This is a genomic window from Flavobacterium sp. I-STPP5a, assembly GCF_009764685.1.
Taxonomy (GTDB): domain Bacteria; phylum Bacteroidota; class Bacteroidia; order Flavobacteriales; family Flavobacteriaceae; genus Flavobacterium.
Genome location: NZ_VHLM01000061.1, coordinates 1 through 57,671 on the forward strand (window position 1 = coordinate 1; position 57,671 = coordinate 57,671).

The 57,671-nt window shown below is 33.0% G+C and carries 53 protein-coding genes and 1 pseudogene (1 of these 54 running past the window's edge); 30 read left to right on the forward strand and 24 right to left on the reverse strand.

The window, feature by feature from the left end; all coding sequences use genetic code 11:
* The 11 genes from FJV36_RS12125 to FJV36_RS12175 all read left to right on the forward strand — a co-directional run.
* Nucleotides 1–700 (forward strand): IS4 family transposase (locus tag FJV36_RS12125; protein WP_158728099.1); only part of this gene is annotated, 700 nt, incomplete at its 5' end.
* A gap of 1,489 nt (nt 701–2,189) precedes the next feature.
* Nucleotides 2,190–2,789: an RNA polymerase sigma factor gene (locus tag FJV36_RS12130; RefSeq protein WP_158728100.1), complete on the forward strand. Its 600-nt coding sequence runs from the start codon at nt 2,190–2,192 to the stop codon at nt 2,787–2,789.
* 459 nt (nt 2,790–3,248) lie between these two features.
* On the forward strand, nt 3,249–4,352 hold the full coding sequence (locus FJV36_RS12135) for a FecR family protein (RefSeq protein ID WP_158728101.1): 1,104 nt from the start codon (nt 3,249–3,251) through the stop codon (nt 4,350–4,352).
* A gap of 157 nt (nt 4,353–4,509) precedes the next feature.
* Entirely contained in the window at nt 4,510–8,211 is a 3,702-nt protein-coding gene (locus FJV36_RS12140; RefSeq protein ID WP_158728102.1) for a SusC/RagA family TonB-linked outer membrane protein, read from the forward strand.
* Between the two features lie 10 nt (nt 8,212–8,221).
* Entirely contained in the window at nt 8,222–9,703 is a 1,482-nt protein-coding gene (locus FJV36_RS12145; protein ID WP_158728103.1) for a RagB/SusD family nutrient uptake outer membrane protein, read from the forward strand.
* Nucleotides 9,704–9,728: 25 nt separating this feature from the next.
* Nucleotides 9,729–10,589, forward strand: coding sequence for a putative zinc-binding metallopeptidase (locus FJV36_RS12150; protein WP_158728104.1), 861 nt, complete (start codon nt 9,729–9,731; stop codon nt 10,587–10,589).
* Nucleotides 10,590–10,656: 67 nt separating this feature from the next.
* Nucleotides 10,657–12,021 (forward strand): DUF4302 domain-containing protein, encoded by a 1,365-nt coding sequence (locus FJV36_RS12155; RefSeq protein WP_158728105.1) that lies wholly within the window; start codon nt 10,657–10,659, stop codon nt 12,019–12,021.
* A 23-nt stretch (nt 12,022–12,044) separates the two neighbouring features.
* Nucleotides 12,045–12,374: a hypothetical protein gene (locus FJV36_RS12160; RefSeq protein WP_158728106.1), complete on the forward strand. Its 330-nt coding sequence runs from the start codon at nt 12,045–12,047 to the stop codon at nt 12,372–12,374.
* A gap of 378 nt (nt 12,375–12,752) precedes the next feature.
* Nucleotides 12,753–14,345 (forward strand): bacillithiol biosynthesis cysteine-adding enzyme BshC, encoded by a 1,593-nt coding sequence (gene bshC, locus FJV36_RS12165; RefSeq protein ID WP_158728107.1) that lies wholly within the window; start codon nt 12,753–12,755, stop codon nt 14,343–14,345.
* Between the two features lie 16 nt (nt 14,346–14,361).
* Nucleotides 14,362–15,633 carry an acyltransferase family protein gene (locus tag FJV36_RS12170; protein WP_158728108.1) on the forward strand — a complete coding sequence of 424 codons (1,272 nt, stop codon included), beginning with the start codon at nt 14,362–14,364 and terminating at the stop codon, nt 15,631–15,633.
* 119 nt (nt 15,634–15,752) lie between these two features.
* Nucleotides 15,753–16,172 carry a nucleoside-diphosphate kinase gene (locus FJV36_RS12175; protein WP_072941331.1) on the forward strand — a complete coding sequence of 140 codons (420 nt, stop codon included), beginning with the start codon at nt 15,753–15,755 and terminating at the stop codon, nt 16,170–16,172.
* 116 nt (nt 16,173–16,288) lie between these two features.
* Here the strand turns inward: FJV36_RS12175 and FJV36_RS12180 are convergent, their stop codons facing one another.
* Together FJV36_RS12180 and FJV36_RS12185 are read right to left on the reverse strand one after the other, a co-directional pair.
* Entirely contained in the window at nt 16,289–16,585 is a 297-nt protein-coding gene (locus FJV36_RS12180; protein ID WP_158728109.1) for a DUF721 domain-containing protein, read from the reverse strand.
* A complete protein-coding gene (locus FJV36_RS12185; protein ID WP_158728110.1) occupies nt 16,566–17,006 on the reverse strand; it encodes a lipocalin family protein in 441 nt (146 codons plus the stop codon). The genes FJV36_RS12180 and FJV36_RS12185 overlap by 20 nt, the downstream gene beginning before the upstream one ends.
* 230 nt (nt 17,007–17,236) lie before the next feature.
* On the opposite strand from FJV36_RS12185, the gene FJV36_RS12190 reads away from it, so the two are divergent.
* On the forward strand, nt 17,237–18,316 hold the full coding sequence (locus tag FJV36_RS12190) for a serine hydrolase (protein ID WP_158728111.1): 1,080 nt from the start codon (nt 17,237–17,239) through the stop codon (nt 18,314–18,316).
* Between the two features lie 190 nt (nt 18,317–18,506).
* On the opposite strand, the gene ftsY is transcribed toward FJV36_RS12190, so the two are convergent.
* From ftsY to FJV36_RS12240, 10 genes are all read right to left on the reverse strand, one after another.
* A complete protein-coding gene (ftsY, locus tag FJV36_RS12195) occupies nt 18,507–19,460 on the reverse strand; it encodes a signal recognition particle-docking protein FtsY (RefSeq protein ID WP_158728112.1) in 954 nt (317 codons plus the stop codon).
* Nucleotides 19,461–19,585: 125 nt separating this feature from the next.
* The gene (locus FJV36_RS12200; protein ID WP_082014152.1) at nt 19,586–19,738 is read right to left on the reverse strand and encodes a DUF4295 domain-containing protein; all 153 of its coding nucleotides are present in this window, start codon (nt 19,736–19,738) and stop codon (nt 19,586–19,588) included.
* Nucleotides 19,739–19,809: 71 nt separating this feature from the next.
* Nucleotides 19,810–19,992, reverse strand: a complete 183-nt coding sequence (rpmG, locus tag FJV36_RS12205; protein WP_007805817.1) for a 50S ribosomal protein L33 — start codon at nt 19,990–19,992, stop codon at nt 19,810–19,812.
* A gap of 27 nt (nt 19,993–20,019) precedes the next feature.
* Nucleotides 20,020–20,256 (reverse strand): 50S ribosomal protein L28, encoded by a 237-nt coding sequence (gene rpmB / locus FJV36_RS12210; RefSeq protein ID WP_024980263.1) that lies wholly within the window; start codon nt 20,254–20,256, stop codon nt 20,020–20,022.
* A 75-nt stretch (nt 20,257–20,331) separates the two neighbouring features.
* Nucleotides 20,332–21,582 carry a CinA family nicotinamide mononucleotide deamidase-related protein gene (locus FJV36_RS12215; protein WP_158728113.1) on the reverse strand — a complete coding sequence of 417 codons (1,251 nt, stop codon included), beginning with the start codon at nt 21,580–21,582 and terminating at the stop codon, nt 20,332–20,334.
* A gap of 149 nt (nt 21,583–21,731) precedes the next feature.
* The gene (locus FJV36_RS12220; RefSeq protein WP_144892818.1) at nt 21,732–22,076 is read right to left on the reverse strand and encodes an Hpt domain-containing protein; all 345 of its coding nucleotides are present in this window, start codon (nt 22,074–22,076) and stop codon (nt 21,732–21,734) included.
* The gene (locus FJV36_RS12225) at nt 22,076–22,687 is read right to left on the reverse strand and encodes a fumarylacetoacetate hydrolase family protein (protein ID WP_158728114.1); all 612 of its coding nucleotides are present in this window, start codon (nt 22,685–22,687) and stop codon (nt 22,076–22,078) included. The genes FJV36_RS12220 and FJV36_RS12225 overlap by 1 nt, the downstream gene beginning before the upstream one ends.
* Nucleotides 22,688–22,726: 39 nt before the next feature.
* The gene (locus tag FJV36_RS12230) at nt 22,727–23,503 is read right to left on the reverse strand and encodes a 3'-5' exonuclease (RefSeq protein ID WP_158728115.1); all 777 of its coding nucleotides are present in this window, start codon (nt 23,501–23,503) and stop codon (nt 22,727–22,729) included.
* Nucleotides 23,504–23,643: 140 nt separating this feature from the next.
* Nucleotides 23,644–24,951, reverse strand: a complete 1,308-nt coding sequence (locus FJV36_RS12235) for a dihydrolipoamide acetyltransferase family protein (protein WP_158728116.1) — start codon at nt 24,949–24,951, stop codon at nt 23,644–23,646.
* Nucleotides 24,952–25,035: 84 nt separating this feature from the next.
* Nucleotides 25,036–26,247, reverse strand: coding sequence for a glycosyltransferase family 2 protein (locus FJV36_RS12240; protein WP_158728117.1), 1,212 nt, complete (start codon nt 26,245–26,247; stop codon nt 25,036–25,038).
* A gap of 130 nt (nt 26,248–26,377) precedes the next feature.
* On the opposite strand from FJV36_RS12240, the gene FJV36_RS12245 reads away from it, so the two are divergent.
* The 6 genes from FJV36_RS12245 (at nt 26,378) to rplT (ending at nt 31,011) form a co-directional block, all read left to right on the forward strand.
* Nucleotides 26,378–26,881, forward strand: a complete 504-nt coding sequence (locus tag FJV36_RS12245) for an RNA polymerase sigma factor (RefSeq protein ID WP_158728118.1) — start codon at nt 26,378–26,380, stop codon at nt 26,879–26,881.
* Entirely contained in the window at nt 26,878–27,489 is a 612-nt protein-coding gene (locus tag FJV36_RS12250) for a hypothetical protein (RefSeq protein ID WP_158728119.1), read from the forward strand. The genes FJV36_RS12245 and FJV36_RS12250 overlap by 4 nt, the downstream gene beginning before the upstream one ends.
* A 171-nt stretch (nt 27,490–27,660) precedes the next feature.
* Nucleotides 27,661–29,607: a threonine--tRNA ligase gene (thrS, locus tag FJV36_RS12255; protein WP_158728120.1), complete on the forward strand. Its 1,947-nt coding sequence runs from the start codon at nt 27,661–27,663 to the stop codon at nt 29,605–29,607.
* Between the two features lie 16 nt (nt 29,608–29,623).
* Nucleotides 29,624–30,181: a translation initiation factor IF-3 gene (infC, locus tag FJV36_RS12260; RefSeq protein WP_370514380.1), complete on the forward strand. Its 558-nt coding sequence runs from the start codon at nt 29,624–29,626 to the stop codon at nt 30,179–30,181.
* Between the two features lie 116 nt (nt 30,182–30,297).
* Complete coding sequence (rpmI, locus tag FJV36_RS12265; RefSeq protein WP_022827375.1) at nt 30,298–30,495, forward strand: 50S ribosomal protein L35; 198 nt, start codon at nt 30,298–30,300, stop codon at nt 30,493–30,495.
* Nucleotides 30,496–30,666: 171 nt separating this feature from the next.
* A complete protein-coding gene (gene rplT, locus FJV36_RS12270) occupies nt 30,667–31,011 on the forward strand; it encodes a 50S ribosomal protein L20 (protein ID WP_086453231.1) in 345 nt (114 codons plus the stop codon).
* 86 nt (nt 31,012–31,097) lie between these two features.
* Here the strand turns inward: rplT and FJV36_RS12275 are convergent, their stop codons facing one another.
* Nucleotides 31,098–31,784 (reverse strand): hypothetical protein, encoded by a 687-nt coding sequence (locus tag FJV36_RS12275; protein ID WP_233264534.1) that lies wholly within the window; start codon nt 31,782–31,784, stop codon nt 31,098–31,100.
* 351 nt (nt 31,785–32,135) lie between these two features.
* Here FJV36_RS12275 and FJV36_RS12280 point away from each other — a divergent pair, with 351 nt between their 5' ends.
* Genes FJV36_RS12280 through FJV36_RS12300 form a run of 5 tightly spaced genes read left to right on the forward strand, consistent with a single transcriptional unit; the run spans nt 32,136 to nt 37,407 of the window.
* Entirely contained in the window at nt 32,136–33,398 is a 1,263-nt protein-coding gene (locus FJV36_RS12280; protein WP_158728121.1) for a chloride channel protein, read from the forward strand.
* Between the two features lie 59 nt (nt 33,399–33,457).
* On the forward strand, nt 33,458–34,462 hold the full coding sequence (locus FJV36_RS12285; protein WP_158728122.1) for a bifunctional oligoribonuclease/PAP phosphatase NrnA: 1,005 nt from the start codon (nt 33,458–33,460) through the stop codon (nt 34,460–34,462).
* A gap of 4 nt (nt 34,463–34,466) precedes the next feature.
* Complete coding sequence (gldI, locus tag FJV36_RS12290; protein ID WP_158728123.1) at nt 34,467–35,120, forward strand: gliding motility-associated peptidyl-prolyl isomerase GldI; 654 nt, start codon at nt 34,467–34,469, stop codon at nt 35,118–35,120.
* 14 nt (nt 35,121–35,134) lie between these two features.
* The gene (locus FJV36_RS12295; protein ID WP_158728124.1) at nt 35,135–36,253 is read left to right on the forward strand and encodes a peptidylprolyl isomerase; all 1,119 of its coding nucleotides are present in this window, start codon (nt 35,135–35,137) and stop codon (nt 36,251–36,253) included.
* A gap of 20 nt (nt 36,254–36,273) precedes the next feature.
* Nucleotides 36,274–37,407, forward strand: a complete 1,134-nt coding sequence (locus FJV36_RS12300) for a peptidylprolyl isomerase (RefSeq protein ID WP_158728125.1) — start codon at nt 36,274–36,276, stop codon at nt 37,405–37,407.
* Between the two features lie 60 nt (nt 37,408–37,467).
* Here FJV36_RS12300 and FJV36_RS12305 read toward each other — a convergent pair whose 3' ends face one another.
* Complete coding sequence (locus FJV36_RS12305) at nt 37,468–37,908, reverse strand: hypothetical protein (protein WP_086453237.1); 441 nt, start codon at nt 37,906–37,908, stop codon at nt 37,468–37,470.
* Nucleotides 37,909–38,180: 272 nt separating this feature from the next.
* On the opposite strand from FJV36_RS12305, the gene FJV36_RS12310 reads away from it, so the two are divergent.
* A complete protein-coding gene (locus tag FJV36_RS12310; RefSeq protein WP_158981158.1) occupies nt 38,181–41,006 on the forward strand; it encodes a pitrilysin family protein in 2,826 nt (941 codons plus the stop codon).
* Nucleotides 41,007–41,120: 114 nt separating this feature from the next.
* On the opposite strand, the gene FJV36_RS12315 is transcribed toward FJV36_RS12310, so the two are convergent.
* The 4 genes from FJV36_RS12315 to FJV36_RS12330 all read right to left on the reverse strand — a co-directional run bounded on the left by FJV36_RS12315 (nt 41,121) and on the right by FJV36_RS12330 (nt 43,199).
* Nucleotides 41,121–41,477 (reverse strand): hypothetical protein, encoded by a 357-nt coding sequence (locus FJV36_RS12315; protein WP_158981160.1) that lies wholly within the window; start codon nt 41,475–41,477, stop codon nt 41,121–41,123.
* 9 nt (nt 41,478–41,486) lie between these two features.
* Entirely contained in the window at nt 41,487–42,665 is a 1,179-nt protein-coding gene (locus FJV36_RS12320) for an AIR synthase related protein (RefSeq protein ID WP_158981162.1), read from the reverse strand.
* A gap of 98 nt (nt 42,666–42,763) precedes the next feature.
* Complete coding sequence (locus tag FJV36_RS12325) at nt 42,764–43,015, reverse strand: OmpA family protein (protein WP_158728128.1); 252 nt, start codon at nt 43,013–43,015, stop codon at nt 42,764–42,766.
* Between the two features lie 13 nt (nt 43,016–43,028).
* The gene (locus FJV36_RS12330; RefSeq protein ID WP_158728129.1) at nt 43,029–43,199 is read right to left on the reverse strand and encodes a serine hydrolase; all 171 of its coding nucleotides are present in this window, start codon (nt 43,197–43,199) and stop codon (nt 43,029–43,031) included.
* Between the two features lie 116 nt (nt 43,200–43,315).
* Between FJV36_RS12330 and FJV36_RS16510 the strand changes: the two are divergent.
* Nucleotides 43,316–43,621, forward strand: a pseudogene (locus FJV36_RS16510) (IS1595 family transposase); the annotation flags it as partial.
* A gap of 12 nt (nt 43,622–43,633) precedes the next feature.
* Here FJV36_RS16510 and FJV36_RS12335 read toward each other — a convergent pair.
* Entirely contained in the window at nt 43,634–44,347 is a 714-nt protein-coding gene (locus tag FJV36_RS12335) for a polysaccharide deacetylase family protein (RefSeq protein ID WP_158981164.1), read from the reverse strand.
* 254 nt (nt 44,348–44,601) lie between these two features.
* Nucleotides 44,602–46,791: a glutamine synthetase III gene (locus tag FJV36_RS12340; RefSeq protein WP_158728131.1), complete on the reverse strand. Its 2,190-nt coding sequence runs from the start codon at nt 46,789–46,791 to the stop codon at nt 44,602–44,604.
* Between the two features lie 259 nt (nt 46,792–47,050).
* Between FJV36_RS12340 and FJV36_RS12345 the strand changes: the two genes are divergently transcribed.
* The gene (locus tag FJV36_RS12345; protein ID WP_158728132.1) at nt 47,051–48,064 is read left to right on the forward strand and encodes a glutamine synthetase beta-grasp domain-containing protein; all 1,014 of its coding nucleotides are present in this window, start codon (nt 47,051–47,053) and stop codon (nt 48,062–48,064) included.
* Between the two features lie 159 nt (nt 48,065–48,223).
* Nucleotides 48,224–49,171 carry a TerC family protein gene (locus tag FJV36_RS12350; RefSeq protein ID WP_158728133.1) on the forward strand — a complete coding sequence of 316 codons (948 nt, stop codon included), beginning with the start codon at nt 48,224–48,226 and terminating at the stop codon, nt 49,169–49,171.
* Between the two features lie 67 nt (nt 49,172–49,238).
* On the opposite strand, the gene FJV36_RS12355 is transcribed toward FJV36_RS12350, so the two are convergent.
* Nucleotides 49,239–49,736, reverse strand: a complete 498-nt coding sequence (locus tag FJV36_RS12355; protein WP_158728134.1) for a hypothetical protein — start codon at nt 49,734–49,736, stop codon at nt 49,239–49,241.
* Nucleotides 49,737–49,821: 85 nt separating this feature from the next.
* Between FJV36_RS12355 and FJV36_RS12360 the strand changes: the two genes are divergently transcribed.
* Nucleotides 49,822–50,391: a DUF1543 domain-containing protein gene (locus tag FJV36_RS12360; RefSeq protein WP_158728135.1), complete on the forward strand. Its 570-nt coding sequence runs from the start codon at nt 49,822–49,824 to the stop codon at nt 50,389–50,391.
* Between the two features lie 99 nt (nt 50,392–50,490).
* On the opposite strand, the gene FJV36_RS12365 is transcribed toward FJV36_RS12360, so the two are convergent.
* Nucleotides 50,491–51,357: an alpha/beta hydrolase family protein gene (locus FJV36_RS12365; RefSeq protein WP_158728136.1), complete on the reverse strand. Its 867-nt coding sequence runs from the start codon at nt 51,355–51,357 to the stop codon at nt 50,491–50,493.
* 178 nt (nt 51,358–51,535) lie between these two features.
* Entirely contained in the window at nt 51,536–54,988 is a 3,453-nt protein-coding gene (locus FJV36_RS12370) for a methylmalonyl-CoA mutase family protein (protein ID WP_158728137.1), read from the reverse strand.
* 279 nt (nt 54,989–55,267) lie between these two features.
* Here FJV36_RS12370 and FJV36_RS12375 point away from each other — a divergent pair, with 279 nt between their 5' ends.
* Nucleotides 55,268–55,975, forward strand: coding sequence for a DUF4197 domain-containing protein (locus tag FJV36_RS12375; protein ID WP_158728138.1), 708 nt, complete (start codon nt 55,268–55,270; stop codon nt 55,973–55,975).
* A 117-nt stretch (nt 55,976–56,092) separates the two neighbouring features.
* Entirely contained in the window at nt 56,093–56,947 is an 855-nt protein-coding gene (purU, locus tag FJV36_RS12380) for a formyltetrahydrofolate deformylase (protein WP_158728139.1), read from the forward strand.
* Nucleotides 56,948–57,164: 217 nt separating this feature from the next.
* On the opposite strand, the gene FJV36_RS12385 is transcribed toward purU, so the two are convergent.
* On the reverse strand, nt 57,165–57,671 hold the 3' portion of the coding sequence (locus FJV36_RS12385) for an alpha/beta fold hydrolase (RefSeq protein WP_158728140.1). The gene runs 279 nt beyond the window's last position; the window shows 507 of its 786 coding nt (coding positions 280–786); its start codon lies beyond the right edge, outside the window; it ends in the stop codon at nt 57,165–57,167.

Sequence of the window (57,671 nt, forward strand, 5' to 3'; positions counted from 1 at the left end):
TTTTGATGGTAATTTGCCTGCATATATCAATATCACCAACGGTAAAACAGCTGATAATAAGGGAGCTTACGAAATTCCCCTTTTAAAGGGCAGTGTGATTGTTGCAGACCGATTTTATAATGACTTTTCCCTTTTGAATATTTGGGACAGCAACGAGGTGTTTTTTGTAATTAGACATAAAGAGAATTTACAATTTACTACAGTGAAAGAAAATGAATTACCTGAAAATCGTCACGAGCACATCATGAAAGACGAATTGATTGAATTGAAAAATGAGCCTTCAAAAAATAAATATCCAAAGAAATTAAGACGGGTAGCGGTGTGGGATGAAGAAAATGGACAAGTTATTGAACTTATTACAAACCAGTTTTATTGGTCTCCCAACACTATTGGGGAATTATATAAAAGCAGATGGCAGGTAGAAATCTTTTTCAGAGATATAAAGCAGCTACTTCATATAAAATCGTTTATAGGAACATCCGAAAATGCTGTTATGATTCAAATTTGGACGGCTTTAATTACCATTCTCATTCTAAAAGCATTAAAAGCACAATCAAAATTTGATTGGTATTTATCCAATTTAGTAGCTTTCATACGATTGAATCTTTTCGTTAAAATTGACTTGCAAAAATGGTTAGATAAGCCATTTGAAGAACACATAGAGCCTCCTCCAGAAAACATACAGGGGGTTCTGTTTTAAAAAATGACCATTTCTAAGGTGTAAACTCAATGAAATGGGCGGATTTTATATGATGTAATTTTATTTAGGACAGGATTGATTAAAAATCTGTAAAATTCATCATTCGGTCAAAAGAAAACCGAAAGTTTGAAGAGATTGAATCTTTTCTTGAAATAGTAAAACCTTTAAAATGGGATGATTGGGGAGTTTTAAAAGATAGTAAAGTGAAGCTTTTTACAGGAACTCCTATCTTAAACAAGCGCGAAAAAATACATTATCGACAAGAAAAAGTATAAACCGAATTTCGTTTAGTGGTTGTCAAAAACCAAAAAAAAAATAAAGAATTTTGGTTTCCTATTAACGAATTTAATTTCTCTGCAAAAGAGATTTCAGACTATTACCGTAAAAAATAGGATATTGAGGTATTTTTTAGATTTTTAAAACAAGAACTTAATCTAAGCCATCTTGTATCTATGAATAAAAACGGAATTGAGGTTATGGTTTAAATGACCATGATTGCCTCAATGCAGCTTTCAATTTATAAAAAAGCAATTGATCTATGATACAAAACCGCCAAAAGACACGCTGCTATGGAACTACGAGATTTGATAACCGCTATTTTAATTGTATTTACTGCTGGAGACTCCGACAAAGTATTTAAAACTTGAAATAAAAATGGCCGGAATTTCTTCCGACCATGAATAATACAATGCTAGTTTTTTAATTTAAAAATAAATAAATCAAAACTAACTTGTTCCTCACTACAACTACTGCTTCCCTTTCTCGATTACTACAAAAGCAACTAATGAAAAGGTTGATGTAGCAGTCAGATCAAAACCCACATAAGTTATATTGCAATCAGTTGCCAGCCAAATTAAAGGATGACGAGACACCAGCAAACGTAATTGAATAGGAAAAAGTTCAGAAAGAAAAGTTTATAAAGGTCGGTACGTAAATTTGCGTAAAAATTTATCACCCTAATGACCAAAAAACGCTCAACCTAGCTGACGAGATAAAAAAGCAATAGAAAAAGCAGCTAACGATTGTAACTATGCCCGTGTCGCATCCAAACTCAGAAAAGACAACTAAAGAAAGACCAAAACAGCTACCGTTCCAAATTATAAAAATCAGAAAACTCAATTATACTTTCTATCATTTCCCAAAAAGCAAATATTTTATTTTTTTCTGACAATTTTCAGATTTCAAATGCACATTTATAAAAATTAATTTAAGATTAAAAAAAAAAAAATTAATCAATAGTAACAATAAAAAAGTTAAAGTATAAATAATTGTTTACGCTAAACTGTGTTTTCAAAATATATCATACAAGAATTACTTAAGATACCATTAACAAAACAGCAATAAATTAGTATTATTAGTGTTTTACTAACAAAAAAAAAAGAGTTTTTAAAAATATAAACATAAATAAATGGTTTAATTTGTATGTTTTTGATATTAATCGTACTATTACAAAATATTAACAAAAATTTAATATCAAACACCAGGTAAATTGATAAAATCTTCCGAACATATCAAAGTAATTGACGATTCATTATTATGGAAACAATTAATTAATGGGAATGAAAAAGCTTTTTCAAATTTGTTTGAAAAATATTTCAACCAATTAGTTTTGTATGGGTGTTCCTTTTCATCAAACAAGGATAAAGTCAAAGATTGCATTCAAGACGTGTTTGTGGATGTTTGGCTATACAAACAGTCCCTAAATGAAAATATTTCACCCAAAATTTATCTCTTATCTAGTGTTCGTAAAAGAATTGCTAGACAGCAAGAACGTGATAAAATATTTAGTAAGTCAACATCGACAAAAGCACTAGATTTTCTTTTTGATTTTTCTGTTGAACATGAATTAATAATAGATGAGACTAGTAGAGACAGAATAAGTCAACTAAACAAATTAATAAATCAGCTACCTTCAAAGCAAAAAGAAGTTTTATTCCTTAGATATAATCAAGGGCTAAGCATTGATCAAATAGCAGAAATTTTAAACATAAACTATCAATCTACTAGCAATTTACTTCACAGATCACTGCTCAAACTTCGTAAAGATTGGAGTGCATTTATATTTATTTTACCCTTTTTATCTATTTAAAAATTAGCGCTAAGGAGACATAACATAAACTTATATTTTAAAAAAAACTAATTTACAATGAGGTTCAAAACTTTATATTAATTTTCACAATTTCTTGACCTGCCAAAATACCTTGCTTTTATAGTGTATAAATTAATATGCTTACTTTAATTATATTCAGTAAAAATTAAATTTTACTTGCGTACAAATTAATCAAATAATAATTTCAATATTAAAAACCAGAAATAAAATAAGCTATAACTAATCCTTTACGCATTAATTTAAGTTCAACAAGTTCAATTTTTGTTTCTTCAATATTGACCTGATTCCATTAAAATTTTAGTCATTTGCCCCCCCATTAAAAAATCATTCGATTACAAGAAATTCTCGAAAACATAATCTTTTTTTAAAAATTTTCACAATTTAATGAGTATATTTTAAAACAATTGTCCTTTATGTGTTTATAACTCCCCTTCGCAAATGCAAAAAAGAGACTTTTATACTGAGATTGATGATTTTTTAATGGACGAATCATTCAAGTTATGGGTACACAACAACCAAGACAATGAAAACTGGGAAGAATGGACTTTAGAAAATCCAAAGCGAGCAAAATTAGTAGAAGAATCTAGGCTATGGATTTTAGCATTAAAAACTAATGTACAAAAAGTGACGCAAGAAGAGCTACAATGTGCACTACTTTCTATATGGGACAAAATTGAAGTAAAAGAGGAGCAAAAAATGAACAAAAGCACCTTCAACATACCACATATTAAATGGACACAATTAGCAGCAGCCCTTTTAGTTTTCATTTTTCTAGGATACAGCTTTTACAACTTGCATCTTATAAATACTGCTTCAAAAAATGATAATGTTTTAACAAAAAACATTCATGACGGCATCATTGTACAAATTAACAATACTAACAAACCTCAAATAATAATATTATCTGATAAAAGTTCAGTATTGCTACAACCCAATAGTAAACTAAGGTATCCAATACATTTTGCTAGAAATGAAAGAAAAGTTTATTTATCGGGTGAAGGTTTTTTTGAAATTAGTAAAAACCCTAAGAAACCCTTCTTTGTTTATGCTAATGAAATTATCACAAAAGTTGTCGGGACAAGCTTCAGAATCAGCGCTTTCGAAAACCAACCCAACATTGAAGTATTGGTTAGAACTGGTAAAGTAAAAGTGAAGACACAAAAAAATAGTATTAACGAAAATGAAGAAATCACTTTATTACCTAATGAAGCGGTTCGTTTTACTAAAAAGAGTGCAACATTTGACAAAGTTACTGACATAATTAAAGACAAATTTTTATTCCAATATAGTACAAATATTGAACAACTAAGTTTTGAATTTAATGACATTCCAGTTAATCAAATTTTCAACACTATTGAACAAGCTTATCAAGTTAAGATAGACTATCCAAAGCAAAAACTTAAAGATTGCTTTCTTACCACATCGCTTAGCGACGAACCATTACTAGAAAAACTTAAGATTATATGCAATGCATTAGGAAAAAACACCAGCTACGAAATGAATGAAAATCAAATTATCATAACAACCGATGGTTGTAATTAAAATTATGCCTATGTAAAAATTTAGATTTTAAAAAAAAAGGTGCCAACATGCTGTAACATTTTGACACCGATTAAAAAAACCAAATTACTTTCTGTAAAAAGTAATTAAAAGAGTTTAAAATACCCGTAATAAGTACTAATAAAACCCAACCAAAATTATGAAAAAACCTGTTGTTAAACAACGATTACTCTATCGAATCATGAAAATAACATTATATCAAATCCTGTTTGCATTTGTGTTTTCAACAATCACCCTCGCAAATAGTGTTAAAGGACAAAAAAAATTAGACACTAAGGTCTCCGTTAGTCTAAATAACATGGACTTAAATAAAGTAATTAAGAAACTTGAAAAGTCAGCTAATATAAAATTTTCATACAACTCTAGAATTAGCCAACTTAATTCTAAAGTTAACTATCAAGCTACAAATGAATCACTTTCAACCATTCTTAATAACATTTTACGACCACTTGAAATCGAATTTTTTGAAGTAAGTAATCAAATCATATTACAAAACAAACCGCAAAAAAATAGTTCTATCGACATTGATATACCAAGTGTAATAAATCAAAATAACCAAATCATAAAAGGAAAAGTTGTCGATGAAAATCAAAATCCTTTACCTGGCGCAACCATTTTAGTCAAAGGAACCAAAATCACAGTGCTTACAGATTTTGATGGTAGATTTGCTATATCGGCACCTGAAAACAGCACCACTCTTATCATCTCCTTCATAGGAATGGAAACAAAAGAGTTAATTATTAGAAATTTACCATCTATAATTACACTTAAAGAAGTGGGCGAAAAACTTAAAGAAGTAGTTGTAACTACTGGATACGAAAAAACATCCAAAAGAACATTTACAGGCGCTGTAAGTAAAATTACTAATAAGGAATTATTAGTTGAAGGAGTAGTTGATATCAGCCGAATGATTGAAGGAAAAGCAGCTGGTGTGACCGTACAAAATGTTACCGGATCTTTTGGTGCCGCTCCTAAAATTACTGTACGTGGCTCTTCTTCTATCTTTGGTGATACAAAACCTTTATGGGTAATTGATGGTATTGTACAAGAAGACATCGTAAACCTGTCTTTTGCTGATTTAGCCTCTGGAAATTCAGAGACGTTATTAAGTTCATCAATAGCTGGTTTAAATGCAAATGATGTTTTAAGTATTGAAATTTTGAAAGATGCTTCTGCTACATCAATTTATGGTTCGAGATCTTTGAATGGCGTAGTTGTTGTTACAACTAAACAAGGTAGAAAAGAATCTCCATTAAGTGTTACTTATTCACTCGAACAAACGGTGAGAAACGTCCCAACATATAATCAATATGACATTTTGAATTCTCAGGAAACCATGAGTGTCCTCAAAGAAATTGAAGGTAAAGGTTTTCTAGATCTACCTGCAACTTCCCAAGGTCGTTATGGAGGAGTCTACAATATTCTTGCAAATGCAATAAATACGTATGAGCAAACTTCAGGTGCATTTGGCGTAAAAAATGATACTCCAAGTAGAAATACATTTTTAAGAAAATATGAACTAGCTAATACCGATTGGTTTAAAACCTTGTTTAGACCTTCCATTACTCAAAATCATTCTTTAAGTTTTTCAGGTGGTGGTAAAAACAATACATTTTATGCTTCTTTAGGTTATTATTCAGATCCAGGATGGACTTTGGCAGACAATGTAAGCCAACTTACCTCTAACATAAAGAACACTTTCTTTATCAATGACAAACTTAATTTAACACTTTCAACACAAGCATCTGTAAGAGATCAGGGAGCTCCTGGAAGTTATGACAGTCTTAAAGATGGGGTAAGTGGCAGTACCACCAGAGATTTTGATATCAATCCATTTAATTATGTACTAAATACAAATAGAGCTTTAAGACCTTATGATGATAATGGTAATCTAGAGTATTATAGAAATAACTGGGCTCCTATAAACATTCTTAATGAACTTGAGAATAACTACATGGAAATCAAAGTTAAAGACATCCGCTTTCAAGCTGACTTAGCGTATAAAATCAATTCAAATTTAACGTACAATCTTACGGCTAATGCGCGTTATGCAAACACTACTAGAGAACATAATATACTAGAAAACTCAAATATTATAGGGGCATATAACGCACAAGAAACTACAATAGTAAGAGATCAAAATATATTTTTATACCAAGATCCAGAAAATTTAACTGCTCCAAAAGTGGCTGTACTCCCAAATGGTGGTATTTTAAGAAAATTCTCTAATGAATTGACTTCTTATAATATTAGAAATAGTTTTAGCTATAAAAACACATTCCAAGAAAAGCATGAATTAGAAGGATTATTTGGTCAGGAATTAAGATCTGTTGACAGGAGTAGTGATAACTTTACTGCTTTTGGTTTACAATATGAAAAAGGTTTAACTGCTTTCACAGACCCTCGCCTTTTAGAAAAATTAATTAATGGTGGAGAATCTTATTTTGGATTTAATGAAGAAAGAGAAAGAACCGTTGGTTTCTTCGGGAAAATTGGTTATACATATGATCGTCGTTATACTGGATCATTTACAGGACGTTATGATGGATCTAATAGACAAGGAAGAAGCGGTTCTTCTAGATGGTTACCTACCTATACCGTAAGTGGAAAATGGAATATTATGGAGGAAGACTTCATGAAAAACGCAAATACAATTACTAACCTAAATTTAAGAGGTTCTTACGGTTTGACTGCCACAGCAGGTCCCGCAACTAACTCATTAGCTATTTATAAAAGTTTCATCACTAATCGTTTAAATTTAGGAGATAGAGAATCCGGTTTAAATATCGATGAATTACAAAATGGTAATTTAACATGGGAAAAACAATTTGAAACTAACATTGGTTTGGATTTAGGCTTATTTGACAATCGCGTTCAATTTACCGCCGATGTTTATAGCCGTAAAGCTTTTGATTTAGTAGATTTTGTTACAACTTCAGGTATTGGAGGGCAAAAAATCAAGCAAGGAAACAATGCTGATATGGAAACAAAAGGTATTGAATTATCTTTGACGACTAAAAACTTGAACAATACAAAACTAAAATGGTCAACGACTTTCAATTTCTCTGTGTATGATCAAAAAATTGTAAAATTACAAAATAATCCAAGTGTATTAGGACTTGTTGATGGAACTGGAGGAAACACCGTAGGACATCCTAGAAATGCATTGTACTCTTACCAATTTACAGGATTAAATAACCAAGGTTTACCTACGTTTATTATGGCTGACGGTGAGAAAGACAATATTGCCGGAGCTAACTTTCAAGATTCAGAAAATGTTACAAAGTACTTGAAATATGAAGGTTCAATTGAACCAAACAAATCAGCTGGTTTATCAAATACATTTACGTATGAAAACTGGTCATTAAATGTATTCGTTGTTGCTGCTGGCGGTAACAAAGTGCGTTTAAACCCTATCTATTCTGATCAATATGATGATCTAACAGTATTTACAAAAGAATTTACAAACCGCTGGATAAATCCAGGAGACGAAGCATTGACAAATATTCCCGTTATTGCAGATAAAAGATTAATTGCAAATTATGCTGCCGAATCAAGAGATTTAACAAGAGCTTATAATGCTTATAATTTCTCTGATGAAAGAGTTGCTGACGGATCATTTGTAAGATTGAAAAACGTATCAATCTCTTATGAATTTCCAAAAGATTTAAAGAAAAAACTAGGACTTAATACCTTTAATTTAAAAGCAATTAGCACCAATCCACTTTTAATCTATTCTGACAAAAAATTAAATGGCCAGGATCCAGAATTCTTCAGATCAGGAGGAGTTTCACTTCCAATAACAAGTCAATATACATTCGCTATCAACGTATCATTTTAATAAAATAAATATGAGAACTTTTAAAATAACCACTTTATTACTAATTGTACTTACAGTTAGCAGCAGTTGTGACGATTTCCTCTCGGAGATTCCTGACAACAGAACTCAACTTAATACTCCAGAAAAAATTTCTGAACTACTGGTAAATGCCTATCCAAATGCAAATTACATGGAGTTTGCGGAAACAATGACTGACAATGTTTTTGATAGTGGGGATCTTACATTGACTACAAATAAAAATAGTCAAAACTATAACTGGGAAATGCAAGAAGATATCCAACAGGATTCTCCTTCTGATTACTGGGACGCATGTTATTCGGCAATTGCACATGCTAATCAAGCTTTAGACGCAATAAAAAAACTAGGAAATCCAGCCAACTTAAATGCTCAAAAAGGAGAAGCTTTATTGGCTAGAGCATATTCACACTTTATGTTAGTTACTTTTTGGTCGCAAAGATATAATCCTGCAACTGCTAAGACTGATTTAGGTATTCCATATGTACTAGAGCCAGAAGAGGTTCTTGTTAAGAAATACTCTCGTAATACTGTTGCAGAAGTTTTCAATTTTATTGAAAAAGACCTTGAAGAAGGACTAAAATATGTTAACAGCGACTACAAGTTACCTAAATTTCATTTTAATAAAGCAGCTGCAAAAGCTTTTGCTAGCCGATTTTATTTGATAAAAGGAGATTGGAATAAAGTTATTGAAGTATCTGATGAGTTAGGAAACAAGCCAGAAGGGCAATTAAGAGATTATCAATCCTATCTAGATGTAGATTTTAATACAGGCCAAAGAAAATACTCACAAGAAAGTGAATCTACAAACCTATTAATAGCATCAGTATCATCTGTATACTCTAGAAGTTTTTATTCTAATAGATTCCAATTAACTGGTGCAGACAGAGATATTTTGTTCGGAAATGGCGCCAATTTATTCAACAAAGAATGGCTATACAGACCATTATCATACAATGGACAAATAACAATTTTTGTTCCTAAATTCACTGAATATTTTAGAATTACTAATGCTAATGCGGGAATAGGACAGCCTTATGATGCAATAGTATTACTAAGTAATGATGAATACTATTTAAATAGAATAGAAGCCCACGTGATGACCAATCAAATAGCTACCGTTAACGAGGAATTAGAATATTTTATTTCAAAACGTATCAAAGGATACAATGCATCGACCGATAAAGTTACAGAATTAAAGATAGTTACTAAATATCCAGCTGTAGATGATGAATATACTCCTTTTTATAATTTGACTTCTGTCCAAAAATCTTACATAAAAGCGATAGCTGAGCTACGAAGAAGAGAATTTATACATGAAGGATTAAGATGGATTGATATTAAACGTTTTGGTTTAAAAATCACACACAAATCTTACAATCAACCAGATAATGTTTTATTGAAGGATGACAAACGTAAGGCAATACAAATTCCATTACATGTTTCTAACACTGGTTTAGAAAAAAACCCTCGTTAATTAATTAATTTATAAGGTCAACAAGATGAAATTAAAAACTCAATATAAGAAAATAATCCTTTTCTCTGCTATAGTATTATTAAGCGCATGTTCTGGCGAAGAAGCCTTAAAAGAAAGCCAGTTAGACGTTTCAATACCTACTATGTCTACATTAGACAAATGGATTGAAACTAACTATGTAAACACGTACAATATTAAAGTACAATACAAATGGAACCAAAATGTGGTAGACAACAATCGTTTTTTATATCCACCCATACAAGGACAAGTGCAACCAGCATTAGAAATAGTGCAAAAAATTTGGTTGGAAAGTTATTCAACTATTGGAGGTGTTGATTTTGTAAAAAAAATTGCACCTAGAGAATTTGTGCTGGTTGGTGGTCGAAATTTAAATACCACTGGGACTATTACACTTGGGTTAGCAGAAGGTGGTCAAAGAATTACTTTATTTGAAACAGATTTGGTAGATAAGAAAAATCGCGATAATGTAAAACGTTTTGTTCATACTATTCAACATGAATACATTCATATCCTGAATCAATATAAACCTTTTGATGAAAAAACATTATCAAAAATTACACCTACTGGATACACATCAAACTGGTATGCTACTTCAACAACAGTAGCAAGAGAAGAAGGTTTTATTACTGATTATGCCAGATCAAACATAAATGAAGATTTTGCAGAAATGGCCTCTACTATGTTAGTAAATTCAAAAGCTGAATACGATGCTATCTTAGCAGGAATAACAAGTGTAAAAGCAAAAGCTGACATAAAGGCAAAGGAAGCTGTCATAGTAAAATACTTTAAAGATGCTTACAACATTGATTTTTATAAACTTAGAGATCAAGCTGAAAAAAATACTTTAGCAGTAATTAATGGCTAATTAGCTAAAGGAATAATTATTTTAAAAAAAATATTCTATAATTCATATTTAAAATAAATTAAATATCATGAAATTAAAAAACATACTCAAATACCTATTCATTGCCGCACTAGCAATGCAATTGGCTTCATGTGACAACAAGGAAGATGTAGATCCCATTTTTAATCAAACGCCTACAGAAAGATTAAATGTGCAAAAAAAAGAACTGAATGATTTATTAGAATCATCTGAATTTGGATGGAAAGCAGTTTATTTTACAGACACTACCCAATTAGGTGGCTTTACCCACTTATTCAAGTTTAAAAGTGGCTCAGTGGAGATGGCATCAGACTTTGATAATGATACAGCAATATATAAAAGTGAATACGGTATTGAACTAGGCAGTACCGTAAGTCTTGTTTTTACAACAAAAAACAGAATACATCTTTTATCGGATTCAAATAATTTTCCAGTTGCATCTTTACGTGGAAAAGGATATAAAGGCGACTTCCAATTTTTGTATTACGGACAAGACAATGGGCAAATCATTTTTAAAACTAACAGAAGTTTTCAGGAATTACGTTTTGTAAAAGCAACAGCACAAGATTGGGCAGATTTGCCTAAAAACATTGCAATGATTCCAAATGTTGTTGGAGCATCAACAAGACCCTTATTTCGATTGTTAGAAACTAATGATGGTTCTAAAACAAGTCAATTTGATTTTAATTTCACTGGAGCCACTAGGTATGCAACTGCGAATTCTATAGAAACTGGTTCTAATATTACAAGTAATATAGGAATCGCTTACACAGCAACTGGTATTATTGTAAGTCCGCCTGTAAAAGTTGGTAATCAAAACCTAACCGACTTTACTTATGATAGTGTGAGCGGGGCCTTTACTGCTGCAGGAACAAACAATGTTACTGCAACCATCAAGTATAGCAATAAACCATTGGTATTAACTGATGATTATAAAAAGTTATTAGCAGGAAATCCGAATAATGTATATGCATATATTTACAACTTAACAAATACTGCCTCAACTAATTCATTATTATTCAATACCATTTTGACCGAACTTAAATTAAGTTTACCAGCCGGAGCTCAACTAACTAGAATACAGCCTTGGTTTAATAATCCTGATGGTAGTAACTATATTGAATATCGTTTTGGAAATGCTACAGGAGCAACTATTGCCAGATATTACCATTATTTCACTGTTAAAGAAGACGCTACAAATAAAGTTGTTATCCTAAATCCTTTACAATGGAAAACTAGCACACTATCTACTGCGCCTGTAATTGCAGCGCCTGCTTTTCTAAAAAAACTAGATGACCAATTAATGAATCCAAATGGTTTGTATTTTATTAAACAAGGTGGACTACCTTATCCAGCGTTTACATTGACTGGATTTAATAGCACTTTTAGAATGACTGTATATCCATTTCAATAAATTATAATCTTAAATAAAAAATTATGAAAAAAATAATCTTAACAACTAGTATCATAATTTGGATAAATTCTTTTGCTCAACAAACTAATAATGACTCAAAAGATTGTCTTGCTTTTGATAGAGAAAAAGCAGAATGGGTTGCTATTAAATGCTCCGAATATGGATTCTTAATGAAATCAAATACGGGGTTCGGTACAAACTCAACAAAACCAAATCAATATCTATATCCGCCTCAAGAGTCTAAAATTTTGGAATATTCACCTTCAGCTCAAGAAGCTGAAGGACTAAGCCTTTTACAAATTTTAATTTTACGCTTTGGGGGCAATCCAGGATGGAGTCCTTTTATATTTTAAAATGTTTAGCATATAAAAATCAAAAAAGGTGATTAAAAAGTATTAAGCTTTACTTTTTACTATGATTATTTTTTTAAACTTTACTGCTTAAAAAATAAAAAAAACATAAGCCCGCAAAAATAAATTTAATATTTACGGGCTTATTTTTACAAATGTACTAATACACATAAAGCAACTCAAATTGAGTTGCTTTATTATTTTAATCTTATCTGATGAATCAATTTCCACCATTTACAAAGCTTAACATATAAAAAGCAACTTCATAGTAACCGATTCAAATAAAAATTCATGAATTCAAAATAAGTTCCCCTTTTAAAGATAAGTTTTTTATCATGTCCTATAATATTTTTTGATATTTTAGCAACAAATAAAAACAACATGCCAACCGACTGTATCAGCTATCAAAATTCAGGATATTTCTCTGCTTTGATGAACGATTATTTAGATCAAAAAAACAATTTACATACTCTGTACAATAGATTTCCAAATTTTGAAAACTTTGAAGAGCAAATTCTTGAAAAGCAAAATAATTTCGACAATAGCAACAGATCCATTTTAGTTTCTACTTTACAAAAACAATATTTAAATGTTGAAACTTCCGTTTTGACAAAGCAAAATATTGAATCTTTAAATAATTCAAATACATTCACTATCACAACTGGTCATCAACTGAATTTATTCAGCGGACCCTTGTACTTCTTATACAAAATCATTTCGACAATTAATTTAACAACAGAATTAAAATCGAAATATCCTTCCTATAATTTTGTTCCCATTTACTGGATGGCCACTGAGGATCATGATTTTGAAGAAATCAATTATTTTAATTTTAAAGGCAAAAAATTCCGCTGGAACAAAGAAAGCACTGGACCTGTTGGCCGATTATCTACTGAAGGTCTAGCTGATTTCCTTGAAGTATATGCGCTTGAATTAGGTTCCAGTATAAATGCTAATACACTCAAAAAATTATTTGAAGATTCCTATCTCAAACACGATAATCTCGCCGATGCCACTCGGTTTTTAGCCAATGCACTATTTGGAAATTTTGGATTGGTAATAATCGATGCCGATAATTCTGACCTAAAACGCAGCTTTATTCCATACATCAAAGAAGAATTACTGCAGCAAACTTCTCATAAATTAGTGCTCGAAACTGCTGAAAAATTAAAAGAGTACACCATTCAGGTGAATCCTAGAGAAATAAATCTGTTTTATATTGAAAATAACATCCGGGAACGCATCATCTTTGATAACGATAAATACAAAGTAAACCACACTAAACTAGAATTTTCTGAAACAGAAATTCTATCCCTTTTAGAAAATCATCCAGAACAATTCAGTCCAAATGTGATTATGAGACCGTTATATCAAGAAGTAATTTTACCAAATCTTTGCTATATTGGCGGAGGCGGAGAAATTGCCTATTGGTTAGAACTCAAATCTTTTTTTGCTGCTTCAAAAATTACTTTCCCTATGCTTCTGCTAAGGAATTCTGTTTTATTAGCAACCGAAAAACAAACCAAAAAAGCAGATCAGTTAAACTTGAGTTGGACTAACTTGTTTTCAAAACAAAAAAATTTAAAAGACAATAAAACCAGAGAATTATCAGAGATTCAAATTGATTTAAAAGATTTAAAAGACCAATTAAAACAACAATTTGATTCGCTTCATCAACGTGCCACAAAAACTGATCAATCTTTTATGGGAGCCCTAAAAGCTCAGGAGGCCAAACAAATAAAAGGATTAGAAAACCTAGAAAAACGTTTACTAAGAGCTCAAAAAAGAACTTTGGGTGATATTTTACAGCGCATTACTGATTTACAAAACGAACTTTTCCCAAATCAAAGTTTACAGGAAAGACAAAATAATTTTTCAGAATTTTACCTTGAATATGGTGAGAATTTAATTCCGCAATTGATACAAATGCTAAAACCATTGCAATCTAATTTTGACATAATTAAACTTCCTTAAGAAAAACCATAAATAAATGACAAAAGAACGCCTAATTTCGCTGGATGTATTTAGAGGATTTACTATTTTATTGATGACTATTGTCAATAATCCAGGAAGCTGGGCAACTGTTTATCCTCCTTTATTACACTCAGATTGGAATGGTTGTACTCCTACAGATTTAGTTTTTCCCTTTTTTATTTTTATAATGGGCGTAGCGGTTTCATTTGCAATGCCTACAAAAAATTTTGATAACACAACCTTTAATAAAATACTAATTCGCTCCTTACGAATGTTTTGTTTAGGAATGTTTTTCAATTTCTTTGGAAAAATACAACTTTTTGGACTAGACGGTATTCCCTTATTAATAGGACGCATAATCATCACAATTAGCGTGGGTTATGCACTCATGGGCAGTTTCAATGCAAAAGTAAAAACGTATTTAGCTATTGGTATTTTTGTTACATTTTTATGTTTAGCACATAGTGGAATTGAGGCTTATCAAGACGTCAGGCTACCGGGAGTTTTACAGCGCATCGGAATTGTATATTTTGTTATATCGCTTTTATATCTAAAAACAACGCTTAAAACGCAAATCATAGTAGCATCAACAATTTTAATAGGATATTGGGCAGTAATGACATTGATTCCGGTCCCAGAAATTGGATTAGCAAATCTTGATAAAGAAACTAATTTGGCATCTTGGATGGACAGCGTCTTTTTAAAAAATCATGTGTGGGCAGTTACAAAAACGTGGGATCCAGAAGGAATTCTAAGTACAATTCCTGCAATAGCCTCAGGAATAATAGGATTGCTTATAGGTCAATTACTCAATCGTCCATTACCTAAACTGGAAATTGTTAAAAAAATGGGAATTACTGGAATTATTCTTATTATTCTTGGGCTTTTATGGAGCATCACATTTCCTTTAAATAAATCACTTTGGACGAGCTCTTTTGTTTTATACACATCTGGTATAGCAATACTTTCGTTAACTATTTTCTATTATGTAATTGATGTTACTAACTATAAAAATTGGACAAAACTATTTCTTGTTTGGGGAGTAAATCCAATGATTGTATTCTTCTTTTCTGAAATAATTCCACAAGCATTAGAAATGATTCAATTTCAAAATCCAGAAACTCCTTCTGAACAAATTAATCTTCAAAATTATTTGTATCATTTTTGGATTGCACCCGTTTTTAATAATCCTATGACGGCATCCTTAGCCGGAGCTTTGATCTATGTAACTATTTGGTCTTTGATTTTAAGACTATTTTATAAACATCAATTAATATTTAAGGTTTAATTTAAAAAAAAGGCCTGATTAATCTTAAACAAACTCCTTTTAATTGGTGATTTATTAAAATAAACACATAAAAAAGTTTACTTTTGCAGCCAATTCGAAAAACTTAAAAAAACAAAAAAATGGCTACTAATAGAACATTTACAATGATCAAGCCTGATGCTGTTGCTAATGGACACATCGGAAACATACTTGCTATGATTACTAATGCAGGTTTCAAAATCGTTTCTTTAAAATTAACACAACTTACTGTTGCTGATGCTCAAGCATTTTATGCTGTTCACGCTGCAAGGCCTTTTTACGGTGAATTAGTTGAATTCATGTCAAGAGGACCTATTGTTGCTGCTATTTTAGAAAAAGACAATGCAGTTGAAGATTTCAGAACTTTAATTGGAGCTACAAACCCAGCTGAAGCTGCTGAAGGAACTATCCGTAAAGCATACGCAACTTCTATCGGAGAAAATGCAGTTCACGGTTCTGATAGCGATGAAAATGCAGCTATCGAAGGTGCTTTCCATTTTGCTGGAAGAGAGCAATTCTAGTATTCAGTTTTCAGTCACAGGTAACAGTGACTCATAAAAACAAAAAGTCCCGTTTCAAATTGAAACGGGACTTTTTATTTGCAATCTCATTGAAAACAAAACACTGTTAATTTACACTATCTCAAAACTACATCTTTCACCACATCGCGTCTTAATTCCTCATTGATCATTTTAACAATTTTAGACTTTCCGTGACTTAATTCCTCTCGTAATACAGATGAAGTCAACTCCACATACAGCGTACTTCCTTTCAAAACTACATTATTCGTATAGCTATTTACACCATTCCCCATAAGATTTTTCCAAGCATCTTTCACATCAATTTGATCCATGCCAGGTTGCAACTTATTCACTTGGATTATTTGTTTCAAAACATCCCCTATCGTACTTTGGTTATTTAATCTCTTTGCCATCACCCATCAAGTTTATTGCTGTTGCTCTTTTATAGTGGTATTCCATTTTGTCTTTATTCAACAGCACCAGCTCTTCATTTGTTAAGGCTATAATTTCCTCACTCCATTTCATATAAGGCGTTGTGTAGTCTATAAAAACACGGTTATCCTCATAACGTACAGCTACTTTTTCCTCTACATCATTCACTAAAAAAGTACCATCAAGTTGTGGCATCACTTTTTTTCTAATCCCTTTATCTTTTACAATCTTAAAATAATCGTAAACCTCATTCATGCGGTATTCCTTATCATCTATCGAATCAAAAACTACTTTCTCCACCTCCCAATACCCATTTATTTTAGCTAAATCAGCCGGCACAACTTTTTGCGAACAAGAAACTAATGCTAAAAAAGCGACAATAATACAAACCGTTTTTTTCATAAAATATTTTTTTTTCGGAGCTATTTCCTGCTTTTCGTTACAATCTTTTTTCCCGCAAAAAAAGCGGTAAAAAAGGATTTACACTGCAATCAGGGCTAGTAGCGTAACAAATCACAAAGCACTTATTTATTTACAAAGTTACTCTTAAAAAATGCAAACAAAAAAAATAGTTATCCTTCCATTAAACTAATTGCTATCTTTAACATCCTATTAGCAAAAACCGCCCCAAAATGACAAAGACAACAACTTTTATTGCATTTGTTCTCCTACTAATGAGTTGCAGTTCAGAACCTACAGAAGCCACTACTCCAGTCACAACTCAGGATAAAATTTACTTTCCACCCATGAACAGCACAACTTGGGAAACAAAAACAGTAGCAAGCTTAGGATGGAAAACAGCTGCAGTGCAACCTTTACTAGATTATTTAGAACTTAAAAACACCAAATCATTTATAATTTTAGTAGACGGAAAAATAGTTTTAGAAAACTATTTTAATGGTCATACCGCAAATTCCTTATGGTATTGGGCTAGTGCTGGCAAAACACTCACAACAACAGTAACTGGAATCGCTCAAGATGAAGGCTTAATTAACATCAATAATAAAGTTTCGGATTACTTAGGAACAGGATGGACGAGCGCGCCATTAGCCAAAGAAAACCTTATCACCTGCAAAAACTTACTTTGTATGGACTCTGGACTAAACGAAACCTTAGGATCTGATGTGTCACCCGCAAATTTACAATATGTTGCTGATGCAGGCTCTAGATGGGCATACCACAACGTTTATGTAAAACTTCAAGATGTAATTGCTAGAACAAGCGGACAAACGTGGAGTAATTATTTCAATACAAAACTTAGAGACCGAATAGGAATGACTGGTGGCAGCTGGATTAATTCTGATGGACTCAGCGTTTACTGGAGTACAACAAGAAACATGGCTCGATTTGGACTCCTAGCATTAAACAAAGGAAAATGGGACGAAACAAGAATTGTCAGTGAAACTTTTATGAATCAAGCCACAAACACATCACAAAACACAAATCTTTCATATGGATACATGTGGTGGTTAAACGGGAAAACATCGTACAAATTACCACAAGTATCGCTCACATTTCCAGGAAGTCTTATCCCCTCAGCTCCTGCAGACATGTATAGTGCACTAGGCAAAAACGATCAAAAAATATATATCGTACCTAGTAAAAAAATGGTTGTGATACGTATGGGCGAAGTTGCAAATCCTGACAATCCCACTTTTGGACTATCCGACTTTGATGCAGTTTTATGGCAAAAAATTAGTGCTTTATTCTAATTATTTAGATTGCATCCTCCTTAAAAGACCCAATACAAAAAACACTAAACCCAATAAAAGTAATGCATAATACAATGTCACATTTATTTCTCTGGTAACATTTGCTAAAACAAAAGAAATAATACTAACTAAATAAAGATACATGGGAGAAATATTTTTCAAGAAAGAAAAATTCATAACAAACTAGCTATTATTTAAAAAAACTATCTACAAACTCCAATTTATTAAACACTTGAAGATCTTCAATGCCCTCGCCTACACCGATGTATTTCACAGGAATTTGAAACTGATCAGAAATTCCAATAACAACGCCGCCTTTTGCAGTTCCATCAAGCTTAGTAACAGCTAAACAACTCACCTCGGTAGCTGCTGTAAATTGTTTTGCTTGTTCAAATGCATTTTGCCCCGTAGATCCATCAAGAACTAATAAAACATCATGTGGTGCATCGGCAACCACTTTTTGCATCACACGCTTCACCTTAGACAATTCATTCATCAAATTGATTTTATTGTGTAAACGTCCAGCGGTATCAATAATTACAATATCTGCTTTTTGAGCCACCGCTGATTGCAAAGTATCAAAAGCCACCGAAGCCGGATCACTTCCCATCTCTTGTCTCACAATTGGAACTCCTACACGATCAGCCCAAATTTGCAATTGATCTATCGCAGCGGCACGAAACGTATCTGCAGCACCCAAAACTACATTATATCCTTGCTTTTTGAATTGATATGCTAATTTACCAATAGTCGTAGTTTTCCCTACTCCATTTACACCTACCACCATAATTACGTATGGTTTTTTGTCTGCTGGAACAACAAACTCAGATGACTCACCAGTATTAGTTTCAGAAAGTAAGCCAGCAATTTCTTCCCTCAAAATTTGGTTCAACTCTGAGATACCTAAATACTTATCTGATGCTACTCTTTTTTCAATTCTAGTAATGATTTTCAACGTAGTACTTACTCCCACATCAGAGGCAACAAGAATTTCTTCTAGATTATCCAGGACTTCATCATCAACTTTAGACTTTCCTGCGACAGCCTTAGTAAGCTTTGAAAAGAAATTTGTTTTTGACTTTTCTAAACCTTTGTCTAGTATCTCTTTTTTCTCTGATGAAAATATTTTTTTAAAAAAACTCATTGTAAGTAGGGTATAAAATGAACTATAAGTCTTAAAAAACACTTGGTTTTTTTTCGGGGTAAATATAGAAAATAAAAAAGCTACTTCCGAATGAAAGTAGCTTTTCTATATAGTATCTCTGTTAATTATTTCTTTTTCAAGAATTCATCAACAGCCTCAGGAGTCATAATAGATTCTACGAATGTATATGCACCTGTTTTTGGAGATTTCACCATTTTGATGGCTTTTGATAATCTCTTAGAAGATGTTTGTAACGATGCTACGGTTTTCTTTGCCATGATTCAAATGTTATTTAAATTTTAATTAGGTTTGAAACGTAAACATTTTAACCTTATAAAATTTGTAATTATTACTTAATTTCTTTGTGAACAGTTACACGCTTCAAGATTGGATTAAATTTTTTAATCTCTAATCTATCCGGAGTATTTTTTTTGTTCTTAGTAGTGATGTATCTTGAAGTACCTGCAACACCAGTTGTTTTGTGTTCTGTACATTCTAAAATTACTTGGATTCTATTACCTTTCTTTGCCATCTTGCTATATATTTATTGTGGAACGGATTATTTAATAAATCCTTCTGACTGAGCTTTTTTCAAAACAGCAGCAATTCCATTTTTATTAATTGTTTTTATCGTAGATGCAGCTACTCTTAGAGTAATCCATCTATCTTCTTCTGGAAGATAAAAACGCTTTTTAACTAAGTTCACAGAAAATTTTCTCTTAGTTTTGTTCATAGCGTGAGAAACGTTATTTCCTACCATCGCTCTTTTACCTGTAAGGTCACAAACTCTTGACATTATACTTATCTTTTATCGTTAATCAAAATCAGGGTGCAAAGAAAAGAAAAATAAACCTATTAACCAACAATAATTTTACACAATTTTCAAAATTTCTTTATACACTAGCTCTAAACTTTTTATTACAGCCCTATCTATCACTTTTTCACGGGGTTGGCCAAAATTAAATTCCTCAACAATTATTTCACTTGGCGTAGCAATTGCTATAAAAACAGCTCCAATTTCGGCATTCGAATCTCCTTTTAGAGGTCCAGCGTTTCCAGTTGTAGCAATTGCATAATCTGTTTTCATTATGGCTTTTACACTTGAAGCCATAACAGAGACTACTTCTTTACTCACCACCGAATGAGCTTCTATGTCGTGCTTAGAAACTCCAAGTAGATCTATTTTTGCTTGTGTATCATAAGTAACCACACCACCTTTAAAATATTTTGACGCTCCAGCAACAGCAGTTAACACCTGTGCAATTTTACCACCAGTGCAACTTTCGGCTGTTGCAATTGTTTTATTGTGCTTTGTAAGTAGTGATCCCAGAACTACTTCCAGCGTTTCATCATCATCAAAACCTACAATAATATCCTTGATAATCTCAGTTACTGAATTTACATTTTCTTGAATAGCAGCTTCAAGAATTTCTTTATCAGTTCCACGTGCCGTCAATCGTAAACGGACTCTTCCCGGCGCTGGCAAGTAGGCTAATTTTATAAAAGCAGGCAATCCATTTTCCCATGCTTCAATACGCTCAGCCACTACACTTTCACCTTGTCCATATGTCAAAATAGTTTTGTGGATAATGTAAGGACGTTTATATTCTTGCACAATCTTAGGAATCAGCTGATTTTCAACCAAATATTTCATTTCATAAGGAACTCCTGGAAGCGAAATGTAAACTGTATTTTCTTTTCTAATCCACATGCCGGGAGCCGTACCTACTTCATTATGCAACACTATACATTTTGACGGGACTAAAGCCTGATCTTTATTTATTTGAGATGCCGGCCTATTCATAACCCGTTCAATAAGCGCTACAACATGCTTTTCAACATCTTGATTGACTATCAATTCATCTTCAAAGTAATCACAAAACGTTTTCTTTGTAATATCATCTTTTGTAGGCCCTAACCCTCCCGTAAGCACCACAAAATCAACAGTATTTTGCAATCTTGACAAGGTTTGTAAAATATGGTTTTTATCATCACTTATAGATAACATTTCTATTGTTTCGATTCCAATTCTATCTAGAGCCTTAGCTATAAATCCCGAATTAGTGTCTGTAATTTGACCAATTAATATTTCGTCACCTATTGTAACTATAGTTGCTTTCATTAGTAAATTTTTATTATTTAATTATCGTATTGGATTTTAAGAACCAATAACTATTTATCATCTTATTGTTCCAAAATAAAAATACAACTTTACAGATATTGTTTATAAAAAAAGTGACCCGAAAAGGTCACTTTTTTTATAATAATATTTTATACATCAAAATCTTTTTTAATTTCTTTCACCGCATCATTGACTTGGTTTTTAACACTTTTAAAAGTCTCTTTTATATCCTTCTTTTTTCCTTCGGCTTTTGTCCAAGCTTCAATTTGTAAAATTTCTTCAAAAGCAACATTCATCCCCATTAAATCCAGAGTTGGCTTTATCTTGTGTGCATATGCATAAGCATGCTTGTGATCTTTCTTCTTTATTCCTTCTTTAATTTGTAGTAAATCCTCAGGAACCTCTGTAACAAACAAAGTCAATATTTCATTGACAAATTCTGGGTCATTATCTGAAAGTGCGTACACTTTTGATAGGTTGTAATGTATAGCCATTATTTTACTTGTATTCTAAATAGTTGTTGTCCTTCTAAAAATCCCTCTAAAACGTCATCTTGATTTACAGCCGCTACTCCTTCTGGAGTTCCTGTAAAAATTACGTCGCCAATTTTAAGCGTAAAAAACTGCGAAACGTAAGACACCAATTCATCAATCTTCCAAAGCATCAAGCTTGAATCTCCTTTTTGAACTGAATTTCCATTTTTAAGAAGTTCAAATGTAATATTTTCTAATGAAGAAAATTGACTTTTAGGTAAAAAATCCCCTAAAACAGCTGAACCATCAAACGCCTTTGCTTTTTCCCATGGCAATCCTTTTGACTTTAATTTCTCTTGCAAATCACGTGCTGTAAAATCAATTCCTACACTTATTTCATCATAGTATTTATGAGCAAACTTAGGTTCAATGTATTTACCAACCTTACTAATTTTAACAATCAACTCGATTTCATGATGCACATCATTTGAAAATTCAGGAATAACAAAAGGATGTTGTTTTAATAAAATAGCCGAGTCTGGTTTTAAAAAAACAACAGGCTCAGATGGCTTTTCATTATGCAACTCTGCGATATGATTGGTATAATTTCTACCGATACAGATTATTTTCATTTCTTAATTAAAAAATTTAATGATTGAAAGATTCAAAAATTAGCTTAATTTATTATTCAGTTTTCGAAGTTTAATCGCCGTTAAAACTTTCTTGGTATACAAAGGAAAGTCAGCATTTTGAATCCAACTAAAATAGCCTGGCTCTGCTTCTAACACCTTTTCTACTTTGACACCTTTATGTTTTCCAAAGGTAAAAATCTCTTCATTATCCTTGTCAAATGCTATCATTCCTGCAAAATCAGCAATTTTCTTGCGAGTTGTAAATTCAGATAACGATTTCATATCATTTTCCAATTCTGGATAACGGTCTAATTGCGCTTTTAAAATCTCATAGGTAGCCATGGTATCTGCTTCAGCTGAATGGGCATTTTCAAGATTTTTACCACAATAAAACTTCAATGCAGCACTTAGAGTACGCTCTTCCATTTTATGAAAAACAGTTTGAACATCAACTGAAACTCTATTTTTCATGTCAAAATCTACTCCTGCACGAAGTAATTCTTCGGCTAATAAAGGAATATCAAAACGATCCGAATTAAATCCAGCTAAATCACTGTCTTTTATCATATTATACACCTGCGTTGCCAGTTCTTTAAAAGTTGGCTCATTAGCTACTTTTTCATCAGTAATTCCGTGAACCGCTGTAGTTTGTGCCGGAATAGGAATAGTAGGATTTACCAACCACGTTTTGCTTTCCTTGTTCCCGTTGGGAAAAACTTTGAATATTGAAATTTCTACAATTCGGTCTTTTCCAATATCAATTCCAGTAGTTTCAAGATCGAAAAAGCAAATTGGCTTATTGAGTTTTAGTTCCATTTTTTGTTTTTGAATGTGGCAAATATAAAAATTTGGAGTTAATTCCAAAGCTAAACAATGACTAATAAAAGCAGAATAAAAAATAAAACCCCTGATAGACTTTTATATCAATCAGGGGTTTCAATTATGATTTAAGTAATTTAAACAGCTCTATCAGCATCAAAAGCCTCTAAATATTCAGCTACACGTTTTACAAAACTACCTCCTAATGCACCATCAACTACTCTATGATCATAGCTGTGTGATAAGAACATTTTTTGACGAATTCCTATAAAGTCTCCTTCAGGGGTTTCAATAACAGCAGGTACTTTACGAATAGCTCCAAGGGCAAGAATACCTACTTGTGGCTGGTTTATAATTGGTGTACCAAAAACACTTCCAAAAGTCCCTACATTCGTAACTGTATAGGTACCACCTTGAGTATCATCTGGTTTTAATTTACCCATTTTTGCACGGTTCCCTAAATCGTTTACCGCTTTTGCCATTCCTACTAAATTTAACTGATCAGCATTTTTAATGACCGGAACAATCAAGTTACCGTTTGGTAAGGCAGCAGCCATTCCTAAGTTTATATTCTTTTTCTTGATGATGTAATCGCCATCAACAGAAATATTCATACCTGGAAAATCTTTTAAAGCTTTGGCTACAGCCTCCATAAATATAGGAGTATAAGTAAGCTTTTCACCCTCGCGTTTTTCAAATACGTTTTTATTTTTCTCTCTCCATTTTACAATATTCGTAACATCAACCTCTATAAAAGATTGTACATGCGCTGATGTTTGAACTGAAGCTACCATATAACCCGAAATCAACTTTCGCATACGATCCATTTCAATAACTTCATCACCACCGTTTACAGAAACTGGTACCGCTTTTTGAGCTACAGGCGCAGCAGCAGGAATAACTTTTTCTACAACTGGAGCCGGTGCAGCAACTACTGACTGGTTGCCTCTACTTTTCACATACTCAAGGATATCATTTTTAGTAACTCTACCCTCTTTCCCTGTACCAGCAATAGATTCAAGTTCTGTAAGTGAAACACCTTCTTCTTTTGCAATATTTTTAACAAGCGGCGATAAGAATTTTTCTGAATTAGAAAAATCTACTGGCGCAGCAATGGTATTTTTTACAGTCTCAACTTCTTTTTCAATTGAAGTAGCCGCCACAGGTGTAACAACTGCCGCTTCAGTACTTACACCATCAGTACCTTCTGTTTCAATGATGGCAATGGTTTGACCTACTTGTACCAAATCATCTTTTCCAAAAAGTTGCTCTACAAGAACTCCCGAAACCTCACTTGGCACCTCACTATCTACTTTATCAGTAGCAATCTCTAGTACCGCTTCATCAGCTTCAATCTTGTCCCCAACTTCTTTTAACCAGTTGGTAATAGTTGCTTCTGCAACGCTTTCTCCCATTTTTGGAAGTTTTAATTCATATCTTGCCATATTATTAACCTAAAAGGTGATATTGATTTTCAGTTTGCGAAATTACTAAATATTTCAAATATAAATTACATTAAATATAATTTTTTACGTCATTTTAACCACTTCGCCACGTGATGTACTATTATTACTTCCTATTAAAAAATCGGTAGCTTTTGGCTTAATTTTAAAAGTTATTCGTTGGTTAAACCCCTCTTTCTTTGAAGATTCCTGAATGGAGATACAGTCCTTAAAAGATATAAATTCATTGTCAAGAATGATTTCAACATTAGTTTCCTCTTTCACTATTGACGAAAGTAGCATTTTTTCTGTTTTTAAATCATGAAATTTTACTTTTTTTTGTAACGAGCTTTCCATTTTTTGAAGTAAACTTTGATCATTGGAAAACAAAATATATTTAGGAGAAATTGTTTCTTTTGTTTTCTGAAACAAGGAATTACCTTGTAAAGTCTTGTATGCGGTAAAAACAGAGACACCAATTTTCATAAAAATAGCAAACAACCACTCTTTTATTCGAAAAATAGATTTTGTATTACTAAAATGCTTGTTATAAAAAAAATGCATCGCCTCTGAAAATCGCCTCATGTACAAGCCATCTTTATAAGTACTTTCTCCTTTGTAATGAATGATAGTAGTTGCACCAAAGTAATAATTGTTATATCCCGCTTTTAGTGCCATGTAAGACAAATCAATATCATCAGAATACATGAAACAAGCTTCGTCAAATCCTCCTAATTCTAAATACAACTTTCGTTTTAAAAGCATAAAAGCACCCACTAAAACATCCACTTTCCCAGTTTGCTCTTCCTGTAAATGGTTTGCATAGTACTTGCCTAAGATTTTAGATTTAGGGAAAAGTTTATACAGACCCGCAATCTTTGTAAAAGCCACAAATGGAGTTGGAACACCGCGCTTACTCTCCGGAAGAAAACCACCAGCACCATCAATAAGCTTACAACCTACAATCCCTAAATGATCTTTTTGATTAGCAAATTCTAGAATTTTTAAAAAAGTATCTTCAGCCACAACCGTGTCTGGATTTAGAATACAGACATACTCTCCTGAAGCATGGTCGACACCTACATTATTCCCTTTTGGAAAACCTACATTCGATTTGTTTTGAATTAACTTCACCGTTGGAAATCGTTGCAACACCATTGCACAACTATCATCGACAGAATTATTATCAACCACAATTATCTCTGCGTCAATACCTTCAATTGCTTTTTGAACACTGATTAAACAAAGCTCTAGAAAGTACCGAACATTGTAATTAAGAATAATAACCGATAGTAACATGTGACAAATGTACAGAGAAAAACAAATAATAGAAACTTGAATAATATTTATCAATATTGCTTAAATAAAATTTGACAACAAAAAACAAATTTTGTGTAACAAAAACCATTAACTCTCCACTAACGTAATTATGAGTGAAAACCTAGAACAGACTTTTGTGCAACTTTTGCAAGAAAACCAAAATATAATCCACAAGATTTGTAGATTGTATACCAATGGTGATGATGCACACAAAGATTTGTTTCAAGAAATTACGATTCAATTATGGAAAGCTTTCCCTAAGTTTAGAGGAGAGAGCAAATTTTCTACTTGGGCTTATCGCGTAGCCTTAAATACAGCCATCACCCTATATCGTAAAACAAAACGTTCTATCAGTACTGTAGAGTTTGAAGGCAGGCAACATTTTCTTAATGATGTAGAATATGACTATGAAGAGGAAGAACAATTAAAATTAATGTACAAAGCGGTTTATCAATTGAATGATATTGAAAAAGCATTAATCTTCATGTATCTTGAAGACAAAGACTACCAAGAAATATCCGAAACATTGGGAATTAGCGAAGTTAACGCAAGAGTAAAAATGAATAGAATAAAAGGGAAATTAAAAAAAATATTAAATCCATTAGAAGCATGAAAGAACTGGATTTACTCAAAAAGGACTGGCAAAAAGAAGGAAATACTTTTGAACAAGTCTCTACAAACGACATTTATGTGATGATTCACAAAAAATCATCTTCATTAGTGAAGTGGATACTAATTGTTAGCATTTTAGAATTTTTAATTTTAAATGGGATATCTATTTTCATCAGTAGCAAAGAATATGATGCTTTTGTAATTGCTCACCCCATAATAAAAACCCTAGAACTCATTAATTACGTTGTGATTTTTGGTTTTATAATCCTGTTTTACAAAAATTACAAATCTATTTCAACCTTAAATTCGGCCAAAGATTTAATTAAAAAGATATTAAAAACAAGAAAAGTAGTTACGTACTACATTTTTTGGAATATCATTTTTGGTGGATTAACAGGCACTTATATTGGTTTACAAGCTTTTAACGAAGGCTATAAAGATGGATCAAATACAAAAGTTGACATTTTAGACCCTTCAAGTATTATTGCAACACTGGTTTTTGGTTTATTTTTTATGGGTCTTATTTGGTGCTTTTACAAGTTAGTTTATGGCACTTTCTTATCCAGATTAAGCAAAAATTACAGCGAATTAAAAAAAATTGACTTGTAAAAAAATCAAATTAGTATCTAAAATTATCACCTTTAAAATAAATTAGAAATAATCCAAGCAAATTTCACTTGCTTCAACTTCAACTAAACAATTATTTATAAAACAATACATACACAACTATTGTTTGTATTTTTGTAATGGACTATATTTGCATTCTTAAAATAACAAACAATGATTAAGATTACTTTACCCGATGGGTCAGTTAGAGAGTTTGCTCCAGGAGTAACTCCAATGGATGTTGCAAAAAGCATCAGTGAAGGATTTGCTAGAAATGTAATTTCAGCCTCTTTTAATGGTAGTACAATTGAAACAACAACCCCACTAACCACGGATGGTAGCCTTACATTATTTACTTGGAATGACGCTGATGGTAAAAAAGCATTCTGGCATTCTACTTCACACGTAATGGCACAAGTTCTTGAGGAAATGTATCCTGGAATTAAATTAACGCTAGGACCCGCAATCTCAAATGGTTTTTATTACGATGTAGATTTTGAAGATCATAAAATCACAGATGCTGATTTCAAAAAAATTGAAGACCGTGTTCTTGAAATTTCAAAAGGAAAGCACGAATTTAAATTACGTCCCGTTTCTAAGGCAGATGCTTTAGAATTATACAAAGACAACGTTTACAAAACCGAGTTGATCACTAATCTTGAAGACGGAACGATTACGTTTTGTGATCACGATACCTTTACTGATTTGTGTCGTGGTGGTCATATACCAAATACTGGTATCATCAAAGCAATGAAAGTAATGAGCGTTGCTGGTGCTTATTGGAGAGGTGATGAGAAAAACAAACAGTTAACGCGCGTTTATGGAACATCGTTCCCAAAGCAAAAAGAATTAACTGAATACTTAGAATTACTAGAAGAAGCAAAACGTCGTGACCACAGAAAACTAGGAAAAGAACTTGAGTTATTTGCCTTTTCTCAAAAAGTAGGTCAAGGTTTACCATTATGGTTGCCTAAAGGAGCTGCCTTAAGAGACAGATTAGAGCAATTTTTGAAAAAAGCCCAGAAAAAAGCAGGTTACGAGCAAGTTGTAACTCCACATATTGGTCAAAAAGAACTGTATGTAACTTCTGGTCATTATGCAAAATATGGAGCTGATAGTTTCCAACCGATTAACACACCAGCTGAAGGCGAAGAGTTTTTATTGAAACCGATGAACTGTCCTCATCACTGCGAAATATACAATGTTCGTCCATGGTCATACAAAGATTTACCAAAACGTTATGCTGAATTTGGAACTGTATATCGTTACGAACAAAGTGGAGAATTACATGGTTTAACTCGCGTGCGAGGATTTACACAAGATGATGCTCACATTTTTTGTACTCCAGAACAATTAGACGAGGAGTTCAAAAAAGTAATTGACTTAGTACTTTATGTATTTGGTTCATTAGGATTTGAAAACTTTACAGCCCAAATTTCGTTAAGAGATAAGGAAAATAGAGATAAATATATAGGTACCGATGAAAATTGGGAAAAAGCAGAAAACGCAATCATCAATGCCGCTGCAGATAAAGGTTTAAATACTGTAGTAGAATATGGCGAAGCTGCATTTTACGGTCCAAAGTTAGATTTCATGGTTAAGGATGCCCTTGGAAGACAATGGCAATTAGGAACCATTCAAGTAGACTACAACCTACCAGAGCGTTTTGATTTGACTTACAAAGGTTCTGATAATGAATTGCACCGTCCGGTAATGATTCACAGAGCACCTTTTGGTTCTATGGAGCGTTTTATTGCGATATTATTAGAACATACTGCAGGAAATTTCCCGCTTTGGCTAATGCCAGAACAAGCTATAATATTGTCTTTGAGCGAGAAATATGAAATATATGCGAAAAAAGTTTTAGATTTGCTAGAAAATCACGAAATTCGCGCCCTCATTGATAATAGAAACGAGACCATCGGTAAGAAAATTAGAGATGCCGAAATGCAAAAAACACCGTTTATGTTGATTGTAGGTGAGGAAGAAGAGAAAAACGGGACCATTTCTATACGCCGTCACGGCCAAGAAGGAAAAGGTAATATCACAGTTACAATAGAAGAATTTGCAGCTATTGTAAACGAAGAAATTAGCAAAACATTGAAAGTATTTACAGTTTAACTTAAATTATAAAGTCATAGCAATAAGAAGCAACAGAGGTTACCAACCTCGCGTAGAAAAAAAAGATGCCCACAGAATAAACAACCTTATTCGTGGTGTACAAGAAGTAAGGCTTGTAGGTGAAAACATTGAACCAGGTGTTTTTAAACTTGCAGAAGCCCTAAGGTTAGCAGATCAGTTTGAATTGGATTTAGTTGAAATTTCTCCAAACGCTGAACCACCGGTTTGTAAAATCATGGATTACAAGAAATTTGTTTACGAACAAAAGAAACGTGATAAGGTTTTAAAAGCGAAATCTACACAAGTTGTTGTGAAAGAAATTCGTTTTGGTCCTCAAACTGATGAGCATGATTATGAATTTAAAAGAAAAAACGCAGAAAAATTCTTAAAAGAAGGCGCAAAGCTAAAAGCATTTGTATTCTTTAAAGGGCGTTCTATCATTTATAAAGATCAAGGTCAGATTTTATTATTGAGATTAGCAACAGATCTTGAAGAATTTGGAAAAGTAGAGGCTATGCCTGTTCTTGAAGGAAAAAGAATGATCATGTTTATTGCTCCTAAGAAGAAAAAATAAGTATTAAAGTCAAAAGTATTAAAGTCAAAAGTATTCAGCTTTCGACTTTAAGACTTTAAAAACTTTACGACTAAATAAAATAAGTAAGTAAGAATAAATTAAAACACTAGGAAAAAATGCCTAAAATGAAAACCAAATCTAGCGCCAAGAAACGTTTTAAAGTTACTGGTTCTGGAAAGATTAAAAGAAAGCATGCTTTTAAAAGTCACATCTTGACTAAAAAGTCTAAAAAACGTAAATTAGCTTTGACTCACTCAGCGCTAGTTCACAAAACAGATATGAAAAGCATCAAACAACAATTAAGAATTATTTAATTAAGTCTTAAAGTTGCAAAGTCAAAAGTCTTAAAGACTTTCGATCATCGACTTTAAAAACTTTTGACGAATAGTCTTTAGGTTAAAACAATTTAAAATAACCTTGGAGTATGGCTTTTAAGTTCCTTTGATTCAATTCAGGACGCCTGCTACAAAAAAACAATAAAAATTATGCCAAGATCGGTAAATTCAGTTGCTAAAAGAGCAAGAAGAAAAAAAATAATGAAGCAAGCCAAAGGTTTCTTTGGTAGACGTAAAAACGTTTGGACAGTTGCTAAGAATGCGGTAGAGAAAGCAATGTGCTACGCTTACCGTGATAGAAAAGTGAACAAAAGAAATTTCCGTTCTTTATGGATTCAACGTATCAACGCTGGAGCTAGATTAGAAGGAATGTCTTATTCACAATTCATGGGTAAAGTTAAAGCTAACGGAATCGAATTGAACCGTAAAGTTCTTGCAGATTTAGCTATGAACCACCCAGAAGCTTTCAAAGCAGTACTTAATAAAGTAAAATAAACGTTTTATAAACTCAATTTAGATTACTTACTTATAAAAAAAACCTCAATCAATCGATTGAGGTTTTTTTGTGTCTTGTGATACTTTTATTCTTTAATGAGGATTATTGTAGCTTTAAAACCAGTCCCTAAATTCCATTGACTTGCTGATATCAATGCTCCTTTATCATCATAAACTTTAAATTCTGCTGTGTTTGGCCCTGAACTTCCTTGATTTAAAGCTACAAAGTCAATTTTATTAAACCCTTTTTCTAAAACAATTTCAAAACCTTTAAAATTACTGTCTAAATAAACTTGGTTTTGAATTACTTTATCATTTAACATTACTCGTATTAAATCACCATCTACATAAGCAGCATCCCGATACATAACTTTTGCAGAAACAGATCCCGTAGTGTAATTTCCCAAATTTTGGTTTCTTCGGTATACAACTCCTTCTGAATTATCTTCTTTCTTGTTCAATTTATCTCTGTAAACATCACCTGGATTTATAAACTCACTAGATGGTATCATCGAAATAGGTTTTACTGGCTTCGTTTCGGGAATACTTGTAAGATTTGGATTTGTTACGGGTGGTTTAACATTTGGCGTAGGTGAATTGATTGGGGGAATATCAATTTTAGGTGGAATTGTTTTGTTTATCTTTGGCGCATTATTTTTAGGAGGAATTGCTTTGAACTTTGAATTGAATTCAGATTGAGCAAAACCACTGTAAAATGAACCAAGTAGTATCATTGTGTATAAAATCCTTTTCATAATTTGCGGTACATTCATTTTATAGGTTTTAACAAGTTTTAAAAATATAAAACCTAACATTCACTTTCAAAAATCAAGCCATTTTTTAACTTTCATTTATAACTACAAATGAGTTGAAATAGTATATTAACAGGGTGGAACTTTTAACTATTGAATGAAATTTGACAAAAGATCATTTTTTGGTTCGCTCCTAAATATCTAATTTTAGACATGAAGACAAAGATGCAGATAAAATGAATTAAGAGATGCTGTTTATGTTAGACTTTTCAATGATTTGAAAAGTACCTAATTAAAAATTAAACATATTGGTAACAAAAAATAAAAATATAGCTTTAAATGATACTTTTGTAGGCTGTAACTTTTAAATGAATGGATTTTTCTAAATATCAACAAAAAATAGTATCCCTAATATTGTGGTCCCTCATTTGTACCCTTATTGGGATATTCTCGGGATCTGCCTCTGCCCTGCTTTTGTTTAGTCTTGATTGGGTTACACAACTATTCACGCTTTATAAAAAATTGTTTTGGTTGCTTCCTTTGGGCGGACTCGTTATAGGATTATTATACCACTACCTAGGCAACGAAAGCAACAAAGGAAACAACCTACTATTGATTGCTTATGAAAATCCTGAAACAAGAGTTCCTTTACGAATGGGATTTTTAGTTTTTTTGGGCACATTAATGACTCATCTTTTGGGAGGATCTGCAGGTAGAGAAGGTACTGCAGTTCAAATGGGAGGAGCAATAGCATATCAATTCAATAAAATAAAAAAAATCTCAAATACGGAATCTCAAATATTAATACTTCTAGGAATTAGTGCGGGATTTGCATCGGTTTTTGGGACACCTCTAGCAGGCGCTTTTTTTGCATTAGAAATTGTTTGTTTTAAAAGAATAACACTAAAAAGCATCTTATCTGTATTTTTAGTAGCCTTTATAGCGGATTACACGGTAGACCTTTGGGAAATAGAACATGGCACTTACTATATTTTTGAAATCCCAAATATCACATTTAAAACAGTTTTATGGGTTTTAGTTGCCGGACTTCTTTTTGGCTTGACCGCAATGCTTTATTCAAAAAGTGCTCATTACTGGAATCGATTGTTTAGCGTTACTTTTCCATTTGCTCCTTTGAGACCACTTGTGGGAGGCACGTTTCTTGTTATCCTTTTTTACTGTTTTGATATGACACGCTATACAGGACTAGGACTACCCGTAATTGCAGAATCCTTTACAACACCTAGTTTGCCAAAAGATTTTTTATTAAAAATAATTATAACCGGAATAACATTAGGAAGTGGTTTTAAGGGCGGAGAAGTAACTCCGTTATTTTTTATAGGTGCCACATTAGGTAGCACATTATCCCTTTTTATACCCTTACCCATAAGCTTGCTTGCAGGGATGGGATTTGTTGCCTTATTATCTGGCGCTACAGATACACCTATAGCTTGTACCTTAATGGGGATAGAACTTTTTGGGATTGAGGCTGGTTTATTATTATGTATTGCCTGTAGTATGGCCTATTTTTGTTCAGGTTCTACGGGGATTTACACATCTCAATTAAAAACAGGACTAAAATATACGTTATATGCATTTTGCTTGAAAAAAATACAGTTACTAAGAGGTGTATAATTTGGTAATTTGTAGAAATGATTTCAACATTAGATTAAAAAAATGTAATTTCGCATTCTATGAAAATACAAGACATTCAAGCCGTACAAGAGTTGTTATCAACGCCTAAAAAAATTGCAATAATCCCGCACCGAGGTCCAGATGGTGATGCGATGGGTTCTACATTAGGACTTTATCATTTTTTACTAAAAAACCACCACTACCCTACTGTAATTTCTCCTAATGAGTTTCCTGATTTTCTAGCTTGGATGCCGGGAGCTGACAAAATTAAAATTTACGAGAAGGATAGAGAAAACTGCACAGCACTTTTACAAGAAGCTGAACTAATTTTTACATTAGATTTTAATGCTTTGCACAGAACTGGAGAAATGGAAAATGTGTTAGCACAGCTTCAATCTCCATTTATCATGATTGATCATCATCAAAATCCAGATGACTACGCCGCTGTTACCTACTCAGATACATCATTTGGATCAACTTGTGAAATGCTTTATAATTTTATTACCGCATTAGGTAAAAAGGATGACATCGATTTCACAATAGGTACTTGTATCTATACGGGAATACTTACTGATTCTGGTTCGTTTAAATTTCCTAAAACCACTGGAACAACACATAGAATTGTTGCGGAACTAATTGATTTAGGCGTACAAAATACAGAAATCCCGAGTTTACTATTTGACAATAGTTCTTATGGAAGACTCCAAATATTAGGTAGAGCGCTTCAAAACATGATTATATATCCAGAATTTAAGACTGCTTATACAACACTTACTCAAGAGGAGCTGAACTCCTTTAATTATGTAAAAGGAGACACTGAGGGAATTGTAAATTATGGTCTAAGCATACAAGGAATACATTTTGCAGCTATCTTTATAGAAAATAAAGAAGAAAAAATTATTAAAATTTCGTTTCGTTCACAAGGTGATTTTGATGTTAATCAATTTGCAAGAGAACACTTTAACGGCGGTGGACATCGTAATGCAGCTGGAGGAAAATCAGAACTTACGATGGAAGAAACCCAAAAGAAATTTGAAGATTTATTAACAAAAATAAGCATCTAAACCTATGAAAAACAGCAACCTACTTGCAGTTGTATTCTTTTTATTTCTTGTACTTTCGGGGTGCAAACAGCATCAGGATGCTAGAAGACCTATCTCTCAATCGTCTGGGAGTTTTATGAAAAAATCGATTCTGCGCAATAAAAAATTGGTTGCAACAGAGGAAAGTCAAATACAAAACGTTATCAAAAACAATCCAAGTGTAGTATACTTAGCCTCTACTAAAGGGTATTGGTATTCTTATGAAGTAAGAAATACAATTGATACTCTCACTCCTAAAAAAGGAGACGTTGCTTTGTTTGACTATGAAATTAAAGATTTAAAAGGAACCTTGATTTACTCTCAAGAAGAACTAAAACCACAAGTGTATTATGTTGACAAACAAAATATAATGATGGGTTTACGTGACGGAATCAAATTAATGCATCGTAATGAGAAAGTAAATTTTTTATTCCCCTCAAATATGGCTTACGGCTATCATGGTGACGATAAAAAAATAAATACCAACCAACCGATTATATGTACCGTTACATTGCGAGATTTTAAACCCGAAGTGGCGTATAAAAAAGAAGTTCTACAAACTGTTGCACCTACAACTGACGTTATTGCAAAAAAAGCATCAACCCCAACAACTAAACAAAAAGATACTATAACTCAATAAAAATTAATTTAGAAATGAAAAACAAGCTAGTAATTGCTCTTCTTGCAGTAGCCTCATTGTATTCTTGTAAAAACGATCATTCCAATTTACCCGATGGATTGTATGCTCAAATTGAAACTAACAAAGGGGAGATTATTGTGCAACTGGATTTTGACAAAGCGCCCATCACCGTGGCAAACTATGTGGCACTTGCCGAAGGAAAAAATGAATTTGTAACGAATGAGAATTTAAAAAAGAAACCTTTTTTTGATGGTTTAAAATTTCATAGAGTCATTGCTGATTTTATGATACAAACTGGGGACCCATTAGGAACTGGATCAGGAGATACAGGATATAAATTTAAGGATGAATTCAATGACTTACGATTTGACAAAGGAGGCGTTCTAGCTATGGCCAATAATGGACCTATGACCAATAGCAGCCAATTTTTTATCACGCATCTTGCAACCCCTTGGTTAGAAGGGAAGCATACTATTTTTGGTCATGTGGTAGAAAAAGGTATGGAAGTTGTCAATAAAATTCAACAAGATGATTACATCAAATCTGTAACGATCATTAGAAATGGTGAAGCAGCTAAGAAATTTAATGCCGTAAAAGTTTTTACCGACTATTTTGCAGTAGAGTCTGAAAATCAAAAGAAAAAAGCCGCTATTGAAGCTGAAAATAAGCGCGTATATAATGAAAAATACAAAGTAGTAAGAGAGCAAAAGTTAGCAAGTTTTGCTGCATTGAAAGCACAAGCTACAACAACACCTTCCGGTTTACAATATGTAATTACTAAAAAAAGCGGCGGTAAAAAACCATCTAACGGCACTCCAGTATTTATACATTATGCTGGATTTCTTGAAGATGGAGAGCTTTTTGACGCAAGTATAGAAAGTGTTTCAAAAGCATTTGGAAAATACGATGAAAACAGAGCAGCTCAAAATGGGTATCAACCTATTCCTTTTCAAGCAGGCAGAAAAGATGGCATGATTCCTGGTTTCATTGAAGGAATAGAACAATTATCTTTTGGAGACAAGGCTGTGATTTTTATTCCGTCCCGTTTGGGATATGGCGCTGCTGGTGCAGGAGGAGTTATACCGCCAAACGCCGATATCATTTTTGAAATTGAACTTTTAGAAAAAAATTAATATCCATAAAATTATAGAAGATGAAATTTAAATATCTGTTTTTACTACTTCTGGGATGTATTACTATCCAAGCTCAAACTGGAAAAAAAATAACACCAGTAAAAAAACCAAGTACTACAGCAAAGGCAGTTGTAAAAAAACCAACTGAAGCAGAAGGTATCTTTGTAACTATTGCTACTAATAAAGGAAACATAGAATTAGAACTTGCGTACCAAAAAACACCAGTGACAGTTGCAAATTTTATTGCTCTTGCCGAAGGAAAAAACACATTTGTAAAACCCGAAAACCTAAAAGGCAAACCTTTTTTTGATGGGTTAAAATTTCACCGCATTATTAAAGATTTCATGATTCAAGGTGGTGATCCCTCTGGAAATGGATCAGGTGGTCCAGGATATGCTTTTAAAGATGAAATTACTGATTTAAAGCATAATAAACCAGGAATCTTATCCATGGCAAATTCTGGACCTGCAACAAATGGAAGTCAATTTTTTATCACACATAAAGAAACGCCTTGGTTAGATGGCAAGCATACTGTTTTTGGTCATGTAATCTCTGGTATGGCTATTGTCAACGCTATTGAGCAAGATGATGTAATCACAAAAGTAACCGTGGTTAGAAAAGGGGCTTTGGCAAAGAAATTTGATGCTGTAAAAGTAATTTCAGACTACTTTAATTTTAAAACTGAAGATCAAAAAAAGATTGAGGCTGTTAAAGAAGTAAAGAAAACTTACCTATCTACAATAAAAGCTACAGCTACTACTACTCCATCTGGATTAGCTTACAAGATAGTTGAAAATGGAACAGGTGTAAAACCTGCTAATGGAGCTACATTCTATTTTAATTACGCAGGCTATTTTGAAGATGGTTCTTTATTTGACAGCAGTTATGAGAATGTGAATAAAGCCTACGGTAAGTATGATGAAAGAAGAGCGGCTCAAAACGGATACAGAGCATTCCCGTTTGTAGCAGGAAAAAAAGACGGCATGATTCCTGGCTTTATTGAAGGTCTTGAAAACATGGGTTTTGGTGATAAAGCAGTTGTTTTTATACCTTCAAATCTGGCTTATGGTGAACGTGGAGCTAATGGTGTGATACCGCCAAATACCATGCTTATTTTTGAATTAGAAATGCTTGAAAAGGAACCCGTAAAATAAATTAAAACCAAAAAAAAACACCGATGATATCTTAAATTTCATCGGTGTTTTTTTATAAATCTATTTTTTCCCGAATTTCCAATCAAACTCATCTTTTTGATTGATAATTGCTCCCAATTCAAATTTTACAACCTCATCAAACTCAGTTTGAAAAATCATCCAGTTTTCTTCGTTAAAATAATTCTCAAAAGTATCAAATTCCTCTTGAGTAAATTTAGTTATAGACTTGCTAACTAAATCTTTTTTAACATCACTAATTTTCTTATTGATGATTTTGTTACCAAAAAGCTCTAGTTCTGGGCTTGATGCAACGATGTATCCTAATTTAAAATCTTCTTCAACATAAAAAGTCAAACGCATTTTTAAAGAGTTGTATGCATAAATAATGTTGTCATCCTCGTCTTTATAATTTCGGTTTGGTTTTCCGTAAATAGCGGTAACATCATTTTGTTTCATTCCAAAAATCAGTTTATCAATTCCGTTTTTTGTATTTATTTTCATTATGTTTTACTTTAAATTTAAAATAGTGATGCAAAGATACTCCATTATTAGAAAATCAATCAGGACTATTGAGGTTTTAATCTCTATTTATTTCCATAAAAAGAAGTTTAGCCATCAAGTTATACAGATTTAAACTTTTAAAATAACAGGAATACTACTCCTCAGAATTGTTTAAAGAAAGATAGTAATAAAACGGAGTTGCGTATCATTGTACTCATTTATTTCTTACTTTTAAACTCCAAAAAACAATATCTTAAAATTAAATTTTCTCTATGAAAACAAACAAGTTGCTCCTGTATTGCTTAGTATTTCTTAGTGCAATAAATTCCTACTCCCAAAAAAAAGGTTCAAAAGAATTTAAAGTTGATTTTGAAAAATTTACTTTAAACAATGGCTTGCAAGTCATTTTACATATTGACAGATCAGATCCTGTTGTGGCTGTTGCACTAACTAGTCATGTGGGTTCTGCACGAGAAATACAAGGAAGAACTGGTTTTGCACATTTATTTGAGCATTTACTTTTCCTTGAATCTGAAAATTTAGGAAAAGGAGGGCTTGATAAAATGAGTGCTCGCATAGGTGGAGAGGGTGCAAATGGATCTACTAGCCGAGATAGAACCAATTATTTTCAAACTGTACCAAAAGATGCACTTGAAAAAATGATTTGGGCTGAAGCAGATAAGCTTGGTTTTTTTATCAACACCGTAACAGAACCCGTTCTTGCTAAAGAAAAACAAGTTGTAAAAAATGAAAAAAGACAAAGTTATGACAACAGGCCTTATGGTCATAATTTCTATGTGATATCAAAAAATTTATATCCGTCTACTCATCCTTACAACTGGAATGTAATAGGATCTCTTGAAGATTTACAGAACGCAACATTAGATGATGTTAAGAATTTTTACAAACGCTGGTATGTCCCTAACAATGTCACACTAACAATTGCAGGAGATATTGATGTAAACCAAACCAAAATTTGGGTAGAAAAATATTTTGGCGAAATAAAACGTGGCGACGCTATCCCAAAAATGGAAAAACAAGCTGTTGTTTTACCTGCTACCAAAAAACTGTACTACGAAGACAATTTTGCAAAACTTCCACAACTTACTCTTACATGGCCATCAGTTTATGAATACCATCCAGACAGCTATGCCCTAGAAGTTCTTGCCAATTATCTTTCAAAAGGTAAAAAAGCTCCTTTGTACAAAACCTTAGTAGAAGATAAAAAAGTTACTGACGCAGCAGATGTTTTTCAGTACAACTCTGAAATAGCAGGACAATACATGCTTAGTGTTACCGCTTTTGATAAAACAAATTTAAATGAGGTCATGAATGGTGTCACCGAAGCTTTCACAAAATTTGAAACTGAAGGTATTTCGCAACAAGATTTAGACAGAATTAAAGCAGGACAAGAAACTGCTTTTTATAACAATTTATCAAGTGTTTTAGGAAAAGGATTTCAACTTGCACAATACGAGATATTTGCTGGAACACCAGAATACATTAATGAAGATGTAAAAAATATATTAGCTGTAACCCGTGATGATGTAATGCGTGTGTTTAAAAAATACATTCAGGGCAAGCCTTTTGTAGCAACTAGTTTTGTTCCAAAAGGAGAAAAAAATTTAATTTTAGATGGGTCGATACTAGCCGATGTAGTTGAAGAAAAAATCATTGAAGGCAAAGAAGACGCTTTTGATGCAAGTATAGCGGCAACTTACGAAAAAACTCCTTCAAAATTTGACCGAAGCATTGAACCAGCATACGGCGCTAGTCCAGATGTGATTTTGCCTGTAGTTTGGAAAGATAAATTGCCTTCTGGTATGTCTGTATTAGGTATCGAAAATTACGAAGTGCCTCTAGTACAATTTCAATTGCAAATTAAAGGAGGCTTATTGCTAGAAAATTCAGAAAAAATTGGAGTTTCAAACATGCTTGCCGAGCTTATGACCAAAGGAACCGCAAATAAAACACCGGAGCAACTAGAAAATGCTATTGAGAGTCTTGGTGCTTCTATAAAAGCAACAGCAAGTGATGAAGCTATTTCAATTTACGGTACAACACTAGCAAAAAACTATACCGCTACTATGGCATTAGTACAAGAAATTTTATTACAACCACGATGGGATACCAAAGAATTTGAACTTATAAAACAAAGTACACTGAGTCAAATAATGCAGCAAAAAGCAGATCCTAATTATATTGCTCGAATTGAGTTTAAAAAATTACTTTTTGGCACATCTATTTTATCTAATAATCGTATTGGATCTGAAAAAACCGTTAGTTCAATTACTATAGATGACTTGAAAAACTATTTCACTACGAATATGTCTCCTTCAAATGTTAATTTTCATGTAGTTGGGGCTGTGAATAAAAACAGTGTTTCAAACTCCTTAAAAATAATAAGTAACAATTGGAGTACTAAAGATATTGTTATTCCAACTAATGCCAATACAATAGCTATTTCAAGCTCACAAGTCTATTTTTATGATGTGCCAGGAGCTAAACAATCTGTAATACGAATTGGCTATCCTGCACTTGCAGCTACTGATACCGACTATTATCCAGCTCAAATTTTAAATTACCGTTTGGGAGGAGGTAGTTTTGCTTCACAATTAACACAAGAATTACGTGAAGGAAAAGGATATACATATGGTATAAGCTCCATGTTTATGGGAACTGTAAATAAAGGATTTTTTGCAGTATCGAGTGGTGTACGTTCTAATGTTACTTTTGAATCCGTTGCATTAGTTAAAGATATATTACAAAAATATGGTACTAATTTCAATGCAAATGATCTCGATGTTACAAAAAGTTATTTGATCAAAAGTAATGCTAGAGCTTTTGAAACATTATCATCAAAACTTGAAATGCTCTATGACATTAGTAATTACAATTACACGGATGATTACGCAAAAAAACAGGAGGACATTGTAAAAAATATTACAATAGATAATATAAAAACGCTTGCGAAAAAATATTTAGATCCAAATAAAATGATTTATCTCGTTGTAGGAGATGCTGAATCGCAATTGAAAAAATTAGAACAATTAGGTTTTGGCACACCAAAATTAATAAACAGCCCAAAACCAAATTAATAAAACAGCAGTATTACAAAACAAAAAATAATTTTTCTGATTCACCAGCTACGTAAAAGTAGCATTTCGAATCAGAAAAATTATTTTTATATTAGGTGAGACTAAAAGGTTTCTCTACTCATTCATTTCATCATAACGTACAGGCACTTGAGGGTCATACAAAGAACATTTAAATTCCTCCAATGTGTCTGAGAGTAAGTTCATAGTTTTTCCATCGGTACCATAGCAATCAATTAAAATACTTTGAGAAGTTGATTTTACTTGAAACGCACCTGTTCCATTTGGATTCTTCCAGCTGTTTTCGTCTACTTTTTCCCAACCTGAAAAAACGGATGACAATCTATTATTTATTACCTCCACTGACAATTCCTCCAGTCCTTCAACAAATTGCTCCTCAAGCAATGCCTCATAAACTAAATGATGGTTTAAATAAATTCCTTCTTGATATTTCCAAAAGATTAATTCGTACATAAAATATTTTTAATATTCAAAAGTTCCATATTCACTTTTTATGGTAAGCTTTTTTGTTTCAGACTCTTCTACTCTACCTACAATTTGTGCATCAACATGGAACGATTTTGAAATCGCAATAATATCTTGTGCAACTGCCTCAGGAACATAAAGCTCCATACGATGGCCGCAATTAAAAACCTGATACATTTCTTTCCAATCGGTTTTTGATTGTTCTTGAATTAACTGAAACAATGGTGGTACAGGAAATAAATCATCCTTTATAATGTGTAGATTTTCTACAAAATGTAAAATTTTGGTTTGGGCACCACCGCTGCAGTGTACCATACCGTGAATTTCATTTGACGAATATGTATCTAAAATTTTCTTGATGATAGGCGCATACGTTCGCGTAGGCGAAAGCACTAATTGTCCTGCATCTATAGGCGAATTTGCTACTGCATCTGTTAATTTAACTTGCCCCGAATAAATTAGTTCTTCTGGAACTGCAGCATCAAAACTTTCAGGATATTTTGTCGCTAAGTATTTTTCAAAAACATCATGACGGGCTGATGTAAGTCCGTTACTTCCCATTCCTCCATTGTAACTTTTTTCATAAGTTGCTTGACCAAAAGAAGCTAAACCTACAATAACATCGCCTGCTTTAATATTAGCATTATCAATTACTTTTGAACGCTTCATGCGCGCTGTGACCGTTGAATCTACAATTATAGTGCGCACAATATCACCTACATCAGCCGTTTCACCTCCTGTAGAATGAATAGTTACACCATAAGAATCAAGCTCTTTTATTAACTCCTCGGTACCATTAATAATTGCTGAAATTACTTCGGCTGGAATTAGATTTTTATTTCTTCCAATGGTTGATGAAAGTAAAATATTATCGGTTGCCCCTACACACAATAAGTCATCAATATTCATTATTAATGCATCTTGAGCAATACCTTTCCATACAGAAAGATCACCTGTTTCTTTCCAATACATATACGCTAGTGACGATTTAGTACCCGCTCCATCCGCATGCATGATTAAGCAATACGCTTCGTCTTGTGTTAAATAATCGGGTACAATTTTGCAGAAAGCTTGTGGAAATAATCCCTTGTCAATGTTTTTGATAGCATTATGCACATCTTCTTTGGATGCCGAAACACCGCGAAGTGCATACCTTTTTGAAGTATCTGAACTCATGTAATTTAGTTGTGAAGCCTGCTTTTAGGCAGTTAGTTGTGGGGCAAAGATACTAATTTGATTTAGGAATAAGGAACATGGTTTTAGGATTTATTGCACTATTTTTGAAGGATTAAAATCTCCACTCTTCTATTTGCCGCCCGTTGTATTTCGTTTTTTTCTGGTAACGTAAAGATGGGTTTATTACTACCAAATCCTTTGTATGCTAATCTACTTTGTTTGATGCCGTTTTTAATTAAATAATCATGAACCGATTTTGCGCGACGATTAGATAACTTCACATCATTTGGATCGGGATTACAGCAAATGTGACCGTGAATTTCAATTTTTAAATTGGATTGGGAACGCATAATTTCTCCTAATTCAGTTAATATGGCCGCTTACTTTTTCAATAATAGATGCTAAAATTGCATATCCACTATTACTATATTCCCAATTTTCATTGGGTTCAAATAATAAACTTGGTTTGTGTTTTTCATAAACATCTAAATAGGTCAAAACATGTTGGACAACGCTTTTTTTTGAGTTTTTCATGAATAAAAAAAGTTTATTGAAACGAATATTAATAAACTTTTGGAAACATCATATTTTATAATGCTTTACAGCATTTTTACCAACTATTTTTGACTATTAAACCATAAAAAAGTACAATGAATTTATTCAACTTTACAGCAAATTTTGAAAGAGAGAAGTCTTGTAGAAATCACTTCAAAGGGAAAGATACAAAATTGGATTAAAATGTAAATGTGGTTGCAAAGAATTTTTCTGGACAAAAAGTAGGTGGAGTTATAAATGCAAAGAATTTAGAAAAAGGATTTCCTTGCGAAGTTGAACAATAATACAAAGTTCTAATTTATCCTTTTTGTTTTGGTACAAAACAATGTTTTTATTAACACCACTAAAAAAGATTTTCAACTAAAGAAATTCAAACTCAACTTGGACTGAAACGATATGATGGTACCTTTTTTTTAAAACAATTTAAGCTTTCCAAAAATTAATTTTAATTTAAATCGAAGTAAATTATCTTCATTTTTAATATTAATTCGTTTTATTTCGTACTTGTTTTTAAAAGGAAATCTGTTTATTTTATTACCAATACGTAATCCGAAAACAATATTGTTCTTTTCTAAAACTTTAAAAAATTCCGATTTTGCAAGTTTTTTTTTTGGATATTTACCATACGGATAAGCAATTGTTTTACAAATATTTAGATTATTTTGAGAAAAACAATTTATACTTTTCTTTAAATCAGAATTAATTTCTGCTATACTTAAATTAGAATAATTTTTATGAGAATAGGAATGATTTCCTAATTCAATAATATTTGAATTTAATGATTTCAAATCTTCAAAAGTCATATATAAATTACTTTTTTTATTAGAAAAAATTTGTTTTTGAACTAATTCAAACGGAACAAAAAAAGTAGCTTTTAAATTGTATTTTAACAATAACTGGTAAGCAAAATCTAGTTGTGATTTTGTACAATCGTCAAAAGTAATAACAATACTTTTTATTGGTAATTGGGTTTTATTTTCAAGTTCAGAAAAATGAAAGGTAGTATATTTTTTATAAACAATGTATTTAAAATGTTGTTCTAAAGTTCCTGCAAAAATGGTAAGATCTTTACAGTTTTCAGAATTATTACTGACATTATGATACATTAAAATAGGTAATTTTGACATTTTATTTTCTTTCTAAAAATCACTATAATTTTGCTAATCAAAGCTACTACAAATATATTTTTTTTTCTGTAAATATGTTATTGAATCACTTTATTTTGTGCAGATAAACCCGAAAACAAAAAAATACAAAATAAGAAAAACAGCTGTTGCATAAAATTAATTTGAAAGGAATAACGTAACTTTTAACAAAAACGTACAAAAAAACCAGTACAAATAAAAAAATGTACTGGTTTTAAAAAAAAAGGAATAAGTATTTACTTCGTAAATAACAATTCTCGATATTTAGTTAAGGTCCAAATTTCATTGTCTACTAGTAATTCTAATTTATCACAATGATTTCTTATAATTTCGAAATAAGGTTTCACTTTATTGCAGTACGCCTCTGCCATTTCCTGAGCATCAGTCAATGTATTTGCTGCTCGTCTCTCATTTGTCATTTCCTCCACTTTAGAATTGATTCCTTCTATATGGCCTGAAATTTCCTTGATCAAAATAATTTGCTCTTTGGCGATGGTTTCAAAATCAGCACCAAAAATATCTTTCAATCCTTTCACATTAGTAATCAATGTATTTTGATAGCGAATTGCCGTAGGTATCACATGGTTTTTAGAAATATCTCCTAGAACTCTACCTTCTATTTGTATTTTTTTAGTGTATTCCTCTAATTCAATCTCGTAGCGCGCTTCAACTTCAACATGATTCATGATGTTTAACTCTGAGAACAAATCTAAAGACTGCTTTGAAATTCTGGCTTTTAAAGCTTCGGGCGTAGTTTTAAAATTACTTAAACCTCGTTTTTTTGCTTCAGCTTCCCATTCTTCGCTGTATCCGTCTCCTTCAAAAAGAATTTTTTTAGATTGCTTGATGTATTCTCGCAATACATTAAAAATAGCATCATCTTTTTTCATGTCTTTCGAGTCAATTAAGGCATCAACCTCAACTTTAAAGTCTCTCAATTGTTTAGCAACAATAGCATTTAATGTTGTCATGGCATTAGAACAATTGGCTGTTGATCCCACGGCTCTAAATTCAAATTTATTTCCTGTAAAAGCAAAAGGTGAGGTTCTATTTCTATCCGTATTATCAAGAAGTACATCTGGAATTTTCCCTACTACGTTCAATTTCAAATCTGTTTTTTCCTCCGGTGATAATTTTCCAGCAGTTACCCCTTCAAGTTCTGCCAATACTTTTGTAAGTTGTTCTCCAATAAATACCGATATAATGGCTGGAGGAGCTTCATTGGCGCCAAGCCTGTGATCATTACTTGCTGATGCAATGGCTGCTCTTAGCAAAGATTCATTATCATTTACAGCTTTAATAGTATTGATAAAAAAGGTTAAAAACTGTAAATTACTCATAGGAGTTTTACTTGGACTCAACAGGTTAACGCCAGTATCTGTTGCCAAAGACCAGTTGTTGTGCTTACCAGAACCGTTCACACCTTTAAAAGGTTTTTCATGAAACAAGACTTTTAAGTCATGGCGTTCGGCTACTTTTTGCATAACATCCATCAATAAACAATTGTGATCAACTGCTAAGTTGGTTTCTTCAAAAATGGGAGCCAATTCAAATTGATTGGGTGCTACTTCATTATGACGCGTTTTTACTGGAATTCCAAGGAGCATACACTCTTGCTCCAAGTCTCTCATATAGGTAAGGGCACGAGTAGGAATCGATCCAAAATAGTGATCATCTAATTGTTGTCCTTTTGCAGAAGTGTGTCCAAGAAGTGTTCTCCCAGTCATGATTAAATCAGGACGAGAATTAGCTAAAGCACTATCTACCAAAAAATATTCTTGTTCCCAACCCAAAGTGGCTGTTACTTTTTTGACATTTTTATCAAAATATTTACAGACTTCGGTTGCTGCTTCATCCATAACCATAAGAGCACGCAATAGCGGTGTTTTATAATCTAAAGCTTCGCCGGTGTACGAAATAAAAACCGTAGGAATGCAAAGAGTAGTTCCAAAAATAAACGCTGGAGATGTAGGATCCCACGCAGTATAACCTCTGGCTTCAAATGTATTTCGAATTCCACCATTTGGAAAACTCGAGGCATCAGGCTCTTGTTGCACTAATTGTGCACCGCCAAATTTTTCAACAGGATCACTCCCATCATAAGATGTTTCAAAAAAAGCATCATGTTTTTCAGCAGTTGTTCCTGTAAGCGGCTGAAACCAATGTGTATAATGAGTGACTCCTTTTGAAAGAGCCCATTCTTTCATACCCATTGCAATATAATCCGCTAATTTACGGTCAATTTTGGTTCCATGTTGTACGGCACTTTGGATTCCTTTTAAAGCATCCGAAGTTAGGTATTGCTTCATTGCCTTTTCATTAAAGACATTTGAACCAAAAATAATTGATTTTCTACCTGTTTCATCAAATTGAACGGGCTTTCGAGTCGATGCTTCTCTTAAAGCTTGAAAACGTAATGTTGGCATGTTGTTATTATTTAAATTAGTAGTAACCAGTTTCAATAAAAGTCAAATATACACAATATCGACAAAAAACAGCATCTCTATTTTATAGAATTATATTTTTAACCCCTCTAAAATTATCAATAAACAACTTTACCCCCTTTAAAAAAAGCATATTTAAAAAATAGAATATAAATTTACAAAAAGAACCCCCTAAATTTTATGGTTTAGAAAAAAATTATAATTTTGTACCATTAATAATCACGAAGAAATTTATAATGTCATGGCAAAAATAAAATTAGAGTACATTTGGTTAGATGGTTATGAACCAACACAAAATCTTAGAAGTAAAACAAAAGTTGAAGAGCACGAAAACTTTCAAGGTACACTAGCAGAACTTGGAAATTGGTCCTTTGATGGTTCATCTACTAGACAAGCCGAAGGCGGTTCGTCTGATTGTTTATTGGTACCAGTAGCAATCTATCCTGATCCTACTCGTATTAATGGATATTTAGTCATGACAGAAGTTATGAATGCTGATGGTACTCCTCATGCTTCAAACGGAAGAGCAACTATTGATGATGATGGTGATTTTTGGTTCGGATTTGAGCAAGAATACTTTATTATGGATACCAAAACTTTATTGCCTTTAGGTTTCCCAATTGGAGGTTATCCAGCACCACAAGGAATGTACTACTGTTCAGTAGGTGGAAAAAACACCCACGGAAGAGCACTTGTTGAAGAACATGCAGACCTTTGTATAGCAGCTGGAATCAACTTTGAAGGAATCAATCAAGAAGTGGCTTGTGGCCAATGGGAATTTCAATTGTTTGCTCAAGGTGCTAAAAAAGCAGGAGACGAAATTTGGGTAGCACGTTACTTATTGGATCGTTTGACTGAAAAATACGGCTACTATATTGAATACCACCCAAAACCGCTTGGAGATACAGATTGGAATGGATCTGGAATGCATGCTAACTTCTCTAACGAAGTTTTAAGAACATGTGGTTCTCAAGAGACTTACGAAAAAATATGTGAAGCTTTTAGACCTGTAACGGCTGAACACATTGCAGTATACGGCGCTTACAATGACTTGCGTTTAACAGGTAAACACGAAACAGCTTCAATTCACGATTTCTCTTATGGAGTGTCTGACAGAGGTTGCTCTATCCGTATTCCTTTAATGACCGTTCAAAAAGGATGGAAAGGATGGCTTGAAGATCGTAGACCAGCTTCAAACGGTGACCCATACAAAATTGCTGCTAGAATTATACAAACAGTAAACTCTGCTTTGTAATTTTGAATACTATATTTTTTGAATCAAAATGCCTTCCTTAATGAAGGCATTTTTTTTACACTAATTTCAAAGAGTTACTGCCTTCAACTTTATTTCTAATAATCTTCTTGATTCAAGTTTCTAGAAGTATCTTTGCGTAACATTTTAAAAATAACTTTTATGATTGTTTGGATCTCTTTTTTAGTAGCAGTTCTAATTTTTCTAGCATTAGATTTGGGTGTATTTAATAAAAACCCACACATCATTAGCTCAAAAGAAGCTGGAAAATGGACCGCGATATGGGTTACATTATCCTTTTTATTCTCTGGCGTAATCTACTGGCTTTACTCCACAAATTACATTGCTAACCCAGACGCGCTGCATCCTAGTGATGCTGCCATTAAGTTCATAACAGGATACTTGATTGAATTATCATTAAGTATTGACAACATTTTTGTAATTGCAATTATTTTTGCAGCTTTCAAAATACCACAAAAATACCAGCATCGCGTTTTATTTTGGGGTATATTAGGTGCTATTATTTTTAGAGGTTTGATGATCTTTTTTGGTGTGATGCTTATCAACAAATTTTCATGGATGACCTATATATTTGGTGCATTCCTTATTTATACCGCAATGAAAATGTTGTTTAGCGGTGAAGACGACCAATTTCAACCTAAAAAATCATTCGTCTATAAAAGTTTACGAAAAGTAATTCCGATTTCAAACCATATCGATAAGGAACATTTTTTTGTAAAAAGAAGACATCTTACTGCAGCAACACCTCTTTTTGTAGCTCTTGTTGTAATAGAAGTTATGGATGTAGTTTTTGCAATAGATAGCGTACCTGCTATTTTAGCCATTACCAATGATCCTTTTCTTGTTTTTAGTTCGAATATTTTTGCCATTTTAGGCTTGCGATCTATGTACTTTTTCTTAGCCAATATGCTGGCTAAATTCAGTTACCTAGAATACAGCTTAATTGCAATATTGAGTTTTGTGGGCGTAAAAATGATTGCTCATGATTTTATAAAATTACCTGAATGGGTTTCATTAGCCTTTATAGCGGTAGCACTTTTAATTGGCATTGGTGTTTCTTTATTTAAAAGTAAAGATTCCCAAGGGTAAATATTGATTTACAACCATAAAAAAAGGAAATCTCTCGATTTCCTTTTTTTTATGGCTAAAATTTAAATTATAAATTGATTTTTTTAACATCAGCTTGAGTGACTTTTAAAGCTGACATCACTGCGTTAATATCATTTTTATTCACAGTTTTGGCAAATCCATCAGGAATAATTACAATTTTGAAAGTTTGATTTTGAGTCCAATCAGGCGACAAAGTATTCAACCTAAAATTAGCTGATAAATAAATATTGACATAAGATCTGGTATAATCAAAGTTGAAATCTAATTCACCTCCATCATTAAAATAATAGGTTTGCGGCATTAATTTCCAAACATCTTGCCCATTTACCACATCGTACAAATGGTAAACCAAAACGGAATCGGATGAATATATTGGTGGATCAAATACAACTTTTATTCCATAGTTATTTAAGGAATTAAAGGAAGTTGTTTTTTCAAACACTTCAGTCCTTGGCACATTTGTATCTTCATATATTTCTGTAACTTCACAGCTCTGTAGTGTCATCATCCCGATGAATGCTAAAAATAGAGTAATATTTTTCATGGTTATATAAATTTTAGTTGTTATTTTAATTCTTATTCACGAACTGTGCCAAAATTTATTTTTTAAAAAAATGTACATTTGATATATGGATAAAAAAATCAAATTATACATGATTATGCTAGGCTGCAAGCCAGCTGGACGATTTACAGAACAGCATGATATTTTTTTAGGAATTGGAAGTTCCTTAAAAGAATTAGTCCCTCAAATGAAAGCTTTTTGGCCCGAAGCAAAAGGCAAAATTCATATTGATGCTTGGCGCGAAGTCACCGCTGTCAATAATTTTCATATCAAAGTTGTTCCTAGAGCATCTCTTAGCGACGAGACTCCCGAAAAACTTTTTTTCCTAAATTTAGGAGGATACAAACAAAACGAGTTCGAGGAATACCATTATAAAATGCTTGCCGTTACGAAAACGTTAGGATTAGCTACAAAAAAATCTAAAGCAACAGCTTTTTACAAACATTGTGGTTTTAAAGGAGCCGAATCACATTTGGATGAAAAATACGGCGTAGATGTCGACGATTTATATCGTGTGGACGATATGCTCCCAGCAGCATCCAAATTGCTTTATGCTTTAGAGATAACGAAAGCTGAAAGTACTTTGGAAGAAGATATTTTACACATTGGTTATGTAAAAATAGGGAGTTTGAAATAACACTTAGAACAATTCGATTCCTTTTTTATTTCATCCTCCAAACAAAAAGGCCTTACAGAAACAACTGAAAGGCCTTTTTCAATTCAAAACCAAAAGTATTTATGGTACTAAAACTCCATTATTCTTTAAAACGGTATAAAAAAACAACAAATGCGATGGCAAGGCATTTTCCCAATACTCCCACGTATGTGCGCCGGGACGTTCTATATATTCATGAGCTACTTTGGAATAAACCAATCTGCGGTGTAATTCTCTGTTTGACTCAATTAAAAAATCATCCACTCCGCAATCAATAATTGCAGCTAGTTTATTAGTTTTCATTTTATCAACCATATTCAAAACAGCATTCGCTGCATAAACTTCTTGCGAAGCTCCTTCAGGACCAAACACTGGCTCCATTAGTTTTGTAATTCTTTCTTTGCTTTCAGGAGTAATCATGCTACCCATATCCACAGCTCCACTCATACTGCCAACTGCACTGTACAATTCAGGATGTCTGGTCGATAAATACAACGCGCCGTGTCCGCCCATGGAAAGACCAGAGATGACACGACCTTTCTTATCAGCGACTGTTCTATACGTTTGATCTATTTTTTGAATAACTTCTTTAGTAAGGTACGTTTCGAACTGACTGCCTTTATTTACGGGACTATCCAAGTAAAAACTAAAGGTTTCTCCTTCTGGCATCACAATAATAACATTGTACTGATCAGCCAAATTGCGCACCAGATTCTTATCAGGAGTTTTAGACAACCAATCGTTAAAATGCCCATAAGCACCGTGCAATAAATACAAAACAGGATAATTTAGTTTGCTTTTTACATACGAATTGGGCACAACAACTGCTGCTTTATATGTTTTATTCATCGCAACACTAGGGATTTGTAGCGTATCTACCTTTGCTGCATAAGTAGTTATAGTACACACCAACAAACAGAAAATCAATAACAATAGATTTTTTTTCATAGTTTTTAGTTTAATGTCTAAATATAACATATTCCTTTCATTTGAAGTAGTTTAATTTCCCCAAAAAACAAAGGCCTTTCAGTGATGAAAGGCCTTTTAAATATTTATATTCTCATTGCAGGCAATATTTCAATCAGTGACTATCTGATTTAATTTGGTACAAAAAGAAAATTTTTGACTACATATTGCGTCTGTATTGACCACCTACTTCAAATAAGGCTGCCGTAATTTGTCCTAAAGAACAAACCTTTGTAGCCTCCATCAAGTGTTCAAATAGATTTTCATTTTTAATAGCCGCTTCTTGAATGCTATTAAGTTGTGCATTCACCTTATCTTGATTTGATTGGTGAAGATTATTCAACATATCAATCTGGTATTGTTTCTCTTCTTCGGTAGCACGAATCACTTCAGCTGGAATTACGGTTGGCGATCCTTTAGAACTCAAGAAGGTGTTAACACCCACAATTGGGAATTCACCGGTATGTTTTAAGGTTTCGTAATACAAACTTTCTTCTTGAATTTTACTACGTTGGTACATCGTTTCCATAGCACCAAGAACGCCACCACGCTCGGTAATTCTATCAAATTCTAGTAATACAGCAGCTTCAACAAGATCTGTTAATTCTTCAATAATAAAAGCACCTTGAATTGGGTTTTCATTTTTGGCTAGACCTAATTCCTTATTGATAATCAACTGAATCGCCATGGCACGACGCACACTTTCTTCCGTAGGTGTCGTAATAGCCTCATCATAAGCATTGGTATGCAATGAATTACAGTTGTCATAAATTGCATACAAAGCTTGTAATGTAGTACGGATATCGTTGAAATCAATTTCTTGTGCATGCAACGAACGTCCAGAAGTTTGAATGTGGTATTTCAACATTTGAGCTCTTTCATTGGCACCATATTTTGTTTTCATGGCTTTCGCCCAAATTTTACGCGCTACTCTACCTATTACAGCATATTCTGGATCTACCCCATTTGAAAAGAAGAAGGATAAATTAGGTCCAAAATCATTGATGTTCATACCGCGGCTCAAATAATATTCTACATACGTGAATCCATTAGATAGGGTGAAAGCCAATTGTGTAATTGGGTTTGCACCAGCCTCGGCAATGTGATATCCTGAGATAGAAACCGAATAAAAGTTTCTAACGTTTTTAGTAATAAAGTATTCCTGAACGTCACCCATTAAACGCAAAGCGAATTCTGTAGAGAAAATACAAGTATTTTGAGCTTGATCTTCTTTTAAAATATCAGCCTGAACCGTTCCACGCACTTGTGATAAGGTTCTTGCTTTAATATCATTGTAAACTTCCAAAGGCAAAACCTGATCTCCTGTAACTCCCAAAAGCAACAAGCCTAAACCATTATTTCCTGCAGGTAAATCACCTTGATATTGAGGTCTTTCTACCCCTTTTTGCTTGTAAATTGCTTTGATTTGATCAGCAACTTCAGCTTCGAGGTTATTTTCTTTGATGTAAATTTCGCACTGCTGATCAATTGCAGCATTCATAAAAAACCCAAGCAGCATCGGAGCTGGTCCGTTGATCGTCATACTAACAGAAGTCATTGCATGTACCAAATCAAAACCTGAGTATAGTTTTTTAGCATCATCTAGACAACAAATAGAAACTCCAGCATTACCAATTTTTCCATAAATATCTGGACGCACATGCGGATCATTACCGTATAAGGTCACACTATCAAATGCTGTTGACAATCGTTTGGCTGGCAATCCAGCACTTACATAATGAAAACGTTTGTTAGTTCGTTCTGGTCCACCTTCACCAGCAAACATTCTTGAAGGATCTTCTCCTTCACGCTTAAAAGGATATAAACCAGCGGTAAACGGAAATTCTCCAGGAACATTTTCCTGTAAACACCAACGTAAAATATCGCCCCATGCTTTGTACTTTGGCAAAGCAATTTTAGGAATTTGTGAATGCGATAATGACTCGGTATGTGTAGCCATCTTGATTTCGCGATCACGTACTTTAAACGTATAAACCGGATTTTTATACTTGTTTACTTTTTCGTCCCAATTTACAATAATCTCCCAGTTGTATGGATCTAAATCCATTTTTACTTTTTCAAACTGGTTCAGTAAAAGATTTAGAAATATTTTATCTTCGGTAGTCCCAGCTTTTTCAAGTTCTACAGCTGTTGGCAAAACGGAATCATCATTGATTCCTGCTTTGTTCAGCTCTGGTGTTTTATTAGCAACCGTTTCAATGGTTTTGTAAATACCATATAATTTTTGAGCAACTTGCTCTTGGCTTAAGGCAGTCACATCATATTTACGATTACTCTCTGCAATTTCAGACAAATAACGGGTTCTGTGTGGCGGAATCACAAAGATTTTCTCGCTCATTTCACGCGTGATTTGGAACGTAGATTTCAAATCAGAATTTGTTTTTTCATGCACTTTATCCATGATCGCTTTGTACAGCGTATTCATTCCCGGATCGTTGAACTGAGAAGCAATGGTACCGAAAACAGGTAGCGTATCTAAATCAGCATCCCAGAGGTTATGGTTGCGCTGGTATTGTTTTTTTACATCACGCAAGGCATCTAGAGAACCGCGTTTGTCAAATTTATTAATCGCTACCAAATCCGCAAAATCAAGCATGTCAATTTTTTCCAATTGGGTTGCCGCACCAAACTCTGGAGTCATTACGTACAAAGAAACATCAGAGTGATCCATAATCTCAGTATCAGACTGACCGATTCCTGAAGTTTCTAGAATAATAATATCATAGTTTGCCGCTTTGATGACTTGAATAGCATCAGCAACATATTTTGACAAAGCCAAATTAGACTGACGTGTAGCCAATGAACGCATGTAAACACGTGGATTATTGATGGCATTCATACGGATTCTATCACCTAAAAGCGCTCCGCCTGTTTTTCTTTTTGATGGATCTACCGAGATTAACCCAATTGTTTTTCCAGGAAAATCAATCAAGAAACGACGTACTAATTCATCAACTAAAGATGATTTTCCAGCACCACCTGTACCCGTAATTCCCAGTACTGGTGTTTTACAATTTTCATTCTTTTTTTGGATCAGTTCCAATGTTTTAGCAGCAACATCAGGGAAATTCTCCGCTGCAGATATGATTCGGGCTAGAGCTGTTGGATTTTTCGCCTCTAATTGATCCACTTCATTGGTCAATTTATCTCCAGTAGGAAAATCAGATTGTTGAACCAAGTCGTTAATCATGCCTTGTAATCCCATCGCGCGTCCATCATCTGGAGCGTAAATACGGGTAATACCGTAAGCTTGAAGTTCAGCAATTTCAGTAGGCAAAATCACTCCGCCTCCACCACCAAAAATTTTTATTTGACCCGCTCCTTTTTCTTGAAGCAAATCATACATATATTTGAAATACTCGTTATGACCACCTTGATAAGAAGTGATGGCTATAGCATTAGCATCTTCTTGAATTGCTGTATTTACAACTTCTTCTACACTACGGTCGTGACCTAAGTGAATTACCTCAACACCTGTAGATTGAATAATCCTACGCATGATGTTGATTGCTGCATCATGACCATCAAAAAGGGCTGCTGCCGTAACAATTCTTACTTTATTGTTAGGGATATATGGTATTTGTTGTTCCATTTTATGAATATGATAATTTAAGCCTGCAATTTACAATTTTATTTTAAAAAAGCTATTTGAAGTTAACCGATGTTATTCACATATATGGAAGAATTTTCTAATCTAGCCCCGATTGCAGCGGCATCCCTCGCTTTTTTGGAGCGAGGATACAGCGAAAAGCGGGACAAATTTTCATGAATGCACAAAATGGGTGCTCCTATTGAAAAGTTTGGCTTTATTTTTGAATAAGTCGTAGTTTTACAAATGCCAAATGGCGCAATAACAAATACCCTATTTAAGATGAAAAAGATTGTAGTACTGATCGCGGCGATTTCCCTTTCTAGTTGTGCCGAAATGCAACAAGTAATGAATCAATTTCCGCAAACGCAAGGCATTGGAGGCATTGATATTGCTGGAGGTTTAAAGGAAGCATTAAACAACGGAATTTCGAAACAAGTTACAAAACTAACGGCTACTGATGGTTTTTATCGCAATGAGGCTGTAAAAATTTTATTGCCAGAGGAATTGCGAAAAGTAGATACTAGTTTGCGCAAAATAGGACTCAGTTCCCTTGCTGACGAAGGTTTAAAAGTATTGAATCGCGCTGCCGAAGATGCTGTAAAAGAGGCCACACCTATATTTGTAGACGCCGTAAGAAATATGACCATTACGGATGCCAAAACTATTTTGTTAGGCAATCAAAATGCAGCAACATCGTATTTACAAAACAGTACTTCAACGGCATTGTACGGAAAATTTAATCCCGTAATTAAAAACTCGTTTACAAAAGTAGGTGCCGATAAAGTTTGGGCCAATATAATTACCAAATACAACAGCATTCCGCTTGTGAAAAAGGTAAATCCTGACTTGACGGATTATGTGACTAAGCAAGCGCTTACGGGTGTTTTTAAAATGGTTGCCGTAGAGGAAAAGAATATTAGAACTAATTTGAGCTCCAGAACATCTTTATTACTCCAAAAAGTTTTTGCTATGCAAGACAATAAATAAAAAACGTGGCTGTTTTATATCACAGAAACAGCCAAATCCTATTTTTTTATACCAACAAATACTATTAGTTTTGAAATAATAGCCTTCAACTATTTCAAGGCCTAAAAAGAAAAAAGCATGCAAAAAATTACAATATTAATTCACTGCCCAGATCAAAAAGCAATTATTGCCTCAGTTACTAACTATATTGCCGCCATTGATGGGAATATCGTTTATTTAGACCAGCATGTAGATGCTGATGAAGATGTTTTTTTTATGCGTATTGAATGTGAATTCAAAGCTGAAAATTGGAATCTAGAAGCTATAAAAGATGATTTTCAAACTGTTATAGCTACACCGTTCCAAATGTCATGGGAAATGCACCTGCAGACTGACAAACCTAAAATGGCTTTGTTTGTATCTAAATACGACCATTGCTTGTATGATATTCTGGGGCGTTATCGAGCGGGCGAATTACCTCTTGAAATTGCAATAATTATTAGTAATCATAACGATTTAGAAGCAGTAGCGCATCAATTTGGAATTCCTTTTTATCATGTTCCTTTTACGAAAGAAATAAAAGATATAGGCGAAAAACAACAATTGGAATTACTCCTTCAAAACCAAATTGATTTTATTGTTTTGGCTCGCTACATGCAAATTATTACTCCAAATCTTATTGCACAATTTAAAAATCGGATCATCAACATTCATCATTCTTTTTTACCTGCTTTTCCGGGAGCTAAACCGTATCACTCCGCTTTTAAACGAGGTGTAAAAATCATTGGCGCTACAAGTCATTATGTAACCGAAGAATTAGACGAAGGACCTATTATAGAACAAGATATAACGCGAGTTTCTCACAGTCACTCTATTGATGATTATATCATGAAAGGGCGCGATTTAGAACGAACGGTATTGGCAAGAGCCATAAAATTACACGCCGAACACAAAACAATGGTATATAATAACAAGACGATTGTGTTTTTATAAAAAAAGAAATAAAATGCTGATTTTCAAATTTTTATATTTTAATAAATCACAATTTTGGATTGCCAAAATCTTAACTAAAGTCCAACAAACTAATAACAAAATCTTAACAACGAAACGTTGAGTTCTTCACGACCTTTGTAGTGTAATAAACTGGTTATTTATTATTTTGGTTTTGGTTAGTTAAAGAATTGCTCGTACGCTTGTACGGGCATTTTTTTTACCTCTTATTTTTTAGGAAAGAAAGAACAGCTTCATTAAAAATATTAGGTTGCTCCACGTTGACCACATGACCTGAATTTTCAACCACAAAAAGTTTTGAAGATTTGTAATGACTCTCTACCACTTTACGAACTGATGGTAAAAACATATAATCCTCCTCACCCATTACATATAAAGTAGGGATATTCAATTCAACTTGACGAAACCATTTAAGAACCGGATTGATTTCGGCTGTAAGCTTGAACCATTTAATGAATTCTTTTTGGTACAACTTTTTAGCTTCGTTGATGAACAGTAAGCGAGATTGTTTGTGACTTTTCTTTGGCATGATTACAAATGCAAAGAACTTGTATAAAACCAAATAAGGCAACACATATTTAAACATATTTCCCAAGCGCATTAATACTTGCGAGCGAAAATTCATTTTGAGAATGGCACCACCCAAAATCATGCTTTGTACCCGTTCTGGATACATTTCAGCCAATTGCCTGATTAAAATTGTTCC

Coding starts and splice junctions, on each gene's coding strand:
- FJV36_RS12365 (WP_158728136.1), bottom strand. CDS start 51,357: ATGAAAAAAAATCTATTGTTATTGATTTTCTGTTTGTTGGTGTGTACT.
- FJV36_RS12150 (WP_158728104.1), top strand. CDS start 9,729: ATGAAATTAAAAACTCAATATAAGAAAATAATCCTTTTCTCTGCTATA.
- FJV36_RS12155 (WP_158728105.1), top strand. CDS start 10,657: ATGAAATTAAAAAACATACTCAAATACCTATTCATTGCCGCACTAGCA.
- FJV36_RS12350 (WP_158728133.1), top strand. CDS start 48,224: ATGATTGTTTGGATCTCTTTTTTAGTAGCAGTTCTAATTTTTCTAGCA.
- FJV36_RS12300 (WP_158728125.1), top strand. CDS start 36,274: ATGAAATTTAAATATCTGTTTTTACTACTTCTGGGATGTATTACTATC.
- FJV36_RS12295 (WP_158728124.1), top strand. CDS start 35,135: ATGAAAAACAAGCTAGTAATTGCTCTTCTTGCAGTAGCCTCATTGTAT.
- FJV36_RS12325 (WP_158728128.1), bottom strand. CDS start 43,015: ATGCGTTCCCAATCCAATTTAAAAATTGAAATTCACGGTCACATTTGC.
- rpmI (WP_022827375.1), top strand. CDS start 30,298: ATGCCTAAAATGAAAACCAAATCTAGCGCCAAGAAACGTTTTAAAGTT.
- FJV36_RS12235 (WP_158728116.1), bottom strand. CDS start 24,951: ATGGCAAGATATGAATTAAAACTTCCAAAAATGGGAGAAAGCGTTGCA.
- FJV36_RS12175 (WP_072941331.1), top strand. CDS start 15,753: ATGGCTACTAATAGAACATTTACAATGATCAAGCCTGATGCTGTTGCT.
- FJV36_RS12360 (WP_158728135.1), top strand. CDS start 49,822: ATGGATAAAAAAATCAAATTATACATGATTATGCTAGGCTGCAAGCCA.
- FJV36_RS12310 (WP_158981158.1), top strand. CDS start 38,181: ATGAAAACAAACAAGTTGCTCCTGTATTGCTTAGTATTTCTTAGTGCA.
- thrS (WP_158728120.1), top strand. CDS start 27,661: ATGATTAAGATTACTTTACCCGATGGGTCAGTTAGAGAGTTTGCTCCA.
- FJV36_RS12185 (WP_158728110.1), bottom strand. CDS start 17,006: ATGAAAAAAACGGTTTGTATTATTGTCGCTTTTTTAGCATTAGTTTCT.
- FJV36_RS12225 (WP_158728114.1), bottom strand. CDS start 22,687: ATGAAAATAATCTGTATCGGTAGAAATTATACCAATCATATCGCAGAG.
- FJV36_RS12240 (WP_158728117.1), bottom strand. CDS start 26,247: ATGTTACTATCGGTTATTATTCTTAATTACAATGTTCGGTACTTTCTA.
- FJV36_RS12215 (WP_158728113.1), bottom strand. CDS start 21,582: ATGAAAGCAACTATAGTTACAATAGGTGACGAAATATTAATTGGTCAA.
- FJV36_RS12335 (WP_158981164.1), bottom strand. CDS start 44,347: ATGTCAAAATTACCTATTTTAATGTATCATAATGTCAGTAATAATTCT.
- FJV36_RS12135 (WP_158728101.1), top strand. CDS start 3,249: ATGCAAAAAAGAGACTTTTATACTGAGATTGATGATTTTTTAATGGAC.
- FJV36_RS12315 (WP_158981160.1), bottom strand. CDS start 41,477: ATGTACGAATTAATCTTTTGGAAATATCAAGAAGGAATTTATTTAAAC.
- FJV36_RS12340 (WP_158728131.1), bottom strand. CDS start 46,791: ATGCCAACATTACGTTTTCAAGCTTTAAGAGAAGCATCGACTCGAAAG.
- purU (WP_158728139.1), top strand. CDS start 56,093: ATGCAAAAAATTACAATATTAATTCACTGCCCAGATCAAAAAGCAATT.
- gldI (WP_158728123.1), top strand. CDS start 34,467: ATGAAAAACAGCAACCTACTTGCAGTTGTATTCTTTTTATTTCTTGTA.
- FJV36_RS12370 (WP_158728137.1), bottom strand. CDS start 54,988: ATGGAACAACAAATACCATATATCCCTAACAATAAAGTAAGAATTGTT.
- FJV36_RS12330 (WP_158728129.1), bottom strand. CDS start 43,199: ATGAAAAACTCAAAAAAAAGCGTTGTCCAACATGTTTTGACCTATTTA.
- rpmB (WP_024980263.1), bottom strand. CDS start 20,256: ATGTCAAGAGTTTGTGACCTTACAGGTAAAAGAGCGATGGTAGGAAAT.
- ftsY (WP_158728112.1), bottom strand. CDS start 19,460: ATGAGTTTTTTTAAAAAAATATTTTCATCAGAGAAAAAAGAGATACTA.
- FJV36_RS12220 (WP_144892818.1), bottom strand. CDS start 22,076: ATGGCTATACATTACAACCTATCAAAAGTGTACGCACTTTCAGATAAT.
- FJV36_RS12280 (WP_158728121.1), top strand. CDS start 32,136: ATGGATTTTTCTAAATATCAACAAAAAATAGTATCCCTAATATTGTGG.
- rpmG (WP_007805817.1), bottom strand. CDS start 19,992: ATGGCAAAGAAAGGTAATAGAATCCAAGTAATTTTAGAATGTACAGAA.
- FJV36_RS12230 (WP_158728115.1), bottom strand. CDS start 23,503: ATGGAACTAAAACTCAATAAGCCAATTTGCTTTTTCGATCTTGAAACT.
- FJV36_RS12180 (WP_158728109.1), bottom strand. CDS start 16,585: ATGGCAAAGAGATTAAATAACCAAAGTACGATAGGGGATGTTTTGAAA.
- FJV36_RS12140 (WP_158728102.1), top strand. CDS start 4,510: ATGAAAAAACCTGTTGTTAAACAACGATTACTCTATCGAATCATGAAA.
- FJV36_RS12375 (WP_158728138.1), top strand. CDS start 55,268: ATGAAAAAGATTGTAGTACTGATCGCGGCGATTTCCCTTTCTAGTTGT.
- rplT (WP_086453231.1), top strand. CDS start 30,667: ATGCCAAGATCGGTAAATTCAGTTGCTAAAAGAGCAAGAAGAAAAAAA.
- FJV36_RS12160 (WP_158728106.1), top strand. CDS start 12,045: ATGAAAAAAATAATCTTAACAACTAGTATCATAATTTGGATAAATTCT.
- FJV36_RS12190 (WP_158728111.1), top strand. CDS start 17,237: ATGACAAAGACAACAACTTTTATTGCATTTGTTCTCCTACTAATGAGT.
- FJV36_RS12200 (WP_082014152.1), bottom strand. CDS start 19,738: ATGGCAAAGAAAACCGTAGCATCGTTACAAACATCTTCTAAGAGATTA.
- FJV36_RS12320 (WP_158981162.1), bottom strand. CDS start 42,665: ATGAGTTCAGATACTTCAAAAAGGTATGCACTTCGCGGTGTTTCGGCA.
- FJV36_RS12245 (WP_158728118.1), top strand. CDS start 26,378: ATGAGTGAAAACCTAGAACAGACTTTTGTGCAACTTTTGCAAGAAAAC.
- FJV36_RS12285 (WP_158728122.1), top strand. CDS start 33,458: ATGAAAATACAAGACATTCAAGCCGTACAAGAGTTGTTATCAACGCCT.
- FJV36_RS12305 (WP_086453237.1), bottom strand. CDS start 37,908: ATGAAAATAAATACAAAAAACGGAATTGATAAACTGATTTTTGGAATG.
- FJV36_RS12250 (WP_158728119.1), top strand. CDS start 26,878: ATGAAAGAACTGGATTTACTCAAAAAGGACTGGCAAAAAGAAGGAAAT.
- FJV36_RS12355 (WP_158728134.1), bottom strand. CDS start 49,736: ATGAAAAATATTACTCTATTTTTAGCATTCATCGGGATGATGACACTA.
- FJV36_RS12345 (WP_158728132.1), top strand. CDS start 47,051: ATGGCAAAAATAAAATTAGAGTACATTTGGTTAGATGGTTATGAACCA.
- FJV36_RS12145 (WP_158728103.1), top strand. CDS start 8,222: ATGAGAACTTTTAAAATAACCACTTTATTACTAATTGTACTTACAGTT.
- FJV36_RS12170 (WP_158728108.1), top strand. CDS start 14,362: ATGACAAAAGAACGCCTAATTTCGCTGGATGTATTTAGAGGATTTACT.
- FJV36_RS12275 (WP_233264534.1), bottom strand. CDS start 31,784: ATGAATGTACCGCAAATTATGAAAAGGATTTTATACACAATGATACTA.
- bshC (WP_158728107.1), top strand. CDS start 12,753: ATGCCAACCGACTGTATCAGCTATCAAAATTCAGGATATTTCTCTGCT.